Origin of the sequence: Methylomagnum ishizawai (assembly GCF_019670005.1) — a bacterium.
GTDB classification, from domain to species: domain Bacteria; phylum Pseudomonadota; class Gammaproteobacteria; order Methylococcales; family Methylococcaceae; genus Methylomagnum; species Methylomagnum ishizawai.
The window spans coordinates 902916-959915 of record NZ_AP019783.1 but is presented as its reverse complement, the minus strand read 5'-3'; the positions used below and the strand labels follow the sequence as shown (position 1 = coordinate 959915).

The 57000-nt window shown below is 63.8% G+C and carries 50 protein-coding genes (2 of these 50 running past the window's edge); 19 read left to right on the top strand and 31 right to left on the bottom strand.

What is annotated here, in order from left to right; translation table 11 throughout:
- A protein-coding gene (locus K5658_RS04380; RefSeq protein ID WP_221065764.1) for a hypothetical protein crosses the window boundary here: on the top strand, positions 1-192 show its final stretch. Its footprint begins 291 nt before the window's first position; 192 of the gene's 483 nt are visible here — the last part of the coding sequence; its start codon lies beyond the left edge, outside the window; the stop codon is at positions 190-192.
- A gap of 3 nt (positions 193-195) precedes the next feature.
- On the opposite strand, the gene K5658_RS04375 is transcribed toward K5658_RS04380, so the two are convergent.
- Positions 196-1029 (bottom strand): hypothetical protein, encoded by an 834-nt coding sequence (locus K5658_RS04375; protein ID WP_221065763.1) that lies wholly within the window; start codon positions 1027-1029, stop codon positions 196-198.
- A gap of 616 nt (positions 1030-1645) precedes the next feature.
- Between K5658_RS04375 and K5658_RS04370 the strand changes: the two genes are divergently transcribed.
- Entirely contained in the window at positions 1646-2017 is a 372-nt protein-coding gene (locus K5658_RS04370; protein WP_085215836.1) for an HPF/RaiA family ribosome-associated protein, read from the top strand.
- A gap of 40 nt (positions 2018-2057) precedes the next feature.
- Here K5658_RS04370 and K5658_RS04365 read toward each other — a convergent pair whose 3' ends face one another.
- The 3 genes from K5658_RS04365 to K5658_RS04355 form a co-directional block, all read right to left on the bottom strand.
- Positions 2058-2507 carry an RDD family protein gene (locus K5658_RS04365; RefSeq protein ID WP_221065762.1) on the bottom strand — a complete coding sequence of 150 codons (450 nt, stop codon included), beginning with the start codon at positions 2505-2507 and terminating at the stop codon, positions 2058-2060.
- A 112-nt stretch (positions 2508-2619) separates the two neighbouring features.
- Positions 2620-2823 carry a hypothetical protein gene (locus K5658_RS04360; RefSeq protein WP_221065761.1) on the bottom strand — a complete coding sequence of 68 codons (204 nt, stop codon included), beginning with the start codon at positions 2821-2823 and terminating at the stop codon, positions 2620-2622.
- Between the two features lie 170 nt (positions 2824-2993).
- Positions 2994-3632, bottom strand: a complete 639-nt coding sequence (locus K5658_RS04355) for an alpha/beta hydrolase (protein ID WP_221065760.1) — start codon at positions 3630-3632, stop codon at positions 2994-2996.
- Positions 3633-3872: 240 nt separating this feature from the next.
- Here K5658_RS04355 and K5658_RS04350 point away from each other — a divergent pair, with 240 nt between their 5' ends.
- The 5 genes from K5658_RS04350 to K5658_RS04330 all read left to right on the top strand — a co-directional run bounded on the left by K5658_RS04350 (position 3873) and on the right by K5658_RS04330 (position 8145).
- Complete coding sequence (locus tag K5658_RS04350; RefSeq protein WP_221065759.1) at positions 3873-4061, top strand: hypothetical protein; 189 nt, start codon at positions 3873-3875, stop codon at positions 4059-4061.
- A gap of 294 nt (positions 4062-4355) precedes the next feature.
- Complete coding sequence (locus tag K5658_RS04345; protein ID WP_221065758.1) at positions 4356-4958, top strand: pseudouridine synthase; 603 nt, start codon at positions 4356-4358, stop codon at positions 4956-4958.
- Between the two features lie 106 nt (positions 4959-5064).
- Entirely contained in the window at positions 5065-6018 is a 954-nt protein-coding gene (locus K5658_RS04340) for an acetylxylan esterase (protein WP_221065757.1), read from the top strand.
- Positions 6015-6743, top strand: coding sequence for an esterase family protein (locus tag K5658_RS04335; RefSeq protein ID WP_221065756.1), 729 nt, complete (start codon positions 6015-6017; stop codon positions 6741-6743). Before K5658_RS04340 ends, K5658_RS04335 begins: the two co-directional genes overlap by 4 nt.
- Positions 6744-6882: 139 nt before the next feature.
- Positions 6883-8145, top strand: a complete 1263-nt coding sequence (locus tag K5658_RS04330; protein ID WP_221065755.1) for a glycerophosphodiester phosphodiesterase family protein — start codon at positions 6883-6885, stop codon at positions 8143-8145.
- Between the two features lie 60 nt (positions 8146-8205).
- Here the strand turns inward: K5658_RS04330 and greB are convergent, their stop codons facing one another.
- Complete coding sequence (greB, locus tag K5658_RS04325; RefSeq protein ID WP_221065754.1) at positions 8206-8709, bottom strand: transcription elongation factor GreB; 504 nt, start codon at positions 8707-8709, stop codon at positions 8206-8208.
- Between the two features lie 122 nt (positions 8710-8831).
- Between greB and K5658_RS04320 the strand changes: the two genes are divergently transcribed.
- Entirely contained in the window at positions 8832-9881 is a 1050-nt protein-coding gene (locus K5658_RS04320) for a hypothetical protein (RefSeq protein WP_221065753.1), read from the top strand.
- A 28-nt stretch (positions 9882-9909) separates the two neighbouring features.
- On the opposite strand, the gene K5658_RS04315 is transcribed toward K5658_RS04320, so the two are convergent.
- Complete coding sequence (locus K5658_RS04315; protein WP_221065752.1) at positions 9910-10188, bottom strand: outer membrane protein assembly factor BamE domain-containing protein; 279 nt, start codon at positions 10186-10188, stop codon at positions 9910-9912.
- A gap of 188 nt (positions 10189-10376) precedes the next feature.
- On the opposite strand from K5658_RS04315, the gene K5658_RS04310 reads away from it, so the two are divergent.
- Together K5658_RS04310 and K5658_RS04305 are read left to right on the top strand one after the other, a co-directional pair.
- Positions 10377-12494 (top strand): radical SAM protein, encoded by a 2118-nt coding sequence (locus K5658_RS04310; protein WP_221065751.1) that lies wholly within the window; start codon positions 10377-10379, stop codon positions 12492-12494.
- Positions 12495-12771: 277 nt separating this feature from the next.
- Entirely contained in the window at positions 12772-13569 is a 798-nt protein-coding gene (locus tag K5658_RS04305; RefSeq protein WP_221065750.1) for a hypothetical protein, read from the top strand.
- A gap of 222 nt (positions 13570-13791) precedes the next feature.
- Here the strand turns inward: K5658_RS04305 and K5658_RS04300 are convergent, their stop codons facing one another.
- The 5 genes from K5658_RS04300 to K5658_RS04280 all read right to left on the bottom strand — a co-directional run bounded on the left by K5658_RS04300 (position 13792) and on the right by K5658_RS04280 (position 19601).
- A complete protein-coding gene (locus tag K5658_RS04300; protein ID WP_221065749.1) occupies positions 13792-14220 on the bottom strand; it encodes a hypothetical protein in 429 nt (142 codons plus the stop codon).
- A 459-nt stretch (positions 14221-14679) separates the two neighbouring features.
- A complete protein-coding gene (locus K5658_RS04295) occupies positions 14680-17781 on the bottom strand; it encodes an efflux RND transporter permease subunit (protein WP_221065748.1) in 3102 nt (1033 codons plus the stop codon).
- A 6-nt stretch (positions 17782-17787) separates the two neighbouring features.
- The gene (locus K5658_RS04290) at positions 17788-18912 is read right to left on the bottom strand and encodes an efflux RND transporter periplasmic adaptor subunit (protein WP_221065747.1); all 1125 of its coding nucleotides are present in this window, start codon (positions 18910-18912) and stop codon (positions 17788-17790) included.
- Between the two features lie 75 nt (positions 18913-18987).
- Entirely contained in the window at positions 18988-19290 is a 303-nt protein-coding gene (locus K5658_RS04285; protein WP_221065746.1) for a DUF3240 family protein, read from the bottom strand.
- Positions 19269-19601 carry a hypothetical protein gene (locus K5658_RS04280; protein WP_221065745.1) on the bottom strand — a complete coding sequence of 111 codons (333 nt, stop codon included), beginning with the start codon at positions 19599-19601 and terminating at the stop codon, positions 19269-19271. The genes K5658_RS04285 and K5658_RS04280 overlap by 22 nt, the downstream gene beginning before the upstream one ends.
- A 340-nt stretch (positions 19602-19941) precedes the next feature.
- Between K5658_RS04280 and K5658_RS04275 the strand changes: the two genes are divergently transcribed.
- A complete protein-coding gene (locus K5658_RS04275; RefSeq protein ID WP_221065744.1) occupies positions 19942-20496 on the top strand; it encodes a beta/gamma crystallin family protein in 555 nt (184 codons plus the stop codon).
- Positions 20497-20985: 489 nt separating this feature from the next.
- Here the strand turns inward: K5658_RS04275 and K5658_RS04270 are convergent, their stop codons facing one another.
- The 6 genes from K5658_RS04270 to K5658_RS04245 all read right to left on the bottom strand — a co-directional run bounded on the left by K5658_RS04270 (position 20986) and on the right by K5658_RS04245 (position 28623).
- Positions 20986-21864: a hypothetical protein gene (locus tag K5658_RS04270; protein ID WP_221065743.1), complete on the bottom strand. Its 879-nt coding sequence runs from the start codon at positions 21862-21864 to the stop codon at positions 20986-20988.
- Positions 21861-22517, bottom strand: a complete 657-nt coding sequence (locus K5658_RS04265) for a hypothetical protein (RefSeq protein WP_221065742.1) — start codon at positions 22515-22517, stop codon at positions 21861-21863. Before K5658_RS04265 ends, K5658_RS04270 begins: the two co-directional genes overlap by 4 nt.
- A 177-nt stretch (positions 22518-22694) precedes the next feature.
- Positions 22695-25742 (bottom strand): efflux RND transporter permease subunit, encoded by a 3048-nt coding sequence (locus K5658_RS04260; protein ID WP_221065741.1) that lies wholly within the window; start codon positions 25740-25742, stop codon positions 22695-22697.
- Positions 25742-26854, bottom strand: coding sequence for an efflux RND transporter periplasmic adaptor subunit (locus K5658_RS04255; RefSeq protein WP_221065740.1), 1113 nt, complete (start codon positions 26852-26854; stop codon positions 25742-25744). Before K5658_RS04255 ends, K5658_RS04260 begins: the two co-directional genes overlap by 1 nt.
- Entirely contained in the window at positions 26851-28101 is a 1251-nt protein-coding gene (locus tag K5658_RS04250) for a TolC family protein (protein WP_221065739.1), read from the bottom strand. The genes K5658_RS04255 and K5658_RS04250 overlap by 4 nt, the downstream gene beginning before the upstream one ends.
- 108 nt (positions 28102-28209) lie before the next feature.
- On the bottom strand, positions 28210-28623 hold the full coding sequence (locus K5658_RS04245) for a hypothetical protein (RefSeq protein ID WP_221065738.1): 414 nt from the start codon (positions 28621-28623) through the stop codon (positions 28210-28212).
- A gap of 175 nt (positions 28624-28798) precedes the next feature.
- Between K5658_RS04245 and K5658_RS04240 the strand changes: the two genes are divergently transcribed.
- Positions 28799-29935, top strand: a complete 1137-nt coding sequence (locus K5658_RS04240) for a SpoIIE family protein phosphatase (RefSeq protein ID WP_221065737.1) — start codon at positions 28799-28801, stop codon at positions 29933-29935.
- Positions 29936-30097: 162 nt separating this feature from the next.
- On the opposite strand, the gene K5658_RS04235 is transcribed toward K5658_RS04240, so the two are convergent.
- The 10 genes from K5658_RS04235 to K5658_RS04190 all read right to left on the bottom strand — a co-directional run bounded on the left by K5658_RS04235 (position 30098) and on the right by K5658_RS04190 (position 43556).
- On the bottom strand, positions 30098-30325 hold the full coding sequence (locus K5658_RS04235) for a hypothetical protein (protein WP_221065736.1): 228 nt from the start codon (positions 30323-30325) through the stop codon (positions 30098-30100).
- Between the two features lie 115 nt (positions 30326-30440).
- Entirely contained in the window at positions 30441-31991 is a 1551-nt protein-coding gene (locus K5658_RS04230; protein ID WP_221065735.1) for an alginate export family protein, read from the bottom strand.
- Positions 31992-32245: 254 nt separating this feature from the next.
- Complete coding sequence (locus K5658_RS04225; RefSeq protein ID WP_221065734.1) at positions 32246-32827, bottom strand: ANTAR domain-containing response regulator; 582 nt, start codon at positions 32825-32827, stop codon at positions 32246-32248.
- A complete protein-coding gene (locus K5658_RS04220; RefSeq protein WP_221065733.1) occupies positions 32824-34101 on the bottom strand; it encodes a CmpA/NrtA family ABC transporter substrate-binding protein in 1278 nt (425 codons plus the stop codon). The genes K5658_RS04225 and K5658_RS04220 overlap by 4 nt, the downstream gene beginning before the upstream one ends.
- Before the next feature lie 134 nt (positions 34102-34235).
- Entirely contained in the window at positions 34236-36899 is a 2664-nt protein-coding gene (locus tag K5658_RS04215) for a nitrate reductase (protein ID WP_221065732.1), read from the bottom strand.
- A 56-nt stretch (positions 36900-36955) separates the two neighbouring features.
- Entirely contained in the window at positions 36956-37273 is a 318-nt protein-coding gene (gene nirD / locus K5658_RS04210; protein ID WP_221065731.1) for a nitrite reductase small subunit NirD, read from the bottom strand.
- A gap of 3 nt (positions 37274-37276) precedes the next feature.
- On the bottom strand, positions 37277-39718 hold the full coding sequence (nirB, locus tag K5658_RS04205) for a nitrite reductase large subunit NirB (protein ID WP_221065730.1): 2442 nt from the start codon (positions 39716-39718) through the stop codon (positions 37277-37279).
- Positions 39719-40013: 295 nt separating this feature from the next.
- Positions 40014-41735, bottom strand: a complete 1722-nt coding sequence (locus K5658_RS04200; RefSeq protein ID WP_221065729.1) for a bifunctional protein-serine/threonine kinase/phosphatase — start codon at positions 41733-41735, stop codon at positions 40014-40016.
- A 60-nt stretch (positions 41736-41795) separates the two neighbouring features.
- The gene (locus K5658_RS04195; RefSeq protein WP_221065728.1) at positions 41796-43073 is read right to left on the bottom strand and encodes a nitrate/nitrite transporter; all 1278 of its coding nucleotides are present in this window, start codon (positions 43071-43073) and stop codon (positions 41796-41798) included.
- Positions 43074-43397: 324 nt separating this feature from the next.
- The gene (locus K5658_RS04190) at positions 43398-43556 is read right to left on the bottom strand and encodes a hypothetical protein (RefSeq protein ID WP_221065727.1); all 159 of its coding nucleotides are present in this window, start codon (positions 43554-43556) and stop codon (positions 43398-43400) included.
- Positions 43557-43779: 223 nt separating this feature from the next.
- Here K5658_RS04190 and K5658_RS04185 point away from each other — a divergent pair, with 223 nt between their 5' ends.
- The 3 genes from K5658_RS04185 (at position 43780) to K5658_RS04175 (ending at position 45475) form a co-directional block, all read left to right on the top strand.
- Positions 43780-44259 carry a GNAT family N-acetyltransferase gene (locus K5658_RS04185; RefSeq protein WP_221065726.1) on the top strand — a complete coding sequence of 160 codons (480 nt, stop codon included), beginning with the start codon at positions 43780-43782 and terminating at the stop codon, positions 44257-44259.
- A 5-nt stretch (positions 44260-44264) separates the two neighbouring features.
- Positions 44265-44909 carry a nuclease-related domain-containing protein gene (locus tag K5658_RS04180; protein WP_246628622.1) on the top strand — a complete coding sequence of 215 codons (645 nt, stop codon included), beginning with the start codon at positions 44265-44267 and terminating at the stop codon, positions 44907-44909.
- Positions 44910-44974: 65 nt separating this feature from the next.
- Positions 44975-45475, top strand: coding sequence for a hypothetical protein (locus K5658_RS04175; RefSeq protein WP_221065724.1), 501 nt, complete (start codon positions 44975-44977; stop codon positions 45473-45475).
- A gap of 91 nt (positions 45476-45566) precedes the next feature.
- On the opposite strand, the gene K5658_RS04170 is transcribed toward K5658_RS04175, so the two are convergent.
- From K5658_RS04170 to K5658_RS04155, 4 genes are read right to left on the bottom strand one after another with little or no spacing between them, the layout of a single operon-like run.
- Positions 45567-46955 (bottom strand): ABC transporter permease, encoded by a 1389-nt coding sequence (locus K5658_RS04170; protein ID WP_221065723.1) that lies wholly within the window; start codon positions 46953-46955, stop codon positions 45567-45569.
- A 2-nt stretch (positions 46956-46957) separates the two neighbouring features.
- Positions 46958-47935: an ABC transporter permease gene (locus K5658_RS04165; RefSeq protein WP_221065722.1), complete on the bottom strand. Its 978-nt coding sequence runs from the start codon at positions 47933-47935 to the stop codon at positions 46958-46960.
- Between the two features lie 25 nt (positions 47936-47960).
- Positions 47961-51320: a tetratricopeptide repeat protein gene (locus K5658_RS04160; RefSeq protein ID WP_221065721.1), complete on the bottom strand. Its 3360-nt coding sequence runs from the start codon at positions 51318-51320 to the stop codon at positions 47961-47963.
- A gap of 19 nt (positions 51321-51339) precedes the next feature.
- Entirely contained in the window at positions 51340-53523 is a 2184-nt protein-coding gene (locus tag K5658_RS04155) for an ABC transporter substrate-binding protein (protein ID WP_221065720.1), read from the bottom strand.
- 319 nt (positions 53524-53842) lie between these two features.
- On the opposite strand from K5658_RS04155, the gene K5658_RS04150 reads away from it, so the two are divergent.
- From K5658_RS04150 to K5658_RS04135, 4 genes are all read left to right on the top strand, one after another.
- A complete protein-coding gene (locus K5658_RS04150; RefSeq protein ID WP_221065719.1) occupies positions 53843-54457 on the top strand; it encodes a PEP-CTERM sorting domain-containing protein in 615 nt (204 codons plus the stop codon).
- Positions 54458-54773: 316 nt separating this feature from the next.
- The gene (locus K5658_RS04145; protein WP_221065718.1) at positions 54774-55208 is read left to right on the top strand and encodes a cupin domain-containing protein; all 435 of its coding nucleotides are present in this window, start codon (positions 54774-54776) and stop codon (positions 55206-55208) included.
- A 172-nt stretch (positions 55209-55380) separates the two neighbouring features.
- Positions 55381-56739 (top strand): methyl-accepting chemotaxis protein, encoded by a 1359-nt coding sequence (locus K5658_RS04140; protein WP_221065717.1) that lies wholly within the window; start codon positions 55381-55383, stop codon positions 56737-56739.
- 101 nt (positions 56740-56840) lie between these two features.
- A protein-coding gene (locus tag K5658_RS04135) for an enoyl-ACP reductase FabI (RefSeq protein ID WP_221065716.1) crosses the window boundary here: on the top strand, positions 56841-57000 show its 5' end (the start). It continues 623 nt past the right edge of the window; only the first 160 of its 783 coding nucleotides appear in the window; its start codon is at positions 56841-56843; its stop codon lies beyond the right edge, outside the window.

The window sequence follows — 57000 nt, the reverse complement described above, 5'->3', positions numbered from 1 at the left end:
CGGGTGTTCGCCCTGACCAAGCCGCAATTGCTCACCTTCAAGCTATTCGCACAGGTCTACACGGCGATCACCGGCTGGCTGCGCTGGGCCCACGACCGCATCGTCCAAACCCTGGTCTACCGGCTGGCACGCCAACTCAAGGCGCAGGCCAAGGCCAAATGGGCGGCCTGGACCCAAAGCCGGGCCGGTTGAAGCCTATCCCGCCGCCCGCAGCACCGGCGTCCGCCCCACCGCCAGTTCGTACCAATCGCCCTGCACGCAATCGGCGCGGAGGGATTCCGCCAGCGCGGCATCGGCCTCGTCGCGCACCGCCTCCAGCAACAACCGGGTATCGAGCCGCCGGATCGCCCGCAACAAGGCGGAGCGGCGGCGCTCCTCGCCCAGGACGTGGGCCGGACTCGCGAAGCGCACGAAATCGGGCCGGTGGCGGTTCAGGAACTCGACGCAATAGCGTTCGAGGAACACCTCCTCGGCCTGGATATCGAACTTGATGGCGGTGGCATAGCCCCTGGCGCGGTAATTCTCCAAGCGCTCCAGCAACAGCCCGACCTGGGCCGTATACCCAGGATTCACCGTCAGCGAGATGACCACCCGCCGCGGCGACAAACCGCAAGCCACGATGATCTCCTCGAAATAAGCGCCGTGGTCGCGCTTGACCGCCAGGATATGGCGCGGATGGACATGCACGAACAAATAGCCGCCCTCGTGCGAGATCGGCAGGAAATTGAGCATGTGGACCGTGCGGGTCAGCCGGTCCAGGTTGACGATATCGGCGGCCTCGTCGGCGAACAGGCCCAGCGCGGCCCCCTCCGCGTCGGTGGCGGGTTCCACCACCCGCAGGGTCGCGTCGTAACCCCGGATCACCGACGGCTTGCTGCCTAGCCGCACCGGGCGCAGGCGGCTGGTGAAGACGGCGCCGCCGGAACGGCCCAGCACCCGCCCCTCCCGGTAGACCAGGGGCGGCTCGTGGAGACCGCCGTCCTCGACAAAGCGCTGGTTGAAACAATCGATCAAGTGTTGCAAGGGCATGGCTGATTCTCCTGGGCTGCTGCCCGGCCCGGTCCATGGGATGGGATGCGGGCAGGCCCGCCGACCGGACCCACCCCAAGTCTTCACCGGGTTCGGAACTGTACGCCGCTCCGGGCCGGGGCGGGACGATCATGGGGTCGGGGCCGGGAAACCCCGGCCCTCGACCCGGCCGGGATCATAGCAAGGGCCGTTCCAAACAAAAAAGAATCGATCAAAAATATTTTATAATTCAAAGTTATAAAAACGCCCTTCCCAGGCGGCAATCCACCCCTGCCGATACGCTTCCCACCTGGGAAAACCCAAGCTCCCAAGACAGGCCCCGCCGGGAGCGGCCTGGGTCGATACCCACGTTCGGAGATTCGCCAAGACCGCAAGAGGGGCCAAGTCGACAGGGAGTTTCCCGGTTGTATATCATTGTCATGTGGGCTTCATAAAACGATCCGGCCAACCGCCAACGCGGAGCGTGGCGCAGGCCCATGGACCCATGACAACAACATCCTATCCAAGCCGGTCTTGCCGAGTGCGCATCCAAGGATGGCGCGGACCGCCCGAAGGCGGGCCGTCGTTCGGAGGGCCGGCCCTATCCCTTCCAGCTTTGACAACATTGGGAAAGACCATGCAAGTACCACTAGAGATTACGTTCCGGGGCATTCCGCATTCCGACGCCGTGGAAACCCGAATCCGGGAAAAAGCGGCCAAACTGGAGCAGTTCTGCGACAATATCATCAGTTGCCGGGTCGCCGTCGAAGCCGAACACCGTCATCAACATCAGGGTAATCTCTACAAAGTCCGCATCGACCTGAGCGTTCCGAACAAGCACATCGTGGTGAGCCGGGACCACCACGACAAGCAATCCCACGAGGATTTCTACGTCGCCCTGCGCGACGCCTTCGCCGCCGCCACGCGCCAGCTCGAAGAGCATGTCCGCATCCAGCGCGGCCAGGTGAAAGTCCACCGCGCCCCGGTCGCCAGCACCACCGCCGCCTAAGCGCGGCGGCAGGGGCGTTCCCCCGGAACGCCCCACCCCCTCACCGTTCCTGCCAGATCATCCGCGTCCCGGCGAGGCGGTCATGCCAAGCCCGCCGCTGGGGATCGATGCATATCCACAGATACCCCAGGCCGAACAGGCCCAGCGACACCCAGGCGCACACATAGCGCAGCGCCGCCTGGTTCCAGCCCAGCGCCGCGCCGTCGGCGGACACCAGGCGGATTTTCCAGGCCCGCATCCCCAGGGTCTGCCCGCCATGGGTCCAGAACCAGCCGAAGAAAGCCCAGACCACCAGCAGCAGATAGGCGAAGAACAGCGGATCGTGCGGGCGGAAAGCCTCCCCGCCGCGCAAGGGCAACACCGCCAGGGTCGCGACGAACAAGACACCGGCCAGCAGCACGGCATCGTAGAACAAAGCCCCCAGGCGGCGGAACAAACCGGGCGGCGGCGGGCTGGACACGAAATGGATCGGGGAACGGCGGCGGCTCATGGGCGGGCGGGAAAGGGCCGGGACGGGCGGACCAGAGCGGAACGCGCAAGGCGCGGAACCAGGCCGGGGCGATGCGCGATCCGGGCGACCGCCCAGAGGTGGGAACGCTGGCTTACGCGCCGGAGGAACGGGCGTCGGGCGTGGCGCAGGCCGCGCCGAAATACATGGACAGGTAGACCAAGCCACCCACCAACAACAAGGACAGGAACACCGGCGGGCGTATCAAGGGCATGAACATCAGCAATCCGAAATCGACCACCAGCAGACTGGCTTGGAGCGGGTGATCGAGGAATTTCTGGGTATCGATCTTGAACATGTCTCTCCTCCTCGCTAAGGCTTATTGTTGAAATTATGCGTCGTGACGCCGGTTCCCCGGACTCCCGGAAACCCCGCGACGGAGCTGCGTTCCGAGGCGGCCGGAGGCATGGGAACCGCGGGCATGGTAGCACAAAACCCAGGGCCATCCGCGCGGGCCGGACCGCCCGGCTAATCCCGCCACGCCTCCCGCACGATGCGGCGGATCAAGTGCAATTTGCGATGGAAAAAATGGTCGGCGCCGGGGACGACCTGCACCACCAGTTCCAAAGGTTCGGCCCAGCGCAGCACCTCGGCCAAAGGCACGGTGGTGTCCTCCGCGCCGTGGATCACCAGGGTGTCGGCGGCTATCGCCCCGCTGGCGTAGTCCCGGCTACCGTCGGAAAAACCCGCCGCCGTGCCCACCAACACCAAGCGCCGGGCGGGACTGCCCGCCGCGGCCAGCCGCTCGGCCAGTTTGCCCGTCACGAACGCGCCGAAGGAAAACCCGGCCAGATAGACCGGCAAACCCCCGCCGAAACGGTCCAGGGCGTAATCATGCGCCGCGAGCAAATCACAGGTTTCGCCCCGGCCCGCGTCGTAGCGCCCTTCGCTGGCCCCGACGCCCCGGAAATTGGGGCGCAGGCTATGGCAGCCGAGTTCCTGGAAGGCGCGGGCCAAGGTGGTCACCACCTTGTTGTCGGCGGTGCCGCCGAACAAGGGATGCGGATGGGCGATCAAGGCGATGCCGGTGGCGGCGGGATGGGGTTCGACGAAAACCTCGAGTTTACCGTCGGGACCGTCGATCAAATGGCGTTCGATTGCAGGCATGGGAAACGGCGCGATGGGTTGGAAAACAAACGTCCTGGCGGTCAGCGGAAGCCCGCCCCGGACCCTCGATAGCTTGGCGCAAGCGGCGGATTGCGTCCATCGGGGAGGATGCGGGACGCGGGATAGGCGGTTTCTCTCATTAACGGATGGGTGCCATGCCAGGATAATGATCGCGTCCGCCGTTTGCCGATGTCAAAACCGAGGGCCGACAAGGATGTTTTTCATTCCAAGGAGGAAACCATGCGCCGCCAACGTGACAAACCGGCTTTTCCATGGAAGGACGCGCTAGACCTGCTCAATATCATAAAACGCGGCTGCCGCCTGACCGGCCACGCCTTGCGCTTCCTGATTCTGGACCTAATATTTTCCGCCATCTCCGAATTGCTGATAGCGACCTTTGGCAACCCGATCTTTTGGGTATTTTCCTGATATCGCTCTGCGGCGGGAACCCTGTCCAGACCCCGCGACGAGGTTTTCCGCGCCGTCGCCTCCGGCCCCGCGGCGGACTCGGACCCCTAGGCATCCCTTGATCCTGGGGCCGACCGCTCCGCTGTGATGCGGCGGCTATTCCAGCCGCTGGGAAGCCGGGCAAGAACCACCCCATGACCTTACGCGAAGTTCCTGCCTAATTATGGGCGGATCGCCAATATCCGGTGAACCGGATATCCCATAGAATCAGGGGGATAAACAATCCCAGACCCAAGCGGACCGCGTCGCGAACCCATGCTGATCCTGTTCAACAAACCCTACAACACCCTGAGCCAGTTCACCGACCGCGCCCAACAGCGCCCCACCCTGGCCGACCACCTCGCCATCCCTCGCATCCGTCCAGCGGGCCGCTTGGACTACGACAGCGAAGGGCTGTTATTGCTGACCGACGATGGCCGGCTCCAGGCCCGCATCGCCGACCCCCGCCACAAACTGCCCAAGGTGTATTGGGCGCAGGTGGAAGGACTCCCGGACGCGGCGGCGCTGGCGCGACTCCGCTCGGGGGTGGTGCTGAACGACGGTCCCACCCTGCCGGCGGAGGCCCGCCTCATCGAAGAACCCGCGAACCTCTGGCCCCGCGATCCGCCCATCCGCTACCGCGCCGCCATCCCCACCGCCTGGATCGAACTGGTCTTGCGCGAAGGCCGCAACCGCCAAGTCCGCCGCATGACCGCCGCTGTGGGCTATCCCACCCTGCGCCTGATCCGCGGCGCCATCGGTCCCTACCGGCTGGACGGACTGTTGCCCGGCCAATGGCGCGAAGCCGAACCCATAGCGCCGACACCGAATCCCCGGCACTGGCGGAAACCCCCGCCGCGCCATCCCCACCGCGCCTGACCCGGCCCGGACCCCGGAAGCACTGTGCTTCCGGGGTCCGGGTGGCGCGCCCGCGCCGGTTTGACGGACAATCGCCGCTTTCCAGTCCTCCCGTCACAGGTCTCGCGTGGCTTTCCCTCACGGCTATCATTTCGACCCCACCTACGGCTACGGCCTCGAACGGCTGCTGCAAATCGGCTGTCCCGACGAACCCCCGGATTTCGCCGCGTTCTGGCAGGGCCGCTACGCCCGCGCCCTGGAACTCCGGCCCGAACCCCGGCTGTCCCAGCGCCAGGATTGGCACCCGGCCTACGAGTGCCACGATATCGCCTACCGCTCCACCGACGATTTCACCATCCACGGCTGGCTGCTGATCCCCAAGCACGGCCCGGTGCGGCGCGGCGTGGTGGTGGGGCATGGCTACGGCGGGCGGGATGGGCCGGACTACCACCTGCCGGCCGAAGGCGCGGCCTTCCTGTTCCCCTGTTTCCGGGGCTTGTCGCGCAGCCAGCGCCCCCCTATTTCCAACAACCCGGCCTACCACGTCCTGCACGATATCGACAAGCGCGACCGCTATATCCTGGGCGGCTGCGTGGAGGATGTGTGGCTGGGGGTGTCGGCCTTGTTGGCTTTGTTCCCGGACGCGGCGGGGCATGTGGGTTATATGGGCGCGAGCTTCGGCGGCGGGATCGGGGCGCTGGCCCTGCCTTGGGATGGGCGTATCCGTTTGGCCCATCTCGCGGTGCCGACCTTCGGCCACGTGCCTTTGCGCCTGGGCCTGCCCACGCTCGGCAGCGGCGAGGCCGTGCGCGGCTACGAACAGCGCCACGGTAACGTGTTGGCAACACTCCGCTATTACGATGCCGCCTGCGCCGCCCGCAGGACCGTCATCCCCGTCCATGTGGCGGCGGCGCTGTTCGATCCGGTGGTGGCCCCGCCGGGGCAGTTCGCCATCTACAACGCCCTGCCCGGTCCCAAGGAGTTATTCGTGCTGGAGGCCGGCCATTTCGACTACCCCCGCCAGTCCGAACAGGACCACGCATTGCTGCAAACCCTCGCCCATTTCTTCTCCCCCCTATGAACCGCGAATATCACCGCTGGTATAGCCCCCGCCTGCACCGCGATATGGAACTCCTGGTCTTCGGCCACGCCGGGGCCAAGGTGCTGGTCTTCCCCACCCGCGATGGCCGTTTCTACGAATACGAGAACCTCAGGATCGTGCAATCCATCGCCGATAAGATCAAGGACGGCCATTTGCAGCTGTATTGCGTGGAGGGCTTGGCGGACGAGACCTTCTATTGCTGGTGGCGGCAACCCGCCGACCGGATCAAGCGCTATCTGCAATACGAGGACTATCTATTGCACGAGGTGCTGCCGTTCATGGCCGACAGGAATCCGCATCCTTGCACCATTTCCCATGGGTGCAGCCTGGGCGCGTTCTACGCCGCCAACTTCGCCTTCCGCCATCCACATCTGTTCCAAAAGCTCAGCGCCTTCTCGGGCCGCTACGACCTGACCTTGAACATCGAGCATTTCGGCAACCTGTTCGACGGCTACTACGACGAGAACATCTACTTCAACACCCCCAACCATTACCTGCCCAACCTGGAATGCCAGTGGCGGCTGGACGCCCTGCGCAAGATGGACATCATCCTGGTGATCGGCAAGGACGATCCCTTCCTCGACAATAACCGCCAACTCAGCCACATCCTGTGGGGCAAGGGCGTGTGGAACGCCCTGCACGAATGGGATGGCCGCGCCCACCAGGGCCGGTATTGGAGACAGATGGCCCCGCTCTATCTGTAAGGCCGCGGCCGGAAGCGGGCCGCCCGCCGACACCAACCCGTCACACTAAGCCCCGCAAACCCGCAACACAGCCTGGGTATCGTCCGCCGCGCCGCCATTCCGGGCGGCAGGCACCACCTTTCCATTCGACGAGGTACCCATGTTGAAGCCCATCGCGACCCTGGCCCTAGGCTCCCTGTGCGCCGCCCTGCCGGTCTTGTCCCAGGCGGAAGTCATCAATGTGCAAGTGGGCGTGCGCCCTTATTTCCTGGTGGACGATATGAGTCCCGGTCCGCTGAAGAAGCGCCTGTCCTCGCTGTCCTGCCAGGAAGGTCCGTTCCACAAGACCGATTTCTCCATCGGCCACCGCGGCGCGGCCCTGCAATTCCCCGAACACACCCGCGAATCCTACGAAGCCGCCGCCCGCATGGGGGCCGGCATCGTGGAATGCGACGTGACCTTCACCAAGGATAAGGAACTGGTCTGCCGCCACGCCCAGAACGACCTGCACACCACCACCAACATCCTCACCCTCCCCGAACTCGCGGCCAAATGCACCACGCCGTTCCAACCGGCCACCTTCGACGCCAGCGGCAACCTGCTGGCCCCGGCCAAGGCCGAATGCCGCACCAGCGATATCACCCTGGCCGAATTCAAACAGCTCCGGGGCAAGATGGACGCCTTCAACCCCCGCGCCAAAACCCCCGAGGAATACCAGGGCGGCACCGCCTCCTTCCGCACCGATTTGTTCGCCGGTCCTTCCAGCGGCACCTTGATGACCCATAAGGAAAGCATCGCGCTGTTCAAGCGGCTGGGCGTGAAGATGACCCCGGAACTGAAATCGCCCTCGGTCGCCATGCCGTTCGATGGCTTCAGCCAGGAGCAATACGCCCAGAAGATGATCGACGAGTACAAGGAAGCCGGGGTGCCGGCCTCCCAGGTGTTCGCCCAGTCCTTCAACCTTGGCGACGTGCTGTACTGGGTCCAGAACGAACCCGCGTTCGGTGCCCAGGCGGTCTACCTCGACGACGCCGACCTGACCGCCAACCCGCCGATCCCGGTCCCGACCCAGGCCGAAATGCAAAGCTGGGTGGACCAGGGCGTGAAGATTTGGGCACCGCCGACCTGGGTCTTGCTGGCCCCGAACAAGGCGGGCACCGGCTTCGTGCCCTCCAAGGCAGCCAAAGCCGCCAAGGCGGTCGGACTCGACCTCATCACCTGGACCCTGGAACGTTCCGGCATCCTGGCCGACGGCAGCGGCGGGTTCTATTACCAGAGCGTCGAGAACGTACTCGCCAACAAGAAAAACGAAGGCGTGGCCCTGGAGGCGCTGGACGTGCTGGGCCGCCAAGTGGGCATCCGGGGCATCTTCTCCGACTGGCCGGGCACCGTGACCTATTACGCCAACTGCATGGGACTCTAAGGCGTTTGGCCGTGGGCCATCGGGGGCGGGTTTCCGCCCCTCAATCCGGTGGCCGACGGCCTATTCCCCTTCCCCATAGCGCACAGCGACGACGAACCACCGCGCCAACCCGCCCGGTGTCGCCACGCTCACCTCGTCGTCGATGGCCTTCTTGAGCAGCGCCCGCGCCAAGGGCGCGTCCACGCTGATCCAGCCCCGCTGGGTGTCGATCTCGTCCGCGCCGACGATGCGGTAGGTGGTTTCGTTCCCGGCCTCGTCCTCCAAAGTCACCCAAGCCCCGAAGAACACCCGGTCGCCCGGCTTCGGCGCTTGGTCCACCACCGTCAGCAATGGCAGGCGCTTTTGCAGATAGCGGATGCGGCGGTCGATGCCGCGCAGTTCCTTCTTGCGGTAGAGGTACTCGGCGTTCTCCGAGCGGTCGCCCTCGGCGGCGGCGGCGGCGAGGTGCTGGGTCACGTCGGCGCGGCGTTCCCACAGCGCCTTGAGTTCGATTTCGAGGCGGCGGTAGCCGGGGGCGGTGATATAGGGGGAGGATTTGGGGGTGGCGGGTCGCCAGCGGGACATGGGTGACTCGGGTCGGCTTGGATCGGAGCGCCATTATAGGCGTTACAAGCCGATACGCACGGGACTCAAGCCCTGGCCGCGCCGGTCGATAACCCATTACCCGCCCGCCCGGAGGTCCAGCCATGCGCGTCGTCTCATCGTCCATCCAGATGCAAACCCGGCATCAGGCCAGCCAGACCGAAAGCCGCCAAACTTCCCTGCAAATCCGCGCCACGCCGTCCGAAAGCGGCGCCCGCGCCACCGTCACCGATATGCTGACCCTCAGCGACCAAGCCCTGAGCGCCGCCGCCTCGGCTCCGACGGGTGGTTCCACCGACCCGGACGATGGCTTGAGTTCCAAGGACCGGCTCAACATCGCCCTGATCCGCCGCCTGTTCAAGCTCGTCACCGGCCACGATCTGGTGGTCGCGACACCGGGGCAGTTGCGGCAGGCACTGCAAGGCGGTTCCACCACCACCCCCAGCGCCAGCCCATCCACCCCGGCCCGCGCCAATTCCAACAACACCGGCTTGACGCTCAGCACCACCGTGACCCGCCGGGAAACGGAAGCCACTTCGTTCAGCGCCAGCGGGACGATCAAGACCGCCGATGGCCAGACCCTGCAATTCTCGGCTAAGCTCAACATGAGCCGGGAATTCACCTCGCGCCTGCAAATCGGGGCGGCGGCGGCGAACGCCCCGGCCAAGGTCGACCCGCTGGTCATCAACTACGGTGGCAAGGCGGCGGAACTCGGCGACGCCCGCTTCGAGTTCGATCTCGACAGCGACGGCCACAGCGAACAAATCGCCAACCTGAAACCCGGCAGCGCCCTCCTGGCCCTGGACAAGAACGGCAACGGCAGCATCGACAACGGCAAGGAGTTGTTCGGGCCGACCTCCGGCAGCGGCTTCGCGGAGCTGGCCCAGTACGACCAAGACCACAACGGCTTCATCGACGAGGGGGATGCGGTCTACGACCAGCTCAGGCTCTGGGTGCGCGACGACGCGGGCGGATCGAAACTGGTGGGGCTGGGGCAGATGGGGGTCGGGGCGATCTATCTCGGCAGCGCCGCCACGCCGTTCCAATTGAACGATGGACAAAACCGCAACCTCGGCCAGGTGGCCGCCACCGGCCTGTTTTTGCACGAGGACGGTGGCACGGGCACGGTGCAGCAGGTGGACTACACGGTGTGAGCGGCGGGCACCGCCGCCACCGGGACGCCTACAAGCCCTGCGCCTTGAACAAGACCACCTGGTCGGCGATGAAGCGCACGCTGATGGTGGCGGCGGGCGGCTTACCCCAGCGGCAGTTCTTGATCGCCATCACCGCGTCGCACTCGCTGGGCTTGCCCAGGAGCTTGACGACCTGGTCGAACTCCATGCCCATCTTCAATTGATCGTAATTGCGCTGGTTGACCGGGCTGCCGCAACCCGCCAAGCCCAAGGCCAATCCCGCCAGCAGCATGATCCGCCGACCCGCGCCCCACATGGAATGCTTCATCTCAGGCTCCCCGAATGAATGGAAGCGGCGATTCTAACCCGGCATCCACCGCTCCGTAACCGCCGCCGCAGGTCGATGGCGCATCCGCTCGCCTTGCCCCGGCCTCTAAGGTTATAACTTCCAGTCAACGCCGCCCTCGGACCCGATGGCGCGGCACCGAACACTCCCTTGCCACAGGACTCCCCGCGATGACAGCGAAACCCGGTTTCTCCACGCATAAACAGCGGACGATCAAATCTTTCCAAGGCCATTTGGAAGGCCGGGAATCCCCCGGCCACCCGTTGGAAATATTCCTGGAAATCAGCAATGTCTGTAATCTGAAATGCGCCATGTGCAGCGTGTTTTCCGAGCTGAATCCCTATCGTTTGTTCGCCCTCAAATCGGAGGAGCGCGGTTTCCTCGATCCCAAGCATATCGAATCCCTGGAACCCCTGTTATCCCATGCCCTGCTGGTGCATTGCTATGGCTATGGCGAACCCACCGTGCATCCCGAATTCGTGGGCTTATTGGATTCCATCCTGCAATACGAGGTGCTGGTGGATTTCTTCACCAACGGCATGAACCTCGGCGAGGAACTCTGCCAATTCCTGGTGGACCGCAAAATCTTCCGGGTCACGGTGAGTTTTTCCGGCGCCACCCCGGAGGATTACGAGAACGTCTACCTGGGCGGCGGGTTCGAGACCGTGCTGGACGGCATCGCCCGCTTGCACCGGGTCAAGACCGAACGCGGCAGCCGCTATCCCGAGATCGAGATCAATTCCATCGCCTTCCAGCACCATATGGACCGCATCGTGGACTTCGTGGCTTTGATGGCCGACCGCGGCGTCAACACCATCTACCTGAAACCCATGCACGCCTACGAAACCCTGCCCATGCTGCACGCCCACGGCGCGGTGATGCGGCCCCAGGTGGAAGGCAAACTGCTGGAAGAAGCCCACCGCCTGGCCCGCCGCCGGGGCCTGGCCCTGGTCGATGAATTCAGCAATGTCGCCACCGCCGCCACGCCCGAGGAGGAAGCCGCCGTGCGTGGCCGCTTGCTCTGGGGCAAGGGCGACGGCGGCGTCGCCACCGTGCCCATCGCCGAACTCAAACAGACCGCCAAGACCGTCAAGGCCCTGGTCCCGCCCAAGGCGGAACGCGCCCGGCCCGCCACCGCCATGGACCAGGCGGGAGCAACCCTCGGCAAATTCCTGGATATCCGCGCCCCGGACCCGGCCACCGGGTTCCAATGCTCCCAGCCCTTCAAAACCTTCTATGTCAACCAGCAAGGCGCGGTGCGGCCTTGTTGCTTCGGATTTTCCAACGCTTATCTGGGCCATCTCGACGCCCACGACGGCGAAACGATTTGGAACGGTATCGGATTCTCAAAAACCCGGGCGGCGATACGCCAAGGCCAATATCCGATGAAAATCTGCGCGGCCTGTTTGAAACAGAAAAGCTACCCCAAGATCGATAGTTTTTGGAGCACGGTTTCGGCCTATGCCGGTTGGTTCAAAGCCAGGTTCGGGGAAGCCTTCCCCGCCATGGCCGATTACGCCCAGCTCTATATCGATAGCGGCGAAGGTTTCAGCGAAGCCGAATCCATTATCCACGGCGTGGCCGATACCCAGGGCGTACAAACCCTGGAATTCAAGCTGGGCACCCGGCCCGCGCCGCGCAACCTGCGGCTGGACCCCATGAACGGACCCACCGCCCTCGCCATCCACAAAATCACCGCCCTCGGGCCGGACGGGCGGGAACATCCGGTCCGCTTCCTGCCGCTGAACATGACGGAAGCGCGGGCGGGCCAGATGGTGTTCGCCTGCCAAGACCCGCAAATCGCCCTGGCGGGCTTCCCGGCGGAAGGCTGCCACAGCCTGGTGGTGGCGCTGAGCTATGCCCCGGAAACCCTGGAACAAGTACTGGCCCAGCGCCAGGGCAGCGCCTATTGCGCCCAATTGTTCATCGACACCGGAACGGGCTATAGCGAGGCGGACTCGATGATCCAGCCCTTGATCCCGAGCCTGGGGCGGCAGGATATCGAGTTCGAGCTGGGAGAAAGGGCCGGGATACAGGCGTTCCGCTTCGACCCGATCAACACGGCGGCGCGGATGCTGATCCACGAGGCCGAGGCCATCGACCACACCGGGAAGCCGCATCCTTTGGCGGTCACTCTATCCAACTTCAGCGGGCAGCGGGATGGCGTCCTGTTGTTCGAAACCGACGATCCGCAAATCCATCTGGAGGCCGCGCCCGACCGGCATTACCGCAAGCTGCGTTTTTCCATCAGCTACCAGTTGTTGGCATCCGTGTCAAGCGGGGTATAGCGGAACCCAGGATTATTGCCGAGAAACCTATCTAGGCATCCAAAACAGGCAAGGTTCGTAGGGTTATGATTCCCATAAGGGCATGGGAGTTAGCGCAAGGTTTATAGCCCTGTCTGTACTGGAAGAAGAACCGGCCAAGGCCGAAAGTATCAGCGGCATTGGCCGTATAAATATCTGCTATCATTGGATCGCTTAATATGATATCGCTTTGCGTAACACCTAAAGCGTATCAAATTACAAGCACATCAAATAGATCAATATAAATAAGAGTACAGCCATGCAAACAAGCCCCAAAATAATCGGCACCATCTTGTCTTGCCTCGTATCAGATGCCTTATTAGCCGCCTGTCCCACGGGCGTCCCGCAAGTCCAAAATACCACTGCGTCCACCAGGACAACCGCAACGTTCACCTTCGGGACTTTGAACGCGAACAAGGTTTTGACCATAGGCGGCTTGGGCTTCGAAAAAATCGCCTCCGGTCCCAGTTTTTCCGCCTCCACCACCGCTTCCGCTTACGCTAGCCTAAGCGACGGAGCCACGTCGGGAACCGTTACCGGACAACCCTCCAATTCATATCAATACTCGGGCACGCTATCGGGCTGGACCACCAGCGCGGTAGGCGGCACCACCAGCAATCCAACCGTGACATTCACCGCCACACCGGGCAATACCAGCACAACTATTACATGGAGTGAAAACGACCCCACCTCTGTCAATGGAACGCCGGTGATAACCCCAGGCACGACCGCCTCGGGCGCCCTTTCCACCTTACTGCTCGGTAATACAGTTTGCGTGGGATCCTCCGGTAACTGGCAGGCGCAGGAATTTCATCAATCCGGGGGGGATTTAATCGATTGGAAGCAAGGGCTCAATAACCCGGTTGACTCCACCACTTCGGTAGGCTCTTGGAGTATTACTGGCACCGGCACCGCGACAAGGGTGGTATATATCTATGGTGGCACCACTTATACCGATGCCGTTTATGATCTTGGCGGAGGCCAGTATCTATTCTGCGATCAAAATGGGAATACTACGACCGCGATTTACATAAAATCCGGACAGGTTGCTTGCTGACCCATCGCAGATTGATGGTCAAGCGATATGGTCATGACCCGGATGGTCGGCAAAATACTCCATGTGTATTATGGTAAATATGGCTCCCATGATGGAAGGGGAAGACCGGGGTTTGCCCTGCCAAACAAGATAAGGCGATAGGACAGGCAGCGCTTACGGAATGGCATAAAAAAGCCGACCCGGATCACCGGGCCGGCCCACATACTGCCTGACAAAGGGGAGTCAGGGGGTTTTCGGGCACACGACGGCGGCGTATTCCACGTCGGTGATCTCGATGGACAGCCAGTTGTCGGGAATCTTCGGGTCGGCCCCCAGGAAGGTCAGCACCTTGCCTTTCAAATCGGCCACGGTGCGGGGGTTGTCGAGAATCTTGATATCCAGCGGTTTCTTGAAATTATTCGCCACCAGGTTTTCCAACGCCTGCTGGTCCGCCGTATTGGCCGCCTGCAACTTGCCGACGATGGTGAAAATGATCTTGTCGAAATGGTAGATGGAGGTCGGCGTCACCCCGGTGGTGGACACGGGGCAGGTGGTATAGGCCGGTTTGCCCGCGCCATCGACCGGGGGCACCGCCGACACCGCGTCGGTGGCGTAGATGGAAGCCGCGGCGAACAGCGGCGCCAGGAAAACGATGCGTTTGTTCATGCTCATGATGGTTTCCTCGAAAGAAGCGGAATCGTTGTGGCCGCCCGCGCCCCGGCGGGAGTTCCCCCGCCCGCCGGGACGGAAGCGTCCCCGATCGGACTTGGGATGGCCCCAAGCCCGGAGAGCAGTGTAAAACTCCGGGAAACCCGTATCAGTGATCTATTACCCGAAATAAGCGGCCATATTAACCGCGATGCTGGACCGGATTATAGATATCCGCTTTGACAACGCTTATGGCTGGGAAATATGACGCTTCCATGAAATGTAGGTGCCTATGTATAAATACCTAATAAGCGGCCTTTGCTCACAGTATGGATAAAATTCGTCGGCACCGATTTGAAAACCCGCCGGATATCCAGTAACCGGCGGAATCCTCCCGGCCAGGGCCGGGAATCCGCAAAGGCCGCGATGAAGGCGCAGGGGGAGAGAAAACCGGGATCGCCCCCCGCGTGCCGGGTAGGCTCCCTACAACTTGAAGCCCGCCTCCTCCCGTTCGAACCAACGGTACAAAGCGGGCAACACCACCAAGGTCAGCAAGGTGGACGAGATCAAACCGCCGATCACCACGATGGCGAGCGGCCTTTGCACCTCCGAACCCGGCCCGGTCGAGAACAGGAACGGAATCAGGCCCAGCATGGCGACGGTCGCGGTCATCATCACCGGGCGGAAACGCTGGCGGCAACCCTCGGCGATGGCTTCCCACTGTGGCAGCCCCTGCCCGCGCAAGCTCCGGATGTAGGACACCAGCACCACGCCATTCAATACCGCGATGCCCCACAAGGTGATGAAACCCACCGAGGCCGGGACCGACAGATATTCCCCGGTCAGGTATAGCGAAACGATCCCGCCCATGGACGCGAACGGCAGCACCAGGATGATGAGGGCCGCGAACCGCAGTGAATTGAACAGCAGGAACAACAGGAAGAAGATCGCCCCGATGGTGATGGGGATGATGAGCTTGAGCCGGTTCATGGCCCGTTCCAGGTTCTCGAACTGCCCGCCCCATTTGAGGAAATAACCGGGCGGCAGCTTCACCTCCGCGCCCACCTTTCGCTGCAATTCCGCCACGAAGCCGCCGAGGTCGCGTCCCCGGACATTGGCCCCGATCACGATGCGGCGCTTGGCCATTTCCCGGCTGATCTGGGCCGGGCCGTCCACCACCCGGACCTGGGCCAGATCGTCCAACCGCACCAAAGCCCCGTTCGGCGATTTCAACAGGATTTCGCCGATGGCCTCGGGGCTGCCGCGGAAGCTTTCCGGGAACCTGACCACCGCCGAGAAGCGCCGCTCGCCCTCGAACACATCGGTGCTGACCCGCCCGCCGATGGCGGTCTCGATGATATCGTTGATATCGGCCACGTTGATGCCGTGGCGGGCGATGGCGCGGCGGTCGATATCGATGGTCAGGTATTGCTGGCCGCTGAGGCGCTCCACCCTGATATCGGCGCTGCCCTCGACCGTGTTCAGCACCTTCACGATTGCGTCGGCCAGCCGCTTGAGTTCCCCGAGGTCGTCGCCGAAGACCTTGATGGCGACATCCGAGCGCACCCCCGTGACCATCTCGTCCACCCGGTCGGAAATCGGCTGGGCCATCACCACCTGCACACCCGGCAAGACCTTGAGCTTCTCGCGGATGGCCTCCGTCACCGTATCCTGGTCCCAGCCTTCGGGCAGGGCCCCACGCGGCTTCAAGGTGGCGATGGGGGTGGATTCGTTTTCCGGCTGGGGATCGGTGGGGCTTTCGCTGCGGCCCAGTTGCGACACCACCCCGGCCACGCCCGGCACTTCCATCACCAGCCGCATGGCTTCCGCTTCCAGCTTGATCGATTCGGCCAGCGACATGCTGGGCACGCGGTTGATGCCCGGCACGATGGTCCCCTCCTTCATCTCCGGGATGAACGAGGAGCCCAGGAAGGGCAAGAGCGACAGGCTCAAACCCAGCACCGCCACCGCCGCCGCCACCACCCTCACCGGATTCCCCAGCGCGAAATCCAACAGCTTGAGATAGGGCCGCTTCATGAAGGCGATGACGGGCGTATCGTGTTCGGCCCCGCCCTTGAGCAGATAGGCGCACAGGACCGGCGACAGGGTCAGCGACAGCACCAGCGAAACCAGCAAGGCGATGGCGATGGTATAGGCCAGGGGGGCGAACAGCTTGCCCTCGATGCCTTCCAGGGTCATCAAGGGCAGGAACACCAGGCAGATGATGCCCACCCCGAACAGCACCGGCGTCGCCACCTCGGTCGCCGCCAGCAGCACGGTCAAGAGACGGTCGCCCCTGTCCTTGGCCTCGCCCAGATGGCGGAAGGCGTTCTCCACCACCACCACCGAACCGTCCACCATGATGCCGATGGCGATGGCCAGGCCCCCCAGCGACATCAGGTTGGCGGAAATGCCGAAATGGTTCATCGCCATGAAGGTGCAGAGCGGCGTAACGACCAGGGTCGCCACCACGATCAGACTGGACCTGAGATCGCCCAGATACAGCAGCAACACCACCACCACCAGCCCCACGCCTTCCAGCAGCACCTTGGCGACGGTGTGGATGGCGGCGTCCACCAGTTCGGAACGGTCGTAGAACGGCACGATCCTCAGCCCGTCCGGCAGCATGCCCTGGCCGTTGATCTCTTCCACCCGCTGCTTGACCTGGGACACGATGCGCTTGGCGTTGCCGCCCCGGATCGACAGGACGATGCCGCCCACGGATTCGGTCACGCCGTTCTTGATGACCGCGCCGGAACGGCCCGCCGCGCCGATCCTCACCTCGGCCACGTCGCGGATGAAGACCGGCGTGCCGTCGATCTCCTTGAGGACGATTTCCTCGATATCCTCCACGCCCTCGATCAAACCCACGCCCCGGATCAGGTATTGCTCGGCGTAGCGCGGCAGCTTGCCGCCGCCGCTGTTGGCGTTGTTGAGCGCCAGGGCGGTATAGACCTCCTTCAGCGTCAGCCCGTAATGGCGCAGGCGGTCGGGATTGGGCAACACCTGGTATTGGCGTTCCAGACCACCGATGGAATTGATCTCGGCCACGCCCGGCACCCCGCGCAACAAGGGCCGCACCACCCAATCCTGAAGGGTGCGGCGGTCGGTCAGTTCCTGGAGGGTCAGTTCGCGGCCACCGTCGTCCGGGCGTTCGAGGGTGTATTGATAGACCTCGCCCAAGCCCGACGACACCGGCCCCAACACCGGCGTGACGCCTTCCGGCAGGTTGGCCGCCGCCTCGATCAGGCGCTCCAGCACCAATTGGCGGGCGAAATAAACATCGGTGTCGTCGCTGAACACCAGGACGATCTGGGACAGGGCGTTGCGGTTGACCGAGCGCAACTCGGTCAGGCCGGGCAGGCCGGTCATGGCGATTTCCAGCGGCACGGTGACGAAGCGCTCGACCTCCTCCGGCGAGCGGCCCGGCGCTTCCGCCGCCACCTGCACCTGGACATTGGTCACATCGGGGAAGGCATCGACCGAGAGTTGCCGGAAGGCCGCCACCCCGGCGGCGACCAAGGCCAGGGCGATCACCAGCACGATCAGCCGCTGCCCGAGCGCGGCGCGGATCAAACCCTCCATGGCGGGCTACTCCAATTCCTTGCGGATGCGCTCGTTGTTGAGATGGAACGCGCCGTCCACCACGATGCGCTGGCCGTAGCTCAAGCCTTCCACCACCCGCCGCCGCCCGTCCTGCTCCACGCCCAGCGCCACCGGGCGCAGTTCGAAATGGTCGCCGCCGGTCTGCACGAACACATGGTCGCGGTCGTCCACCCGCACCACGGCCTGGGCCGGAATCACCAGCCCCGGTTCCGAGGAACGGCGGATCACCATGTTCGCCAGCATCTCCGGCTTGATCCGGTGTTGGGCGTTTTCAACCGCCATCCGCACCGTTACGGTGCGCGTGACCGGGTTCACGGTGTCGGCCACGTAGATCAAGCGCCCTGTGATGCGCTGCTGGAGCAGGGCCGGGATTTCCACCTCGGCATAGCGGCCCGGCTCGACCCGGTGGGCGTCCTGCTCCGGGGCTTCCGCCACCACCCAGACCTGGGACAGGTCGGCGACGGTGAACAAATCGTCGGCGGGCTGGGCGATTTGCCCCACCGATATCTGGCGCTCCAGCACCGTTCCGGTGAGGGTGGCCGTCACCGGGGTCATGGAGTCGATATGGCCGGTGTCGGCGAGGCGGCGGATGGCGGCGGGGCTCATGCCCATAACCTCCAGTTGGTCGTCGCCGGCCCGGAGTTCGACCTCGGCCTCGGCCAAAGCCCCTTCCCGCTCGTGCAGGGTGGCTTGGCTGATGATGCCCTCCTCGAACAAGCGCCGCGCCCGCTGCACCGCCAAGCGCTGCAAACCGACCTGGGTCTTGGCCTTGAGATAGGCGGCCTGGGCGGCCCCCAGTTCGGTGCTGTTGATGAGGGCCAGGGTATCGCCCTGCCGGACGCTTTGGCCGATGAAGGCTTTGATCTCGGTGACGCGGCCACTGATGCTGGGACCGATGCGGGCCACGCGGTGTTCGTCCAGGGCCACCCGGCCCGGCAGCCGCAGGGTTTCGGTGAAATGGGCCTCGGACACCGGCTCGATCACCAGCTTTTGCAAAAGCGCGGGCGGGGCGTGGACGGATAGCTCGGTGGCCTGGGAAGGGGCGGGGGCGATCCCGGCCCAGGCATTGGGCAGGACCAGCGCGAATATCCAGGCGAGCGGTAGTTTCATCGAATCCTCGGGGGTCGGCGAATATAGCGAATCTCCGCACAGGAACAGCAAAGCCGATGCCAGCGGCGGACGCGACTAGATCCGGCCTTGCGCCAAGACCGGCGTCATCCAGTAATGCAGCCCGGTCCCGGCGAACTCAGTGGTAAGACGCTCGACCAGCCGGAACAGTTCGGCCTCCGGCGCGTGTAGCTCGAACCGGACTTGGCGCTTGCGGCCCGCGACCTGCTCGGCCAGGCTCAGCCCTTGGTGGCGGCTGGAATGGCCGCTCACCGGGAAGGTGCTGAAACCATGATCGGGCAGGGATTCGAGCAACCAATCGACCAGGGGTTCTTCCAGGCCGGGCGGGCAAATCAGGGTCAACAGGGAAAATTCGGACATGGGGGATTCCTGGGTGTGGAAGGATGATGCGTCACCGGGGGGGATTGTAACGCGGGCCGCAGCAGCCCCGGCAGCGGTCTCTGGACCGGAATCGCGGCCTCTTCCAGCAAGGCCAGGACGGCCGGGCGGTGGCTGGGTTGGCGGGTCAGGTAATGGGCCTGCCCCAACGCACCCGCCCAGCGCGCCGCTTGTCCGGGATCGATCAGCTTGTCCCGCAAGGCTTTCAAGGTCTCGACGGCGAGATAAATTTGGCCGCGCTCGCGATAGACCTCGCCCTGGCTCAATGCCTCTTCGAGAGACGCCGCTGCCAAGGTACCAGACCCCACTCACAATAACACTGCTAGCCAGCTTCGCAGTCCCGTAGCTTCAATCAAAGGGCAAGCCCCGGAAGACTGCTTCTGCCTAAGAACACAGGGAGCTTTTTATCCGTCTGATCCAGTTCGCAATTCCAGCGACTCAAAATACACTATGTCACGAAGGTCAGCGTGCCTCATTTTTTTAGGATGTCACTCATTAGGCGCGCGGCATCCTGTCCATCCGGCCCGGAAAATCCGTTTCCAACCCATCACAAGGAGGCTTAACCCACCAGACCGAATAACCAAGTTTTCCGTATCGATAACAAGCATCGTAATAATCAACAAGGTGATCCATATGCCTCATATCGTCTTATTCGAACATGAAAACTTCAGCGGCCGCCGGGTCGATATCAACCAATGTGGCTCCAGCCTGGGCCGCGACCATAATTTCAACGACAAAACCTCGTCCATCATCGTGGTGCGGGGAACCTGGCTGGTCTACGCCGACGGCGATTACAACGGCAAGTGCTGGGTTTTGAAACCCGGCGAATATCCCACCCCCGGTACCTGGGGCGGCTCGCACGACAATATCTCCTCCCTGCGCCCGGTCCCTGCGGACAAAGGACTCCCCCTGGCCGTCCTGTTCGGCGATGGCGATTTCAATGGCCGCATGGTGTCCTTCACCGAAGCCAATGCCGATTTCCCTTACATCGGTTTCAACGATCAGGTGTCTTCGGCGATCATCGTGCGGGGCAACTGGTCGGCCTACCGGGATACCAATTTCAGCGGCCAGCGCTGGGCGCTCTCCGATAAGGGCGGTCCCACCCAGAATGGGTTCTATTCCGGCCCGGACGGGTTTTTCGACAACGACGCCATTTCCTCGATAAGGCCGGATTCCGAAACGGCATAAACCAGCGGGTTCTTGGACAGACCCCACCGTCCGCCAAACCATCGGCGGGCGGTACAGGCCCGACCGATCCCCTTTCAAATTCCACCCCGTATACCCGGAAATGGCCACCCGGCACGCCCATGCGTCCTCCCCTGCCGGGTCGGCGGAAACGCCTGTCCGAACGCGCCACACCCTTCGACGAGAAGAACCGTATCGGGCCTCAAGCGCCGGGGTTTGCCTGTTGTTCCAGCCGGGATAGGACCGGGCATGGCGACGATCCCACCGGATCAGACGGCGCGGCGGTGGGGGATTTGTGGCGGGGCGGGCGGGGGTTGATGGAATTCGCGAAGGATTCGGGCTTGCCGCGTATGGAGCGGCGGGGTGGTTTCTTGGCGGGGAATCGCCTGGCAAGCAGTGGATTTAATAAGCCTGGGAAATCTTTTACGCCTTCTCGACTCGTAGGCTGCGGCATCGGCATCGATCCCCCATACCCATACCAACAATCACGCCCTACTCCACTTTGGAATCAGGATACGAAAACATGGGTATCCCCTGCGCGATAGCGAACTGGCTGCCTTTATACTTGGCCTGGATCGAAGATATCCGCTTTCCAGTAATTTCAAAAAGCCTTCTCTCGGCAGACTCAAACCCCTGGATGCCGCTCTCAGATTGATAGATATAAAAATAGCCGCCAGCCTGCCAACACCGCTCGCAAGATGATGGCTCATAGGTATAAACCCGTACTGGAATGGCGGGATCGATCCCCTCGACACTCTGGCTATGATAACCTGCCAGTATCACGCCCTCTATGACCACGCGATGTCCTTGCCTGACCTTCCAAACCACTGGATTATAAGCCGTCAAAACCAAAATTATAGGGCGCTCACTATAACTAACATCTACCTCGACAAAACCTTGCCTGTGTTGGTTGGCATAGCGGGCATGGCATTCTCGCATATTCGCGGAATCGCGGTGGTCGCCGCCGCATTTACTCCACCAGGGCCGACCGTCATCCAAAGGATCACGACCTTCGTATACACCGACCAAGTGTAACTGTGCTTCCTTGGTATAGTACGGTTGCAATATTCCCTGGGGTAAAACCGGTGCCGCAGGCTGGGATTCCGGTCTGGTTCGCTCCACGGTATACGGGCCAACGGGCACGAAGATAGGTTGTATCACAACCACGGTTTCGGACTTAGGCGGGACGGCCACCGGGGCAGGCGTGGCCACCGGAATAGGCGCCACTGGCGGAGGAGGGAAATGAGGCCATACCGCATAGACCCATTCCGCCACGAAAACCAGCGATGCCAGCACGCCTAGCCACTTACGGCGCACCGACGGCTCCCGCTTCAAAACCAAGCGTAACCCGGTGTTCTTAGGCCCACTCATGGGTCGTCACCGAGTTTGAAAACATTATCCGCTTTGAATTTATCGGCTAGAAACCTACCATTCTCTAATAATCCCATTGCATCCTTGTCCAGCGCATTTTTTAAGAGCTTCTGGATATGCTTGTCTAACAGACCAAGCTGCTCAATCAAAAGTGCGCTTGCGGTTTTTCCAGCCGCCAGGCTATGGGATTGGGCATAATGCTTGGGTAGTTTTAGATAGCTGGCCAGCGTGGAAGGTATATAGCGTCGGATGGCGGCTTCGATGATATAAGTATCTTCTGGGTACGAAGCGCACTCGGCCATGCGGGGCAACAGTTCGGCCAGGTTCGATCGGATATTGCTTAGCAAGGACACCGCCTCCGTGGGCAACCGGGACTCCACCACCCCTATGAGCTGGTCCAAACTACCCAACAGCGAAGTCCCATCGGACTTTTTACGGAAATCAACGACGATTTCTTCGGCAAAAGCGCGCCGCCCGATCAGCCAACCCAACCCATAAAAGGCCAATACCAACCAAGGCCATTGATCGACGACGATTCCGCCGAAGTGCAGCCATAGCGCGACCGATCCCAAGATGCAACCGAAGATATTGCAATGGCTCCAAATATAAGCAGGAAACCCAATGGTTGATTGCGCGGATCGACGAATCGGCATGGGCATCGTTCTAAAGCACTTCCGGTTGGGTTATACACTCGGCGTAGATGGGTAGAGCGCAACGAAACCCATCTCGCCGCGCTGTCGGAAACGCATCGATGGGTTTCGGCTCCTGCCTCCGCCCATCCACAGTTAACGCGAAGATGCTCCAGCCGAATAGGGAGCGGATACCCTATATTAACCCTCCCCCCAGCGCCGATACAAAACCGGCAACATCACCAAAGTCAGCAGCGTGGAGGTACACAATCCCCCCACGCCCACCACCGCCAAGGGCCGCTGGATCTCCGACCCCGGCCCGGTCGCGAACAGCAACGGAATCAAGCCGAAAGCCGCGATCCCCGCCGTCATCAACACCGGACGCAAGCGCCGCAACGCCCCCGTCACCACCACTTCATCCATCGGCAGGCCCAGGGCGCGGAGTTGGTTGAAATAGCTGACCATCACCACGCCATTCAAGACCGCGATCCCCAGCAGGGAAATAAACCCGACCGAAGCCGACACCGACAGGTATTCCCCGGAAATCCACACCCCATACACCCCGCCGATCAAGGCCAGCGGCACATTCGCCAGCACCAGCCCCGCCTGCCGCACCGAGCCGAAGGTCGAGAACAGCAGCAGGAAAATCAGCCCGATGGACAGCGGAATCACCACCGCCAAGCGGTCGGCGGCGCGTTGCTGGTTCTCGAACTGCCCGCCCCATTGGATGTAATAGCCGGTCGGTAGCTGTACCTGTTCCGCCACGGCCCGCTTGGCGTCCTCGACGAAGCCGACCAAATCCCGCCCCTCGACATTGCTGCGCACCGAGGCATAGCGCTGGCCGCGTTCGCGGTTGACCGCCACCACGCCTTCCACCGGCTCGATCTTGGCGACGGCGGACAAGGGCACCCGCCGCCCGTCGGGCAGGGCGATCTGCAAGGTGGCCATATGGGCCGGTTCCCCGGAACCCCGCAGCAGCAAGGGCGTCCGCCGGATATCCTCCTGCACGATGCCCAGCTTCAAACCTTCGATCTGCGCCCGGAGCGTGTCGGCCAGCGCGTCGGCGTCCAGCCCCAGCCGTCCCGCCGCCAGCCGGTCCAGCTTCACCACCAGATATTGCATCCCCTCGTTGCGGACGGTGAACACATCGGACGCGCCGGGAATCTTCTTCATCGCGGCGGCGATTTCCTCGGCCTTGGCGTTCAGCACCGACAATTCCGGGCCATAGAGCTTCACCGCCACATCGCCGCGCACGCCGGTCAGCATCTCTGTCACCCGCATCTGGATCGGCTGGGTGAAGCCGTAGGCGATGCCGGGAATGGTATCCAGTACCTTGCGGATGGCCTCGGTCAATTCCTCCTTGGTCTTCATGCGCCATTCCGCCTGCGGCTTCAGCACGAAGAAGTTGTCGGTCTCGTTCAAGCCCATGGGGTCCAGGCCGATTTCATCGACCCCGACCCGCGACACGGCCCGGACCACTTCCGGCACATGCTCCATGATGGCTTTCTGGATTTGCTGGTCCAGCCGCACCGATTCCTCCAAGGTGATGGACGGCAGTTTTTCCACCTGCACGATGATATCGCCCTCGTCCATGGTGGGCATGAAGGTCTTGCCGATTTGGTTGTAGACGAACAAGGTGGATAGCAGCAACAGCCCCGCGCCCGCCATCACCGTGCGCCCGTGCGCCAGCGACCACAGCAACACCGGGCGGTATAGCGCCAGGAATTGCCGCGCCAGCCAGGGCTCTTCGTGCTTGACCTGGGTCATCAGGAACGAGGCCAGCACCGGGATGACGATCAGCGAAAAAATCAGCGAGCCGCTCATGGCGAACACATTGGTGAAGGCCACCGGTTTGAACAGCTTGCCTTCCAAGCCTTCCAGCGAGAACAACGGCACGAACACGATGCCGATAATCATGGCTCCCGACACCACCGGCGCGGTGATTTCGCGCATGGCCCGGTAGATGATATGCAGCCGCGGCAGGCGCTGGGCCTTGCCGTGTTCGGCGAGGTGGGCGGTGATGTTCTCGACCACGACCACCGCCGGGTCCACCAGCTTGCCGATGGCGATGGCGAGGCCGCCCAGGCTCATCAGGTTGGCGGTCAGGCCGAACTGGTGCATCAGCAGGAAGGTGAACAGCGCCACCATCGGCAGGATGCAAGCCACGGTCAGCGCGGCGCGGACATCGCCCAGGAAGGCCAGCAGCAGCACCAGCACCAGCACCGTCGCCTCCACCAAGGCGTGGATGATGGTGTAGGTGGCTTTTTCCACCAGATGGGCGCGGTTGTAGAACACGTCGATCTTCACGCCCTTGGGCAGGGCCGGCTGGATTTCTTCCAGTTTCTGTTCGAGGCCCGCCACCACCTGCCGGGCGTTGGCCCCCCGGAGGCTCAGGACCAGGCCCTCGACCGCCTCGCCCTTCCCGTTCTGGCTGACCGCGCCGTATCGGGTCAGCGCCCCGATGCGGACTTCGGCCACATCGCCCACGGTGATGGGGATGCCGTTGCGCTGGACGATGACGATGGTCCGCACATCGTCCAAATCGACGATACGGCCCTCGGCCCGCACCAGCAGCGATTCCTCGCCCTGGACCAAGCGGCCCGCGCCGTCGTTGCGGTTGTTGGCCTTGAGCGCCGTGGTCAATTCGCCGATGGACACGCCCCGCGCCGCCATCCGCATATTGTCGGGGATGACCTCGAAGCTCCGCACCCGCCCGCCCAGGGTGTTGACATCGGCCACGCCCGGCACGGTACGCAGGGCCGGACGGATCACCCAATCCAACAGGCTGCGCCGGTCGGCGAGGCTCAAATCCCCGCCCTCCACGGTGAACATGAACATCTCGCCCAAGGGCGTGGTCATCGGGGCCATGCCGCCCTCGGCGTTGGCCGGGAGGTTGGCCCAGACGCCGTTCAGGCGCTCGGCCACCTGTTGCCGCGCCCAATAGATATCGGTGCCTTCCTCGAAATCCAGGGTGATATCGGTGAGGGCGTATTTGGCGATGGAGCGCAGCATGGTTTGCTTGGGGATGCCCAAAAGTTCCACTTCGACCGGCGCGGTGACGCGGGCCTCGACCTCCTCCGGGGTCATGCCGGGGACTTTGACGATGATTTTGACCTGGGTGGGCGAAACATCCGGGAAGGCGTCGATGGGCAGGTTCATCGCCGCCAGCCAGCCCGCCCCCGCCAGCAGCAAGGCCAGGAGCAGGGCGAAAACGCGCTGGGTCAGGGCGAATTGGATGAGGCGCGCCATCATTCGCCTTCCCCCATGCCGAGCCACGCCGCCTTGAGCCCCGCCACGCCCTGGGCCGCGACCTCGTCGCCCGGCTCCAAGCCCTCATGCACGGTGACGCTGTAGGCTTCCTGCCCCGCCACCGCCACTTCCCGCGCCGCGTAGCCCTCGGCGGTCTTCACGAACACGTAGTTCTTGCCCTCGTGGCTGATGACCGCCGCGACCGGGACACGGAAAATCCGGTCGGTGCTGCGATGCATCAATTGCACATTGAGGTTCATGCCGGGCCGGAGGTTCTCCGCGCCCTGGTCCACCACGGCGCGGACCAGGGCGCTTTGGCTCTGGGCATCGACGTTCTGGCCCACCTCGATGATACGGGCTGCGGCCTTGGGATTCTCGACCGCGATCCTGTCGCCCAGCTTGACCTCGCGCAGGCGCTCCTGCGGCATGTCCACTTCCAACCACAGTTCGTCCAGCTTGCCGATGCGGAATAACGGGGCCATGGCGTCCACCCTTTGCCCGACCACGGCCATGCGTTCCAGCACCACGCCGTCGATGGGCGAGCGCACCTCCATCGCGCTGTCGAGTTGATGCTTGGCCTTGATCCGCGCCACATCGGCGGGACCGACCCCGGAGGCGATCAGGATTTGCTCGGCCTCGCCCAGCGCGGCCTGGGCCTTGTCGAACGCGCCCCTGGTTTCCTGCCAGCGCAGCTTGGAAATCACGCCTTCTTGCAGCAAGGTCTGGTCGCGGTCCAACTTGGCGCGGGCCAGTTCGTACTCGGAAGCGGCGTCGATCAGGCTGCGCTGGGCATCCAGCAAGGTGGCGCTGCGCAGTTGGGCCAAGGCTTGGCCCTTGCCCACCTTGACCCCCAAGGGCACGTTGACATGGCTGATGACCCCGGCCTGCAAGGCCGACACCACGAATTCCTTGGCGGGCGGCAGCACCACCCGGCCCGGTGCCTGGGACAAGGGCAAGGCCGTGACCGCTTCCGGCGGAACGGCGCGGATACCGAGATGGCTGATTTGCTCGGGGGTGAGGCGGACGGTGTTCTCCAAGGCGTGGACCGGAACCGCCCAGCCCAACAAGAGCGGCAGGACGTAACGAAAACCGACGCGTTTGACGCTGCTCATGGGGTCACTCCCACCACTTGGTTATAGATTGCCGTGTCCTTCTGGACCAGGATGGCCCGCTGGGCGGCTTCCTGGATGGCGGCCTGGGCGCCGGCCTGGATTTTCAGATAGTCGATCAAGGCGATTTCCCCGGTCTCGAAGGCCAAGCGGCTCATCTTGAGTTGCGTCCCGGCGATTTCCTTGCGGCGCTCGGCGATGGCCAGGGCGGTCCGGTCCACTTCCAGGGTGTGTTCGGCCTCGTGCAAGGCTTTTTCCAATTGCCGCCAGAGGATTTCGCGCTGGGTCAGGCGCTCGGAGAGGAACACATTGGCCTGGGCCACCACCGGGGCGTGCCAGGCGTCGCCGCCGAGCGGGATTTGCAGCACGATGTTGTTGCCGGTGCTGAAATTGTCCTTGGGGCTGCCGCGCGAGGTATCGGTGCCCAGCAACAAGGTCGGCTGATTGCCCTGCTTGGACAAGCGGGTGAATTCGACTTCGGCCTGCGCCCGCTCCACCAGGGCATTGGCGGCGGCCAGGGCGGGATGGCTTTCGTCGAAGCCGCGCAAAGGACTTTGCGCCTCGTCGAAGGTTTTCGGTGCCCGCGACAGCCGGGTGAGGTTCTGGTAAGCCTTGCGGGCGTGCATCACTTCGGCCTCGGCCTGGACCAGGGCGGTTTTCTTCTCCAACTGGTCGCTCTCGGCCAGCAGCAAATCGGCCCGCGCCAAATCCCCGAGTTCCACCCGCCGCCGCACCACGTCGGTCAATTGCTCGGCCACCTCGTAGATTTGCCGGGCCACCCCATAGCGGTTCTCCACCAACCGGAGGTTCCACAGGGATTCGCGCACCAAACCGGCCACCTCGTGCCGGAGCGCCCGCGCATAGGTCTCGGCGCTTTTCTTGGCCTCGTCCGCCACCCGCTGGCCGGCCTTGCGCTGGTCCCACATCCACAGGGGCACCTGATAGCCGGTCTGCAAATCCTGGGAACCCTTGTTGTCGATCAAGGCGTCGTCGATCCATTGCAGATAGATCATGGGGTAGCCCGCGATCCAACTCGCGCCGCGCTGCTCCAAGGCCCGCGCCTCCTCCTCGAAGGCGGTCAACAGGGTCTGCTGGGGATATTTCTCGAACGTGGCCTCGACCGCCTGTTTGAGGGTCATGCGCTCGTCGAAACGCAGGTCGTCGTAATGTTCGACCACGAGGTCTTGACCCTGCGCGGACGCGGCGGCGCATAGGCACAGCAAGGCCGCCAAGCCGTATCGCAATCTCATGTGTATTCTCCACGGCGCGGCTTCGCGGGGCCGCGCCTCAGATGGGCAGCGCCGCCGGAACGGCGCGGGAGGAAAGGACGTGCGGCGTTATCCAGGCCGCACCGGGCATCAAAGCTCGGCGGGAACGGCGGGCGGGGCGCGGGGATGGACGGTGGCGCGGCGGGGCCGGTGGAACAGCGGCGGCGGCGCGTTGAGATAGGGCGGATCGGCCCAGGCCGTGGGCGGCGGGGATGGCAAGGCCACCGGGAGCGCGGCGGGATCGGGATCGCCGACCCAGGCGGGTGCGGTGGCGCTATCGTGGCGGACGCCCGCCTGCATCCCCACGATCCAGTCGCCGGGATCGAGTTGCGCCGGCAGGACCACGGGTTCCGGTCCGCCCCGCCCCAGGAATTCCAGGCCCGGCAGATGCAGGAAACCCTCGCCGCCCCCGACGTGGTCGAACGCATGGGCATGGACCCAGGGCGCGATGAATTGCATCAGCACCAGCAACGGGAACAACACGGCGCGCGGGACTCGGGTCATGATATGGGTGGGGATAGGGAATCGTGCGGATGGCCGGGCCACAGTATAGGGCCGGAGCGCCGCCGCTGTAAAAACATCGGTTCCCCCCCGTGGCCCGGCCCCGCCCGCCACCACGATTGACAGGCCCGGTTTTCCCGGCTTTATTGGACTCCCTGGGCCCGACCGCACCCTACCCATGAACGATACGGAACACACCACCCCGATGGACGAAGACAAGACCGGCTTCTTTGCCCCAGGCCCCTCCATACGCAAGGACGGCGACGACGGCAACGCCCATTACCTCCTGGTCATCGCCGGCAGCGAACGCGGCCAAACCGTCGAACTGGGCGAACAGCCACTCACCATCGGCAGGCATTCCGACAACGCGCTGCGCCTGCCCGACCATTGCGTTTCCAAGCAGCATTGCCGCGTCAGCCTGCAACATCCCCTGGTCTGGGTGGAAGACCTAGGCTCCACCAACGGCACTTTCATCGACGAGCGCAAGATCGCCGGCCAGACCCTATGGCCGGTGGACGGATTGCTCCGCATCGGCAACCACGTCCTCAAGCACGAATACCGCCACAAGCCTTCCATGCGGGAATCGGAAACCCTGGCCGCCGACCTCCAGAAAGCCAGCGAATATGTCCAATCCCTGTTGCCACCCCCCTTGGGCCAAGGGCCGGTGCGGGTGGATTGGTGCTTCGTGCCTTCCGCCGTGCTGGGCGGCGACGGCCTGGGCTATGGCTGGCTGGACGCGGACCGCTTCGCGTTCTATCTGGTGGATGTGTGCGGACACGGGGTCGGACCCGCCATGCACGCGGTCTCGGTGCTGAACGTGCTGCGGCATAAGTCGCTGGCGAACGTGGATTTCGGCCAGCCCGCCCAGGTGTTGAACGGGCTGAACGCGGCCCTGGGGATGGAACAGCACGGCGAGATGTTCTTTTCGATCTGGTATGGGGTGTACCGGGTTTCCACCCGGCACCTGGTGTTCGCCTCGGGCGGGCATCCGCCCGCCCTCCTCCTGAGTCCGGGCCGGGACGCGGCGCGGGATTTGACCACGGGCGGACTGTTCGTGGGGGTGTTGCCGACGGGGGATTTCCAGCAACAGGAACTCGCCCTACCGCCCGCCAGCACGCTGTGGGTGTATAGCGACGGGGTGTTCGAGATCAGCCTGCCGGACGGCGGCGAATGGAGCCTCGGCGAATTCCGGGCCTTGGCGACGGGACAACCCGACCCGGTCCCGGCCCAGGCGGTCTACCGCGAGATCGCGGCCCTGGCCCGGCAGGGCCGGATCAGCGACGACTTCTCGCTGATGATCCTCCGCTTCCCGTAGCCCCGGCGGACGCATAGGTATTCGTCCGCATGGACCGGAAGTCCGGCCCGGACCATCATAACCACCGTCCGCCGCCGCCTCCCCCAGGCGGGCGGTGGAACATAGGGAGTTTGCCGACCTGGACAGCCGCCGGGTCGGCTTTTTTTATGCCCGGCCACCCGCTCAACCGCGCCGCCGCGACCTGCGCCGGTCGCCGACCCGCCGCTCCAAAATACCCACCCCATGGGGCGTGAGTTCCATCGCGCCGCGCCGGTCGCGGGCCCGGCGCTCGTATTCGCGCCGCGCCTCCCGCCATTGCAGGGTTTTGATGACCGCGATGGAAAGCAGCAACAGCGCGAGGACCAGGATGCCGAACCAATCGTCGGCCGAGGGAACTTGGGACAATAGCATCGCCTAACCTCCGTTGCGGGGGAATCCGGCGCGGCGCGTTCTGGCCGCGCCCGGCCCGCCGATGGAATGAACCTCCTGCTTGGGTCGGCGTGGATGTCCCTGGGTTCCCGGCGGGTCAAAACGAGGCGTTGATTTCCAGGAAACCATAATTGGCGTCGTTCTGGAGCGCGTAGTCGCTGCGGGCGACATCGGACCCGAAGACATGGGCGTAATAGGCGCTCCAGGAAAAATACTTGGAGATGGTATGGGTGAAGGTCACGTCCACCAACTGGCCGATGCTGCTATGCCCACCGGAGGCACGGCCAAAATAGCCGAAACTCCCGCTCCGCGAGGTGGCCCCCGAGCCGCCATAGAACAAGTCGTGGCTATCGCCCAGCGAAAGATGGTGGACATCCACGCCGAGTTTGGTGGTGTCGGTGGGCAGCACCGAGAACTGGGCGAACACATCCTGTATATTCATCAAGTTGAAGAACGGGAACTTGGCGTACAGCCGGACCGTGGGCAACACCTGGAAGAACGTGCCATGGGTACCGTCCTTGGCGTTGCTATCGCCGGAACTGCGGAAATAACCGGCCCGGAGCCAAGGTTTGAACATCACATCGGTGAATTGGTAGCCGATTTCCGGGGTGACGGCCCAGGCGTCCTGGTTGAGATTGCCCCAATCGCCGAACTGGTAAGCCCCCCAAAACACCCCGTCGAGACTGCCGGGACCGATCTTCTGTACGGTCAAGGCATGGGTGCCGACCGTGCTGATGGCCAAGGCGTCCTGGCTCAGTTTGGGCCTATCGGCCAAGGGCCGGTTATCGGTGGGCTGGACACCGCGGTTGTCGCCGTAATAGAGATAGAACAGCCGGGCCTCGGTATCGGGCAGCAATGCCCCCTTCTTGCTGGTGATCGCGCCATAGGCCAGATCGATATGGCTGATTTGGTCTTCGGCCCGGATATTGAAACCGCCCTGGGTCGGATGGGTGGCGGTGAGGGTGACATTGAAGTCCGGGGCGTCGTAGTTCAGCGCGAAGCCGTCGAGATTGCGGGTGGCATGGGCGAAGTCGAACGGGCCGATCAGGCGCTGGGAAATCCGGGTGGTCTTCAACCCATCGAACTTGGCATCGCCGGTCTTATATTCCAAGCCATCCGAAAACTCGAAGCGGCCACCTTTGAAATAGGTGTTGGCCAAGCCCACCATGGGCTGGAGTTTGAAGTTCAGATAAGCCTGCTTGATATGCACATCGCCGGACGAGACATTCTTGCCACTGTCGGCGTAATAGGCTCCGCCCAGGCCCAAAGGCCCGACCCCCGGCCCGCCGAAGGCATGGGTGGGCAAATCATACAGCCCGGTATATTCCCCCTGGGCCAAGCCATCCACCCAGGGCGTGGTCATGGCGACGCCCAACCGCGCCCGCAGCGCCCCGAAGGCATAATCGTTCTGGTTGGCGACCACGCCCTGGGCCGGATTGATCGCGGGCTGGAAAAAATCGAAGGCTTCGAAACGCCCGCGCAATTCGCCCAATACCCTGAAATTGGGGCCGATCTGGCCCAAGGGCGCTTCATCGGCGGCCTGGGCGGCGGCGCCCCACAGGCAGGCAACCAACCCAGACCAAGCCCAGGGCTTGGGGACGATGGCCAAGGTCGGCGGATGGGATGGGAGATGCAATGCTCGAATCATGGGTCAATCCTCGTCGGGTCGATGGGCGGCCGGGCCCGGACACAAAAAAAGCGTCCACACGGACCACGCCTAAGGCGCGACCCGCATGGACGCCGTTGTCCGCTCCCCGCCGCCGCTGGCTAGGGAGAAAAATCAGGGATCGGAACCACCCCATGCCGCCATTGGCATGGAACGGAAATCATTTCGGCGCCCAAGCCCGGTTTGGCGACCTGGGAACCCAAGGTATAGAACACTCCGCCGTGTCCGGCGGGCCGCTACAAGCCTTCCAGCGCCAACAAGGTCCGCGCCACCTCGGCCACCTTGAGATTGCGGTCCATCGCGGCCTTGCGCAGCAACTGATAGGCCGCGTCCTCGCTCAAGCCCCGGCGCTGCATCAACACGCCCTTGGCCTTGTCGATCACCTTGCGGTCGGCCAGTTGGCTCTTGGTCTCGTGCAATTCCTGCCGCAGCGCCTCGAACTCGCGGAACCGCGCTATCGCCACCTCGACGATGGGCATGATCCGCTCCCGGCTCAGGCCGTCCACCACGTAGGCGCTGACCCCGGCCTGCACCGCCTGGCGGATGTATTCGCCATCGCGCTTGTTGGAAAACAGGATGATGGGCTTGGGCTGGTCGCGGCCGATTTCGCGCATTTGCTCCAGGGTGTCGCGGCCCGGCGCTTCCATATCGACGATGACGATGTCGGGCTGGCACGATTGCACCTCGCCCAGGAGGCTCCGGCCCGGCTCGATGCGGGCCACCACCGTATGCCCGGCGTCGCTCAGGGCTTGGCGCAGGATGGCGCTGCGCCCGGCGTCCTGATCGACCAGCATGATTTTCAATCGCTCTGCGTTCATGGATTCAGCCCGGCCAGTTGGTCCAAGGACACCCGCAACCGATGGATATCGAATTGCCGCAGATAGCCCACCGGATCGGCGGGATCGAAACAACGGCCATCGGCGTACCGGTCCGCGCCCAAGGCGATGGGTGCCGGGCCGTCCAGCGTCCATGGCCCGGCGTGCCCGCCCTCGGTTTTGTAGTCCACGGCGGGACTGGCGAGCCCCAAGGCATGGGCCGCTTCCCGGTACAGGTCGGGACGGTAGACCTGTTCCGCGACCTCGCGGATATTCCTGGGCTCCTCCAACTGGCCCCAGCGGTACATCTGGGTCACGAACCACATGGCATGGGAACGCCAGGGGAAATTGGCGGCATAGCGGTGGAACACGTTGAAATCCGGGCAGGCGCGGGGCGCGGCCCCGGCTTGGTATTGGAACGAGCCGGTCATGGACATCTTCACCACCTCGGCCGGCGCGTTCACATAGTCTTCGCGGGCCAGGATTTCGGCCACTTCCAGCCGGTGTTCCGGTTGATCGATCCAGCGCGCGGCTTCCAGCAAGGCCATCAGCACGGCGCGGTGGGTGTGGGGGTGGCGCTCGGCCCAATCGCGGGTGACGCCGAACACCTTCTCGGGATGGTTGTTCCAGATGTCGTAGTCGGTAATCAAGGTCCGCCCCACGCCCACGGCCACGGCTTGTTCGTTCCAGGGCTCGCCCACGCAATAGCCGTCGATCTCGCCCATATTCAGGCACTCCACCATGTAGGACGGCGGCACCACCAGCAACCGGGTATCGCGGTCGGGATCGATGCCGCCCGCGGCCAGCCAATAGCGCAGCAGATAGTGATGGGTCGAGAACGGGAACACCATGGCGAAATTCATCGGTGGACGCCCGGCCCCGCGCTCCTGCGCGACGACCCGCGCCAGCGCCCGCGCCGTCATCGGCTGTGCCTGCGCGGCCTCGGGGTCGGCCTCCGCCATCCGCTGGTATAAATCGGGCGATACGGTGATGGCATTGCCGTTGAGGTCCAGCGACAGCGCGGCGACCATGGGCTGTTTGATCTCGCCCAGGCCCAGGGTGGTGGCGATGGGCATCGCCGCCAGCATATGGGCACCGTCCAGCACCCCGACCGCCACCTTGTCGCGGATATTGGCCCAGGACACTTGGCGGGACAGGCGGACTTCCAAGCCATACTTGGCGAACCAGCCTTTTTCCAGGGCGATGACCAAGGGGGCGCAATCGGTCAGGGGGATGAAGCCCAGGGTCAGCTCGCGTTTTTCGAGGGCGGCGCTCATGGGCGGGCCTCTGGGTTCAGTGGGGAATCTCGGTACGTCGGGTTCATGGTGATCCTTGGATTACCGCGATCAGTGCGGCATGGGTAAAAACGGCAAGGTATCCGCTCCTTCCCGGCTTTGCCAAGCGCGGCGCATTAAGACCGCGTCCCGCGCAGCAGGCGGTTCAACTCCGGTAGGCAGGAACCGCAGCCGGTCCCGGCCTTGAGCGCCGCGCCGATCTGCTCCACCGTGGTGAAGCCCTGGCTTTGGATCGCGCTCCGCAAAACATTCACGCCCACCCCGAAGCAAGCGCAGACGGTACGGCCCGGATCGCTCCCGGCGACGGCGGGCCGTCCCGCCAGCAAGGCCGCCCGGTCCCGCTCCGGCAAGGCCTCTTGGGCGAACAAGCCCGCCAGCCAATCGCGGGACGGCAATATCGACTCCGCCCCGACGAACAAACAAGCCCGCAACCGCCCGCCGCCCAGCACGGCGCAACGGTAGCGCCCGGCGCGGGCATCGGCGAATTCCAACCAGTCGGCAGCGCCCTCTTGCATCAGGATAGACCCCGCCCAGGACCGCCAATCATCCGGCGCGGTTTCGCCCGCCAGTTCATAGCGCCAATAGCCCGCGCCGCGCACGGCGACCCGGTAGTCCGGGCCGGGAATTTCCACAGCCTCCCGCGACAGGAGGAACCCGTGCCAAGCGGGCCGGTAAGCCTCGACCCGGACCGGCGTATGCTTGGATTCGGGTTCGCCCGACACCGGATCGACCACCGGATTCACCAAGGCATTCACCCCACCGCGCCGGGACTGGGTGTCGCTCCAATGCATGGGCATGAACACCGAACCTGTTTGCTGGTCCGGCGTGACGCGGGCGCGGGCCAGGGCCGTACCGTGGCGGCTGGCCAGCCGGACCAAAGCCCCGTCCGCGACCTCCAAGCGGGCGGCGTCGTCCGGGTGCAATTCGGCGTAGGGTTCGGGCAAATGATGGCCGAGCCGCGCCGCTTTGCCGGTGCGGGTCATGGTGTGCCATTGGTCGCGGATGCGGCCCGTGTTGAGGACCAGCGGATAATCCGGATCGGGCGGATGGGCCGGCGGCTTGGGCGGCAAGGGCAACAGCCGCGCCTTGCCTTCCGGGCCGGGGAATCCGCCCGCGGCGAACAAGCGGGCGGTGCCTTGCGGATGCGCCGCGTTCACCGGCCATTGCGTGGGTGGCAGCGCGTCGTAGGCGGCGGCGTCGAGTCCGGCCAGCCCGGAAATATCGAATAAGCGCCGTCCTTCGTTGTGGAACCCGGACAGCCGGGCATGTTCCACGAAAATATCGCGGGGCGAGGCATAAGCGAAACCTTCGGCATAGCCCATGCGGCGGGCGACCTCGGCGATGATCCACCCATCCGGCTTGGCCTCGCCCGGCAGCGGCAGGAAGGCGCGTTGCCGGGAAATCCGCCGCTCGGAATTGGTCACGGTGCCGTCCTTCTCGCCCCAGGCCGCGGCGGGCAGGCTGACATGGGCATAGGCCGCCAAATCGGTAGCGGCCTCGCAATCCGAGACCGCCACGAACTCGCAAGCCGCGAGCGCCCGCCGCACCGCCACCGCATCCGGGAGGCTGACCACGGGATTGGTCGCCATGATCCACACCGCCTTCACCCGGCCCTGTTCGATGGCCTGGAATAGCTCCACGGCTTTCAGGCCCGGTTGTTCCGCCATGCGCGGCGCGTTCCAGAATTCGCGCACCCAGGCCCGGTGCCGCGGATTTTCGATATCCAGGTGCGCCGCCAGTTGGTTGGCCAAGCCGCCCACTTCGCGCCCCCCCATGGCGTTGGGCTGGCCGGTCAGGGACAGCGGCCCCATGCCCGGCTTGCCGATACGGCCCGTCGCCAGATGCACATTGAGGATGGCATTCACCTTGTCGGTGCCGCTGCTGGATTGGTTCACGCCCTGCGACCAGGCGGTGACTGTCCTTTCGGTGCGGGCGAACCATTGGTAGAAGCGGGCGAGATCGGTTTCCGGCACCCCACAGGCCAGGGCCACGGCGGGCACCGACGGGGCGCTGTCCCGCGCCATGTCCAGGGCTTGGGATAGGCCGACCAAATGCCGCTCCATGAAACCGAAATCCAGCCGGTCGTGCTGGCGCAGATAATTCAGCAAGCCGTTGAACAGCATCACATCGCTGCCAGGCCGGATGGCAAGATGCAGGTCGGCGGATTCCGAAGTGGCGGTGCGGCGCGGGTCGATAGTGACCAGCTTGAGGCCGGGCCGGTCCTGTTTGGCCTTCACGATGCGCTGGAACAGCACCGGATGGCACCACGCGGCATTGGAACCCACCAACACGATCAAATCGGCCTGTTCCAAATCCTCGTAGCAACCCGGCACCACGTCCTCGCCGAAGGCGCGTTTCTGCCCCGCCACGGTGGAGGACATGCACAGCCGGGAATTGGTGTCGATATTGGCCGAGCCGATATAGCCCTTCATCAGCTTGTTGGCGAGGTAATAATCCTCGGTCAGCAATTGGCCGGAGACATAGAAGGCCACGGCCCCGGGTCCGTGGGTATCGATGACGCGGCGGAATTCGCCCGCCACCTTGTCGAGCGCTTCGTCCCAGCCGACCCGGCGCGGGCCGATCCGGGGATGGAGCAACCGGGTTGCGAGCGACAGGGTTTCGCCCAGGGCCGAACCCTTGGAACAGAGCCGCCCGGCATTGGCGGGATGTTCCGGGTCGCCCTGGATGAGCGCGGATTCCGGCCCGGTCGGCGTCGCCAGGACGCCACAGCCGACGCCGCAGTAAGGGCAGGTGGTGCGGATGGGGGATGTGGCGTTCATGGCTAGGCTCTCACATGGCTAGGATGATTGACTGGAGACAAGCGGAGGGTCGGGCGCTATCGCACCGCCGATCCCAGGAACAAGCGCCCCGCCTCCACCTTCACCGCATAGCGATGGGCGCAGCCCTTATCCGGGGCCACCGCCTCGCCCGTGGCGAGATCGATCACCCAGTTATGCAAGGGACAGGCGACCCGCCCGCCATGCACGATCCCCTGCGACAGCGGCCCGCCCTTGTGCGGGCAGCGGTCGCGCACCGCGAAAAAGCGGTCGTCCACCGTGCGGAATACCGCGATATCGCCGAAGGCCGTCGCCACCGTGCGGGCGGCTTGCGGCGGGATATCGTCGATGTGGCCGATTTCGATCCATTCGCCCATGGCTCACCCCAGCTTGTGCAAAGGCGCGAATTGCTCGCGCTGTTTCGAGAGTTCGGCCCAGGGATCGACCTGGGCCGGTGCTTGCGATTGCAGGAACCGCGCATACAGCGCCTTGCGCCCCGCCGCGTCCTCGACGATATGGCGCTTGACGAAATCCAGCCCGACCCGCTCGATCCAGGGCGCGGTGCGTTCCAGATAGCGGGCCTCTTCGCGGTACAACTGCATGAAGGCACCGCAATATTCCTTCACCTCCTCGGGGGTCTCGACCTTGCACAGCAGGTCGGTGGCCCGCACCTTGATCCCGCCATTGCCGCCGACATGCAATTCCCAGCCGGACTCCACCGCCACCACGCCGAAATCCTTGATGGTGGCCTCGGCGCAATTGCGCGGACAGCCCGACACCGCCATCTTGAATTTATGCGGGGTCCAGGAGCCCCAGGTCATTTGCTCCAGTTCGATGCCCATTTGGGTCGAATCCTGGGTGCCGAACCGGCACCATTCCTGGCCGACGCAGGTTTTCACCGTGCGTAGCGCCTTGCCGTAGGCATGGCCCGACACCAGTCCGTGCCGGCCCAGTTCCGCCCAGATATCCGGCAATTGCTCGCCCGGCACGCCCAACAGGTCGATACGCTGGCCGCCGGTGATCTTGACGCAGGGCACCTGGAATTTTTCCGCCACATCGGCGATGGCCCTGAGTTCCTGGGCGCTGGTGACGCCGCCCCAGATGCGCGGGACCACCGAGTAGGTGCCGTCCTTCTGGATATTGGCGTGCTTGCGCTCGTTGACGAAGCGGGATTGCGGGTCGTCGCGGTACTCCTCCGGCCAGGCGCACAACAGGTAATAATTCAGGGCCGGGCGGCAGGTGTGGCAACCATCCGAGGTTTTCCAGGCCAGCGCCCGCATGAGTTCGGGAATGCTCTTGAGGTTGCGTTCGCGGATGGCGGCGCGGATGTCCTCGTGGCTGTGGCCGGTGCATTTGCACAGGGATTTCTTGGCCTCGCCCGCCGCGTAAGCCCCGCCCAAGGTATGTTGCAGGATTTGCTCGACCAAACCGGTGCAGGAACCGCAGGAGGCCGAAGCCTTGGTCTGCGCCCGCACCTCGTCCAGGCTGGACAGCTTGTGGCCGACGATGGCATCGACGATGGTTTTCTTGCACACGCCATTGCAGCCGCAAACCTCGGCCCCGTCCGGCAGGGCGGCGGCGCGGTTGACGGGAGCCGGACCCGCGCCCGCCGCGTCCACCTGGGCCTGGCCGAACAGCACCTGCTCGCGGATCGCCGCGATATCGGTGCCTTCCCGCATCAGCTGGAAATACCAAGCCCCGTCGGCGGTATCGCCGTATAGCACCGCGCCCTGGATGCGGTTATCGCGCAGCACCAGCTTTTTGTAGACGCCCCGGCCCCGGTCCTGGAACACCAGTTCCTCGGTGTCCGCGCCGCCCTGGAAATCCCCGGCGGAGAACACATCGATGCCGGTCACTTTGAGCTTGGTGGAGGTCGCCGAACTTTCGTAGGCCGCGGCGCTCGGACCGGCCAGATGCTCGGCGCAAACCTTGGCCTGCTCGAACAAGGGCGCGACCAGCCCGAACAACTGGCCACGATGCTGCACGCATTCGCCCACGGCGTAGATATGGGGATCGAAGGTCTTGAGGCCGTCGTCCACCAGGATGCCGCGTTCGCAGTGCAGTCCGGCGGCTTTGGCCAGTTCCACATTGGGGCGGATGCCCACGGCCATCACCACCAGATCGGCGGGGATTTCCGCGCCGTCCTTGAACCTGACCGCCCTGACCCGGCCCTCCTCGCCCAACAAGGCTTCGGTCTGGGCTTCCAGCTTGAATTCCAGGCCGCTCTTTTCCAGCGCGGCTTTCAGCAGGTCGGAGGCGGGCTTATCCAATTGCCGCTCCATCAGCGTGTCGAGCAAATGCACCACGGTGACTTTCATGCCGCGCTGCCGGAGACCGTTGGCGGCTTCGAGGCCGAGCAAGCCGCCGCCGATCACCACGGCATGGGAGTATTGTTCCGAAGCTTCCAGCATCCGGTTCACATCGCCGATATCGCGGAAGCCGATGACGCCGTCCAAATCCTTGCCCGGCACCGGCAGGATGAACGGCAGCGAGCCGGTGGCGAGCAATAGCCGGTCGTAGCCGAGTTCCAGGCCATCCGCCGTGCGGACCCGGCGTTTGTGGCGGTCGATGGCGGCGATGGGACGGCCCTTGTGGAGGGTGATATCGCGCTCGGCGTACCAAGCCTCGTCGTGGATGACGATGTCTTGCAGGCGCTTTTCCCCGGTCAGCACCGGGGACAGCAGGATGCGGTTGTAATTGGTGTGGGGTTCGGCCCCGAACACGGTGATGTCGTACAGGTCCGGTGCCCGTTTCAGGAGTTCTTCCACGGTGCGCATACCGGCCATGCCATTGCCGACCAGGATCAGTTTCTGCTTGCTCATAAGGTTTCCTGCCTTCGCTGGCCCGGCGCTTGTGTTCCGGGCGGATATTTCGGGCAACAAAAAAAGGCGTCCGCAGCCGATGCGGAAAACTCCGCTGGATGCATGACGCCTTTGTCATTGGCCCTGGGTCGCCGCCGTTGGCGCGTGGGGGCCGTTGCCTGGATTATTAGCAGGGATCGTGCCGGACGGCGCGACGGGCGTGGAGACTGGGATTCGGGCATAAAAAACCCGCATGACGCCGAGAAGTTTGCACCATGCGGGGGAGAAGTTGAACGGTCGTGGTGCGGCTCGCCGCCTATCCGCATCCACCCGCCAGCCGATACAGGCACACCATCAGCCCGCCGAACAAGGCCAGCGCCACGCCCTTCCAGAACGCCAGCGGATCGCGCTCGTATAGGGATAGCCGCCGCGCCGGGGTCCGCTTGCCGCCGCCCTTGGCAAGGCCCGCTTCCAAGTCGTAGGCCAGTTCGACGCTATCGGCATAGCGCCGGTCCGGGTCCACGGCCACGGCCCGTTCCAGCACCGCATCCAGCCAAACCGGGAGGTCCGGGCGCTGGGCCGTCAAGGGCTGGGGCGGGCCGACAAAACGCGGCGCGGCGAAAGGCTCGACCTCGCCGTAAGGATAGGCACCACCGAACAGCCGGTAGAGGGTCACGCCCAGCGCATAGACATCGCTGGCGACGCCGCCCCGCCCGCCGTGGAACAACTCGGGGGCCATATAGCTGGGCGTGCCCGGCACGGGATCGGTCTCGTCCTCGTCCCAGGCCGGGAGCCGGGCGATGCCGAGGTCCAAGAGTTTCAAGCCCCCCGCATCCGGCAATAGGATGTTGTCCGGCTTGATATCGCGGTGGACGATGCGCTGGCGGTGCAGGGCGTGGACCGCCTTGCACAGCTTCAAGGCGATATCGATGCCTTGCTCCAAACCGGGCGGACCCCGCCGGGCCAGCCACTGCTCCAGGGTCGGGCCGGGATAGAACGGCATCACCGAATACAGCCGGGTTTGGCGGCCCGGCGCTTGTTCCAAAATTTCCGCCACCCACGGGCTTTTCACCCGCGCCCCGATCCAGGCTTCCCGCAAGAAGGCATCGTGGTATTCCCGCTCGTCCGCCACCCTGGGATGGGGGAATTTCAGCACCACCTGGGTATCGTTGCCCGGATCGCTGGCGACGAACAAGGCGCTATAACGGCCCAAGGCCAAACGCCGCTCCAACCGGAAGCCATCCACCATCCCGCCCAGTTCGGGCAGTTCCAGCAAGGGCAAGGTTTCGATCCAATCGCGGAGCGCCCGCCGGTCGGCCCTGGGCAGGGCGAGCACGTCCACCACCAGGGCGGTGATATTGTCCTGCCCGCCCCGTTGCAGGGCCGATTCGGCGAGATTCGCCGCCGTGGCTTCCGGCGTGGCGCGTTCCAGCAATACGCGGGCGAGATCGGCGGTTTTCAAAGCGCCATGGACGCCATCGCTGCACAGCAGGAAGCGGTCGTGGGGTTCGAGGGGATATTCGGCGTAATCGATGCGGAGCCGCGCTTCCAGGCCGATGGCGCGGTAGAGGATATGGTCCTGGCCGGGACCGGCCAGGGTATGGTCTTCGGACAAGAGTTCCAGGTTTTCGCCGCGCAGGCGGTAGACGCGGCTATCGCCCACATGCACCAGATGGGCGCGGCGGCCCCGGAGGATCACCGCGCTGAAGGTGGTGCCCATCCCGGCCAGTTGGGGATCGTGCCGGCCCAGGGCGTGGACCCAACGGTTGACCGGGGCCAAGGCCCGTTCCACCCGCCGTTCCGGTTCCAGGGTTTCCGGCAGGCCATACCAGGCTTCGAGGAAGCCCCGGACGCAAAGCTCGGCGGCGACCCGCCCGCCCTGGGTACCGCCCATGCCGTCCGCCACCGCCAGCACCGCCCCGCACAGGCCCAATTCCCGCAACGGCGGTTCGGCGATGGCGGCGAAATCCTGGTTGTCCTCGCGCCGCCCTTGCAAGGAGGCGAAGGCGGCGCGGAAACTCAAGCAAGGTTCGGTCATGGCGACAAACGGCGTATTCGCAGGATGGGTTAGCGATAGCGTAACCCACCGTTGCGGAAGCTATACCCGCGCCTCCGCCACCGCGCCCCACGTGGTGCGCCAGCGCCGCTTGACCAGCAACAACCCGCCCAGCCCGAACAAAGGCAGCAGCGCGAACACGCTGAACCCCAAGGCGAACCCATGTTGCATCTCCCAGGACCAGCCCAGCGCCTTCGCCAGGAAAAACCCGCCCACGCCCCCGGCGCAGCCCACCAAGCCCGTGACCACGCCGATTTCCTTGCGGAAGCGCAAGGGCACCAATTGGAATACCGAGCCATTGCCCATCCCCAGCGACAGCGTGCCCACGAAGAAGATGGCGACCGCCCCCCAGGCCACGGCGGGCAATTCCAGGAAGCCCCAGCCCGCCACCTTGGCCTCGGCGCTGGTGCTGGGCGCGGCCGGGCCTTCCGGCATGAACGAGATCGCGAGATAGCACAGCGAGACCAGCACGAACAACACCTGCAAGACCTTGATGCCGCCCAGCCGGTCGGCCAGATAGCCGCCCAAAGGCCGGAACATCGACCCGGCGAACACCACGATGGCCGCCATCAACCCCGCCGCGACCCCGGAAACGTGGTACCAACTGGTGAAATACAAGGGCAGCGCGTTCCCGAGGCCCACGAAACCGCCGAAGGTGATGGAATAGAAGAACATGAACCACCAGCAATCCACGTCCTTCAACACCGCCGCGTAATTGGCGAACGTGACCGGGGCGCGCTTGTCCGGGGCGTCCTTGACCAGGACCGCATAAATCACCAGCACGATGAGCAGCGGGATCATCAGGAAGCCGAACACCGCCTGCCAGCCGAATTTTTCCGCCAGCACCGGCACGATCATCGAATCCAGCACCACGCCCATATTGCCCGCCCCGGCGATGCCCATCACGATGCCCTGGAACTTGGGTGGATACCAACGGCTGGCCTGCGGCAAGGCCACGGCGAAACTGGCCCCGGCCACACCCAACAGCCCGCCCAGCAACTCCACCTCCAACTTGGAGCCCAGCCCGAACAAGAACACATAGGCCATCCCCGCGATGACCAACATCTGGGCCAGGATGCCGGTCAGCTTGGCCCCGAGATGGTCGGCCAGCGAGCCCAGGACGATGCGGAACACCGCCCCCGACAGGATGGGAATGGCGACCAGGGTGAATTTCTCCCCGACCGGAATCCCCAGGTCCTTGGTGATGTAGAGCGACAACGGTCCCAGCATCACCCAGACCATGAAGGACACGTCGAAATACAAAAAGGCCGATAACAGCGTCGGCCAATGGCCCGCTTGTTTGAATTCCTTGAGGTTCATCGCTAAGCACCCGTGGGTTTGGAGTAAGCGTGCCTTTTCCTGGGCACAAAAAAAGGCGTCCGGCGAACCCCGCTCGAAGAGTAGGGTTCGCAAGACGCCTTTGTCAGAATCGCGCCGCCCCGCCATTAGGACGACCACGCGGGGCCGTATGCAGGGACGATGCCAAACGCCGCCCGGACCGGCTTAGGCTTGGCGGTTCAAGGCCTTAGCCCGCCCCGGCACAGCGCCGGGCGGAACCTTCCGCCCCGCCCCGCACCAAGAACTCCGAACAACCGCCCCGTTCCAGTGCAATCGGCCTGGTTATCAACAACCCAAGCGGTCATATCAACCCAGTTCCTCGGACGCGACGGCCTCCACCGCCCGTATCCCCGAATCCTCTTCCCGGAGGATTTCGAGTTTTTCGACCACCTCGGCGGCTTGGGCGTCGTCCAAGCCCGACATACCCACCAATTCGTTCAGAAGAAAATCCGTATAGCTGTCCATAACGCTTGCCTCGCAGGGTTCCGGCGAATCCGCCCAAGGGTTTAGTAGGCCGAATCCAGGCTTTGGTTCAAGCCACCTTCCCGCACGGTTTTCCCGATACTTTATCGCCACCGGGATGTGCTATAACACCACTCAAGCATGATCCTTGCCCGCTGTCCTGTGTTTGGGTTTACGGCGGCGGACGGATTCATCGGCAACCGAGCGATACGATAAGGATTCGACAATGACGGCGAACTGTTCCATCCACGGCGCGACCCCGCACGACGCCCCGCTAATCGCCCCCCTGGTGGGCGAATTACTCCAGGAAATCATGGCGGCGATAGGTATTCCGGCCTTCAATTTCGAACTCGCCGACACCACGGCGCGGCTCGAAGAGTTCCTGGCCCAGGGCAAATACTTCGTCTTCTTCGCCCAAACGGCGGATGGAAACCCGATGGGATTCATCGCGCTCTACGAAAGCCACGCCCTTTATGCCGAAGGCAGCTTCGGCACGATTGCAGAATTATTCGTACGCCCCGGTTTCCGCTCGCAAACCCTGGGGCGGCGTTTACTCGGACAAGCGCGGGAACTGGGCCGGGCCCGCGGCTGGAAACGCCTGGAAGTCACTACGCCGCCCCTGCCCCAGTTCGATAAAACCCTGGCCTTCTACGAAAACCAAGGTTTCGCGATCACCGGCGGACGCAAGCTCAAGGGGGTTTTGTGACCCAGATGGCGATCTTCACGGCCCTCTTCGGGCTATTACCCATCCTGGCATTAACCCGCGTACTCGTCCGCAGCAAAGGATTCAAAGGCTTCGCCGGGGAATTCCGGGTCCGGTTATCGGCTTGGGTGTTCCTGGACCGGAACCAATATAAAGCCCTGCATAACGTGACCTTGCCGACCCACGACGGGACCACGCAGATCGACCATATCTTCGTGTCCCGCTACGGGATATTCGTGGTGGAAACCAAGAACTTCGGCGGTTGGATATTCGGCGACCCGGACCAAGCCACCTGGACGCAGCAACTCTATAGCAAGACCTTTACCTTCCAAAATCCGCTACGCCAAAACTATAAGCATACCAAGGCGCTCGCGGCCTTGCTGGATATACCCCATACCAAAATCCATTCGGTGGTCGTATTCGTGGGCGATAGCCGCTTCAAAACCGCGATGCCGGATAACGTCACCCAGGCCGATGGATATATCCGCTATATCCAATCGAAACAGGCACGGCTATTCACCCAGGCCGAAGTCGATACGATGGTCCGCGCCATCAAAACCCGCCGGCTGGCCCCTTCGTTAGCGACCACCCGGGCGCATGTACGGCAACTCGAACAACGTCATAAAAACCGCAAAACACGTAGAATACGCTAACGCCCGCCGGTTTTCCGCAGGCCACACCTTCCTCCCAAAGCATCCCAGCCTTTTGGAATCGATCCATGCATTATCTCAAAGCCATCCTCAATCCGGCCCAGTGCGGTTTCTTGAATAACACCCTGGTTGCCTTGCTCCGCTCGGGCCGCTTGGACTGGACCCAGGACGATTATGTGCGGGATTGCTGCGGCCTGGGCGATATACCCCAGGTCGATGAGTTCTACGACACGGTCGAGCGCCAAGTGCGCCCTTTTATCGGACCCACCGCCATCCGGGCCAACTCCTATAGCCGAATCTATTTCAAAGGGGCCTATCTCAAACCCCATGTGGACCGTCCCGGCCTGGATTGGACCTTATCGCTATGTAGTTTCGCCGAGGTCGAATGGCCGATTTCGGCGCAAGGGCTGGATTACCGGATCGCCTCGGTCCCTATCGCCCCCGGCGATGGCGTGCTGATGCGCGGCACCCGCCAAGTCCATTGGCGCGAGGAATTGCGGTGCAGGCCGGACCAATTGGTGATCCAGCATTTCTATCATTGGTCGGAACCCAGCGCTAAAGCGGAATAGAAACTCCGGTATCCAGGGGCTGGAATACCCGCGATGCAAAGCAAGATTCCGATTGCCGCATGGACCGGAAACCCTTCTCCAAGCGCGACCGCTAATCCCCCCGTCGCGGATCGAACGCATCCCGCACCGCGTCCGCGAACAAATTGGCCGGCAATACCAAGGCGAACATGAACCAAAACGCCGCCGCCAAGGACCACCACACCACCGGATCGCGGGCCATTTCCAGCCGCGCCCCGTTAATCATATTGCCCCAGGAATCCATGCTCGGATCGACCCCGATATTGATATAGGACAACACCGCTTCGGCCAGCACCAGCGAACTGAAATCCAAGGCCACCGAAATCAATACCAAATGGAACAGATTGGGCAGGATATGCCGCAGCAAAATCATCCCCCGCCCCACGCCCAAGGCCCGCGCCGCCTGCACATATTCCAATTCCCGCAGTTTCAAGGTCTCAGCCCGTAGCAAGCGGCATAATCCGGTCCAGGAGGTCATCCCCAGGATCAGGCACAGCGCCAGCAACCTGAAATCGGCCCGCAGCGCGAGGCTGGCGAATTCCGCCTCGTGCCGGGCCATATAGCCTTGCATCACCAACATGGCGGCGGCGATCAGCAATACTCCAGGAATGGAATTCAAAGTGGTATAGAGATACTGGATCACATCGTCCACCCAACCCCGGAAATACCCGGCCAGGATACCGAACCCCAAAGCCAGCGGCAGGGTGGCGAACGTGGTCAGCGTGCCGATCAACAGGCCGGTGCGGATACTTTTGAGGCTTTGATACAGCACATCCCCGCCGACCTTGCCGGTGCCCAACACATGGTATTTCAGGCCAAGTTCGCCCATGGCCCCGCCCAGGAGGCAGAGCAGCAGCACGGTCAGGCCGATGGCCCGCCACGGCATTCCGCCTTGGCCGCGCAGCAGGGCGGACAGGCGTCCGGCAAAATCCGCCCGCCCGCGCCGGTATAGCCCGGCCAAGCCCAGCCCCAGCGGCAGCAGCCACAGCGCGAAACCCTCGGCCAAACCCTTGGCCCCGGTCGCGACGATATCGGCCATCCGCTCGCGCTCCGGGTCGGCCAGATGGGCACCGCCGTACCGCAGGCGCGGATAATCCCAGCGTTCGCCGCCGCCGGGTTCGCGGATCATTTCCTTGGCGTAGGCATAGGCCGCGAGCGGCGCGGAATAGGTTTTCTCGGTGTGCGTTTTGAGGGGGGCGAGCCAGAGGTCCAAGAGGCTCAGCGGCTCGTTGCGGTATTGGGCCGCGCCGTCCGCCGCCTTGGGCGGGAAGCGGATCGAATCCAGCACCGCCAGCGCCAGGAACGCCAGCAGGATGACCAGGGACACCATGGCGACGGGATTGCGGGCGACCTTGCGCCAAGGCCGCCGCAAAGGCTCGCGCCGGGCGGCATGGAACGCCGTCGCGCCCAGGGCCGCCAGCAGGAGGAAGAACAGGAGGTCGGTGGCGAGGAAAACCGGCATACTCATCCCAACCTCACGCGGGGATCGACCAGGGTATAGGACAAATCGGTCAGCAATAATCCCAGGATATACAACGCCGAACCCAGGAACACCATCGACCGCACGATGGCGAAATCCTGCTGGGCGATGGCGTCGATGGTATAACTACCCAAACCGGGGATGGCGAAAAACGATTCGGTCATCAAACTGCCGGTGAATAACAAAGGCAATACCACCACCACGCCGGTCAAAATCGGGATCATGGCGTTTTTCAGTACATGGCGGAATAAGACTTGCGGCTCGGACAAACCCTTGGCGCGGGCGGTGCGGACATAATCCTTTTCCACTTCTTCCAGAAACAGGGTCCGATACCACCGCGCCCCGGAACCTATCCCCGCCACCACGCCGATCACCACCGGCAGGATAATGAAACGCACGGCTTCCAAGCCGGTGTCGTAGCCGGAAATCGGCGTGAGTTGCAAGAGTTTCCCCAGCAGGTATTGCCCGCCGATGATATAGAACAAGGTCGAAACCGACATCGCCGCCACGCATAAAGCCACGCCCCAGAACTCCAGATAGGTGAGCCGGAAGAATACCAAGAGCAAGGCCACGCTGATATCGGCCAGCAATCCCGCCAACAAGGACGGCACGGCGATGGCGAGCGAGGGCCACATGCGCTGCCGGATATCCGCGCCAATATCGCGGCCCTCGTCCGAACGCCCGAAGCGGAACAGGAACAGGCCCAGCGATTTTTGGTAGAAGATGGTTTGGGTGGCTTGTCCGCCGCCCTGGGCTTGATCGTTCCAGAACAAGGGCAGGTCGTAGCCGCGTTCGTGCTTCCATTTCTGCACGGCCTCGGGGGTGACATGCTTTTGCCCGAGATGCATCCGCGCCATGTCCTCGGGCGTGTTGACCACGAAGAACAGCAGGAAGGTCAGGATATTGATGCCGAGCAAGAGCGGGAGGGCGTAGAGCAGGCGGCGGAGGATGTAATGGAGCATGGCGGGTTTTCCAGGAAGGATTCAGCTACGCGCCGGGGTCGGCCAGGCGGTCCACCAAGGCGCGGACCAACTCGAAATCGGCGGCGGACAAACGGGCCAAGCGGGCCGCGAGCGGTTCCGCCTCCCGCCGCGGACGGGATGCCGAACCCGGCTGGAAATCCCGCAATGCCGCCGCGACCTCCGCGACGACCGGACCCCAATCGCCCGGCACCGCCTGCCGGAACAAGCGCAAGGCTCCCGGATACCAGGGCGAATCGGAACGCTCCGCCAGCCAACGCCAGTCGGTGCCGGTGGCGGGCAGGAGCACCCAACAAGGCCGGTCCAGGGCGCCGGCCAAATGGGCCGCCGCGGTATCGACGCTGATCAACAGGTCGATCTGGGCGAGGATGGCGGCGGTATCGGCGAAATCGCGGATGTCCGGGCCAAGGTCGCACAAGGGCTGCCCAGGCGGCGGGGCGGCGGCTTCCTCCGCGCCCTGGCCCAGTTGCAAGCCCACGAACACCACGCCCGGCACCCGCCATAACGGGGCCAAGGTGGCGAGGCCCGGCAAGGAACGCTGGGCATCGTTGGACAGGGCGGTACCGCCTTTCCAAACCAAACCGACCCGGATTCCGGCCCCTCCGCCCAAGCGCGGCGCCCACTCGGCCAGCCGGTCCGGCGGAACCCGCAGGTAAGGCAGGCGGGCGGGAATGCTGTCGAGGGTGGTGCCACAATACAGCGGGGCGCTGTGCGCCAACACCCAATAATCATGCGGTGGCAGCCCGGTCTTCGCCCCGGCCTCCGGCAACACCCGCACCGCATCCACTTCCGGCATGGCCTGGAACAGGACATACAAGGGCGGCTTGCACACCAAAGTGATGCGGGCCGCGCCGCGCCGCTTGAACTCCCCGACATAACGGCAGAACTGGATTTCATCGCCCAAGCCTTGTTCCGGCCAGATCGCCAGGGACTTGCCGGCCAAGGGCTGCCCCCGCCACGGCGGGAACGGTAGCCGGGGCGGAACGACCTTGGCCCCCGAGAGGGCCGGGTGCTGGCGGGCCTCGTGGCGCAGCCACCCCCAAGGATATTCGCCCCGCCGCAACAATAGCAGGCTGAGGTTCCAGTCCGCGTCGGGATAATCGGGCCGGAGCGCCAAGGCCCGTTCCAGGCTGGCCTCGGCTTCCGCATGGCGCTTTTGCTCCTTGAGCAGCAAGCCCAGGTTGTAATAAGCCTCGGGAAAATCGGGCCGGGTGGCGATGGCTTGGCGGTAGCTGGCCTCCGCCTCCGCATAACGGCCCTGCTCTTTCAGCAAAATCCCCAGGTTGTTGCCGACCTCGACATAATCCGGGCTGAGGGCCAGCGCCCTGCGCCAATGGCGCTCGGCGGCTTCCGCCCGGCCCAAGGCACGGCAACAAGCCCCCGCGACATTCAACCAAGCCGCGTTGTCCGGCTCGGCGGCCAAGGCCCGCTCGGCCATGCCCAGCGCGTCCCGGTGGCGGCCCGAACCATAGACCGCGACCACTTGTTCGATATCGGGACCATGCGCCGCCACCGGGAGGACCGGGAGCCGACCTTCGGCGCAGTCCGGGCCGTGGGTTTGGAGCCAACGCCGCAATTCCAGGGTGATGGCCGCGACGACGGGTTCCCAGGTCTGTCCAGGCTGCTGCCGGAACAAGCGCATCGCCGGATACCAGGGCGAGTCGCTCCGTTCCAACAACCAGCGCCAATCCAAGCCTTCGGCGGGCAGCATCACCCAGCACGGCACGCCCAAAGCCCCGGCCAGATGCGCGGTCGCGGTATCGACGCTGATGAGCAAATCGAGCTGGACCAACACGGCGGCGCTGTCGGCGAAATCGCGCACCTCCCGGCCCAGGGCGAGCAAAGGCTGGCCTTGGGGCGGTGCCGCGGCTTCGTCCTCGGCCTGGCCTTTTTGCAGGCTGACGAACGACAAGCCCGGCACCCGCCACAACGGGGCCAGGATTTCCAGGCCGGGCAAGGAACGGTGGGCATCGTTGCCATTGGTGGCGCTACCCTTCCAGACCAGCCCCACCCGCTTGCCGGTCAAGGGCTGGAGTTTGGGAGCCCACTGGTCGCGCCGCCCGGGCGGGGCGTTGAGATAGGGCGGTTCGGCGGCGGGGATGCGTTCGACGGCGGTGGTGCCGCAATGCCAAGGGGCGCTGAGGGCCAACATCCAATAATCATGGGGCGGCAGTGGGGCCGCTTCGGCCAGGGACACCACGGCGTCCGCGTCCGCCAGGGTGCGCAGCAGGGACAGGAGCGGCGGCTTGCACACCAGGGTGATCCGCGCCGCGCCCAAGCGTTTGAGCGGTCGCAAATAGCGGCAGAATTGGATAGCGTCGCCGAACCCCTGTTCCGGCCAGACCACCAGGGATTTCCCGGCCAAGGCTTCGCCGCGCCATTGCGGGAACGGCAGGTCCGGCACCGCCGCCTTGCCGCCGTGGCGATCGGCATGGTAGCGGATTTCATAGCGCCGCCAGCCTTCCTCGAACCGGCCCAATAACAACAGCAAGGCGCTCAGGTTCCACTCGGCCCCGACATAGCCGGGCCGTAGTTCCAACGCCCGCCGGTAGCAGGCTTCGGCCTCGTCGTAGCGGCGCGTACCGTAGAACAACACCCCCAGGTTGTAATGGACCTCGGGGATATTGGGATTCAGCGCCACGGCCCGCCGCAAATAGGGTTCCGCCTCGTCCCGCCGCTTGAGTTCGTTCAACATCCCGCCGAGATTGCCCAGCGCGGCGACGTAATCGGGGCGCAGGGCCAGGGCTTGCCGATAGCTGGCCTCGGCTTCTCCGTGGCGTTTAAGCTCCTTCAGCGCCAAACCCATGCCGTTATAAGCCTCGGCGCAACCGGGTTGCCGCTCCAACACGCGCTGGCAACAGGCCACCACCTCGTCCCAATCCCTGCGCTCCTGCAACAAGGCGACGAGATTGAGCCCGATCTCGATGGAATCGGGCCGGAGTTCCAAGGCGCGGCGGTAACAGGTTTCGGCTTCTCCGCGCCGCCCGGCTTCGGTCAAGAGCAAGGCCAGATTATTGTGGGCCTCGACATAATCGGGCCGGAAGGCGATGGCGGCGCGATAGCAGGACTCGGCCTCGGCGGGGCGCTTCAGTTCCTTGAGCAAGATTCCCAGGTTGTTGTGGGCCTCGGCATAACCGGGCCGCAGCCGGATCGCCTCGCGCCAATAGGTTTCGGCGGGGCCGTGGAGTCCGAGGGCGCGGGCGCAGGCGGCGGCGATGTTCAGCCAACCCACATCCTCGGGCGCTTGGGCCAGGGCCTGGCGCGAGAGGTCGAGGGCGTCCTGGAAGCGGGCGGCTTGGTAGAGGGCGACGGCTTGTTCCGCCAGCGGAGCTTGGACTAGGGCGGGCAACGGTCGGGATTCAGGCATGGCGATGGATTTCAGGAACTCAAGTTTTATCGAAAGGCTGGGGCACGGGATCGATGGCGATGGTCGCCCGCAGCCGCCGCCGATAAACCCTATAAGCCGGCCACACCGCCACCGCCAAGCCCACCGGCATCAAGACCACGGGCCAATATAAAGGCCGGTTCCATTCCGCCCGCTGGGTTTCGCGTTGCGCGGCGTCGATGCGGAGATATTTCATGCCGTTGTTCGCGATCATATTGGGTTTCCTAGCAGCCACCCAGCCATGGGATAAAGCATAGGTTTTAGGGTGGAAGCCAAAGACCCAAGGTGAATCCCGTCGTAAAACCTCCTGCATCTCCTGGATCAAAGCATAGCGCTCCGGCCCATCATCGAGGTTCCTCATACGCTCGAACAATCGATCAAACCCAGGATTTTGGTAATTGGCCGCGTTTTCACCGCCATTGCCCACCTTGGCATTGCCGCCATAAAACAAAAACAAGAAATTCTCCGGGTCTGGATAATCCGCATTCCATCCCCAGATAAACATCTGGGCATTGCCATTGCTCATTTTTTGCTGGAACTGGTTGTAATCCGTATTGCGGATAATGAGCTGGATACCCAATTTCTCGAATTGCTTGCGATACCAGTCCAACATCGATTTGTCATCCGGCCCAACCGCCCTCACGTCGAGATATAAAACCAAAGGCTTGCCGTCGCTTCCGACCCCGCCTGGATAGCCGGCCTCGGCCAATAATTTTTTCGCCGCTTCGATGGGCTTGCGGCGGACACCGCCATTTTCCCAATCATAGACATAAGGGTTGATACCCGCCTCGCCTTCCACGAAGCCAAACAAGCCCGGCGGCAACGCGCCTTGGGCTGGAATACCGCGGCCATTCCTGAAGATGGCGATATATTCCTCCTGGTCGATGGCGATGCTGATAGCGCGGCGCAATTTGGCCTTGGCTTCGTCCAAACCACCGACCACCGGATCGAGCATATTGAACCCAAAAAACATCGTGGAAACCTCCACCGCTGTCCGCAAGCGAATCCCTTTATCACGCATCTCGGGCGTGAGTTCGGCGCTGCCCTGGCCGGAAAACTGGATGGCTTGGTCGAAATTATCGGAGGCCAGCCCCGAGGCATCGTAATAACCTTGGAGGAATTTATTCCAGTAGGGGATGGTTTCCTTTTCCAAAACGAAAACCACCCGGTCGATGAAGGGCAAGGGTTTTCCCGCATCCTGGAGATACCCCGCCGCCACGTCGTCCGGTTCGCCTGCGGTGGGATAGAATTCGGGATGGTGGTGGGGATTTTTGCTCAACACCATGCGCCGGTTGGGATTGTTTTCGGCCAGCATGAAGGCACCACTGCCGACCGGATACCAATCCAGGCTGATGTTCTTTTCGGCCAAGCCGGGTTGGGAATAGAAGGCGTCGGCTTCCCACGGCAGGGGCGCGAAGAACGGCATCGCCAGCCAGAAGCGGAATTGCGGGTATTTGCCCTGTAGGCGGATTTTCAAACGGTGTGCGTCCACCACTTCCACGCCTTCCAGCGGGAATTTCCGCAAGTCCAGCCAAGCGGATTTGTCGGGCTGCGCCGCCCGCGCGGCGGCCAAGCGGTCGCCCAAATCCTTGAGGCCGACGATATAGCCCTGCATCAGTTCGGCGATGGGCGAATGCACCTCCGGGTGGACCAGGCGCTTGATTTGGTAGGCGAAATCCTCGGCGGTGACGGGGCGGCTGGCGGTGTCCGGGAAATCGGCCAGGGTATGGATATCGGCCAGCTGGGCCGGGGTCAGGGCGTGGTAACGGGGGGCGCCGGCGGCGTCGCGGGCGAAGGCGGGATGCGGCTGGAAAGCGAGGTCGGGGCGGAGGCGCAAATCATAGACGCTATAGGCGATCTGCCCGTCGGGGGCGGTGGCGGGCAGGGGATCCCCGGCCTGATCGAGATAGCCGACGGCGGGGAGTTCCGCCGCCGCCAGGGGTTCGAGTTGATAGGGGCGCTTGAGATAGGCGTATTGCAACGGGGGTTCGTAGACCTGGGCGATGATCTCGTATTCGTTGCTGCTATAGGCGCGGGCCGGGTCCAGGTGCTTGGGGCGTTCCTCGAACGAGGTATACAGGATGTTGCGGCCATGGTCTTCCGCCGGATAGGGGTTGTTGGGCGGGTGGCCGCAGGCGGTTAGGAGGAGGGACAGGGCTAGCCAGGAGGTGCGGGCGTTGGGCATGGGTCCGGGGTCTTGGGTGGGCGGAGTGGACGGGGGCATTATACGCGCAAGGCGGCGGGGGCTATTTGTGTACGCCTTGGCCGGCGGGATTCGGGATTCGGGCGGCAATAGGCCGCGCCGCTGGAGGATGGCACATCGGCGCGCCAAGGAAATCAAGCCGATGGCCGGTTACACCATACAGCACCGTGGTTTCACCCAAGCCGAACCAGCCCGCTTAATTGAGATAGCCCGGCGACGCGGGTATCCTAACCCCGCATGGGCGATGACACCCATCCGCAACACCTCCTCCCTAACGGGTTCACATTCGGAGAAAACCACTATGACCCAAATCATTCCACGCGCCGCGGCTCTCGCCGCGATATTATCCGCCGGGCTCGCCGCGGCCCCCTCCGTCCAGGCCGGCATCATCGGCGCGTCCTGGTCGAACGCTTCCGGCGGCACCCTCAATGGCGTCGCGTTCAGTTTCACCGGCGGCTCCGGGTTGACCACGCTGGACCTCTCGGGACCGAACTACACGGGCTATGCCCTGGCGTCCAACCAGCAGACGCTCTATTACGCGGACGGCTCCAACTGGAACATCACCTTCGCTTCGCCGGTGACGGATTTGCTGCTTTACGAGGTGGGCTGGCGCGGCGGTCCGACCTTCACGTTCAACCAAGCCTTCACGATCCTGACCGGCAATAGCGGCGTCAGCTCGACCTCCACCACCCTGACCACCCCCGGCAATTTCGCCACCTATACGAATGGGATACTGCAATTCACCGGGCCGATCACTTCGCTATCGATCACGGGGGTTTCCAGCGCGACCGGGGGTTTAGATGCCCTGACCTTCGGCGTACAGCAAGCGTCGGTGCCGGAACCCTCGACGCTGTTGCTCATGGGGGTCGGCCTCGCCTATGGGTTCCGGCGGCGTCCGGCGGCGGTCGGAACCTAAGAAGCGCCCCCCGGAACCCATCGCAATCCGCCCGGCCCGATGGGTTCCACCCCACCCCGCCCTCCGATATTCAGAATCCCCCAATTCAATCCAGCTTACGGGAAACCCGCATGAATCCCGTCCCAGCCACCCGCCAAGCTTAAAACACCGCACCATCCAGCTTGACCCCTGGACAGCAAGCGACCCAAGCCCGGCTATCGCAACCACAAATCGATTGGGCAGGCAACCCGGTCGCCCATACCCGATGAATCCGCGCAAATAAAACCAATCAACGCCCGCAATTCAAACCACCAGATACATCAAAGGAACCCACACCATGACCGCCCATATCTTCGACGACCACAACATCCGCTGGCAAAAACTGGGGGATTTCGAGCATTTCACATACTATCTGTTCGATGTGGATATTGCCCGCAAAACGGTCGATTTCATCGTCAAATTCGACCCCAACCAATCCATTTTCCTGCACCGCCACCGGGCCTTGACCCATACCTTTGTGCTGCAAGGCGAACACCGGCTCTATGAACCCGATGGCGGCCTGAAAGAAGCGCGCCCCGCGGGAAGTTACACCGCTAGTCCAGCGGGCGAGCCACACCGTGAAGGCGGGGGCGCGGAAGGGGCCGTGGTCGTCTACAGCATCCGCGGCGAAGCGGGCGTTTTGTTCGAGGTGCTGGACGACGACTTCAATATCGTCGGGACGCTGGGACTGGAAGATTTCGGCCAACTGCTCGCCCAGCAAAACAGCCTATAGGCGGCCCGAACCCATCGGCAGCCACCCGCCCCCCCGGCATTCCGCATTTCCCCGGTTCCTGGCTATATTTTGGATTGCAGCGGCTGATCCGAACCCGCCCCGGCGGGCGCGGCCAGCCCCCAATCCGGGCCGGATCGCGGCCTCCGTCAGGCACTTACCCGCACAGGCAGCCATGAGTTTCCCCTTGTTTTTCAAAAACGCCCAAGAAGCGGCCAAGCATCTCATCGACGCCGCGCTGGCGATGGACCGGGGCCGGCTGCGAAGCGCCATGGCCGAACACCGGCGGGAGGCGGCGTTGTTCGCGGATACCCTGAACGCCATCGCCGACTCCGGCCACCGCCTGCTGGCCCTGGCCGACCACACCAGCGACACCGTGGCGCTGATCGCCAAGGCGCAGATTTCCGGGCACGATTTCCACCAAAAGCTCCACCAGGTCAACACGATGACCCAGAGCCTGGCCTCGGCCATCGAGCAGATGTCCGCCACCGCCGACGATATCGCCCGCAACGCCGGGTTCTCCTCGGAATGCGCGGGCAAAAGCCTGGACTACTCCAACCAGGGCCGCCGGGAAATCGATGTGCTGATCGCCGAGATGAACGGCCTGACCGGCGCGGTGCGCCAGACCGGCGACGCCCTCAAGCACTTCGTCGAGGAGGTCCGCAGCATCGGCGAATTCACGGCGCGGGTACGCAACATCGCCGAGCAAACCAACCTGCTGGCGCTCAACGCGGCCATCGAGGCGGCGCGGGCCGGGGAACACGGCCGCGGCTTCGCGGTGGTGGCCGACGAAATCCGCAAGCTCGCCAACGTCTCGGCGGAGGCCGCGCAGGAAATCGACAAGGTGGCGGCTTCGGTCGGCCAGCAATCCGGCCAGGTCATCGCCCAGGTCGAAACCACCCGCGAGCGCCTGAACACGGGCGGGGCCACCCTGGGACGGCTGGAATACTTGCTATCCGAAGTCGAGCAGGCCACCCGCGACACCAACGACCGGACCCATGGCATCGCCGTCGCCGCCGAACAGCAAAGCCAGGTCAGCCAGGCGATGGCGGGCAATATCCACGAGCTATCGACCAGCGTCGCCCATGTCGAGGGCATTTACGACGGAATGCTCGGGTCGATGGAACGGTTGGTCCAATCCAGCGCCCAGCAACTCAACCTGCTGGCGCGCTGGGAAACCCCGGCCCTGCTGGTGAAGACCGCCAAGGGCTGCCATAGCCTGTGGGTGGCCAAGGTCAACAAGGCCCTGATCGACGGGGGGAGTTCGCTCGACCCCAGGGAATTGACCGACCACCATAGCTGCCGGCTGGGGCAATGGTACGACGGCCCGGGCCGGGAGCGCTTCGGGAACCTCCCGGAATTCCAAGCCCTGCTGCATATCCATGAACAGGTCCACGAGACCGGCCGGAAAATCGTCGCGGCGATCCACGCGGGACGGCGGGCCGAAGCGAAAGCCATGGCGATCCAGTTGGATTCCCTGTCCGAATCGGTCAAAAACCAGTTGGACCGCCTGGGTGCCGCGCTCGGCGGTTAGCCGGCCACACCCCCGCCAACCCCTCCCCCCGCGACTGGACAGCCCCCCGGCGCTGTCGGATACTTGCGCCCCTTTCCACCCCCACACACCGGAGAAACACCATGGGTTTCATGCAGAACAAGCGCGCCCTCGTCGTCGGCGTCGCCAGCAACCGCTCCATCGCCTACGGCATCGCCGAGGCCATGGTCCGGGAAGGCGCGGAAATCGCCCTGACCTATCAGAACGACAAGCTCAAGGAACGGGTGGAGAAACTGGCCGCGG

What these genes read in the sequence shown, in the direction of transcription:
- K5658_RS04375 (WP_221065763.1), bottom strand. Translation starts at nt 1,029, where the DNA reads ATGCCCTTGCAACACTTGATCGATTGTTTCAACCAGCGCTTTGTCGAG.
- K5658_RS04370 (WP_085215836.1), top strand. Translation starts at nt 1,646, where the DNA reads ATGCAAGTACCACTAGAGATTACGTTCCGGGGCATTCCGCATTCCGAC.
- K5658_RS04365 (WP_221065762.1), bottom strand. Translation starts at nt 2,507, where the DNA reads ATGAGCCGCCGCCGTTCCCCGATCCATTTCGTGTCCAGCCCGCCGCCG.
- K5658_RS04360 (WP_221065761.1), bottom strand. Translation starts at nt 2,823, where the DNA reads ATGTTCAAGATCGATACCCAGAAATTCCTCGATCACCCGCTCCAAGCC.
- K5658_RS04355 (WP_221065760.1), bottom strand. Translation starts at nt 3,632, where the DNA reads ATGCCTGCAATCGAACGCCATTTGATCGACGGTCCCGACGGTAAACTC.
- K5658_RS04350 (WP_221065759.1), top strand. Translation starts at nt 3,873, where the DNA reads ATGCGCCGCCAACGTGACAAACCGGCTTTTCCATGGAAGGACGCGCTA.
- K5658_RS04345 (WP_221065758.1), top strand. Translation starts at nt 4,356, where the DNA reads ATGCTGATCCTGTTCAACAAACCCTACAACACCCTGAGCCAGTTCACC.
- K5658_RS04335 (WP_221065756.1), top strand. Translation starts at nt 6,015, where the DNA reads ATGAACCGCGAATATCACCGCTGGTATAGCCCCCGCCTGCACCGCGAT.
- K5658_RS04330 (WP_221065755.1), top strand. Translation starts at nt 6,883, where the DNA reads ATGTTGAAGCCCATCGCGACCCTGGCCCTAGGCTCCCTGTGCGCCGCC.
- greB (WP_221065754.1), bottom strand. Translation starts at nt 8,709, where the DNA reads ATGTCCCGCTGGCGACCCGCCACCCCCAAATCCTCCCCCTATATCACC.
- K5658_RS04320 (WP_221065753.1), top strand. Translation starts at nt 8,832, where the DNA reads ATGCGCGTCGTCTCATCGTCCATCCAGATGCAAACCCGGCATCAGGCC.
- K5658_RS04315 (WP_221065752.1), bottom strand. Translation starts at nt 10,188, where the DNA reads ATGAAGCATTCCATGTGGGGCGCGGGTCGGCGGATCATGCTGCTGGCG.
- K5658_RS04310 (WP_221065751.1), top strand. Translation starts at nt 10,377, where the DNA reads ATGACAGCGAAACCCGGTTTCTCCACGCATAAACAGCGGACGATCAAA.
- K5658_RS04305 (WP_221065750.1), top strand. Translation starts at nt 12,772, where the DNA reads ATGCAAACAAGCCCCAAAATAATCGGCACCATCTTGTCTTGCCTCGTA.
- K5658_RS04300 (WP_221065749.1), bottom strand. Translation starts at nt 14,220, where the DNA reads ATGAGCATGAACAAACGCATCGTTTTCCTGGCGCCGCTGTTCGCCGCG.
- K5658_RS04295 (WP_221065748.1), bottom strand. Translation starts at nt 17,781, where the DNA reads ATGGAGGGTTTGATCCGCGCCGCGCTCGGGCAGCGGCTGATCGTGCTG.
- K5658_RS04290 (WP_221065747.1), bottom strand. Translation starts at nt 18,912, where the DNA reads ATGAAACTACCGCTCGCCTGGATATTCGCGCTGGTCCTGCCCAATGCC.
- K5658_RS04285 (WP_221065746.1), bottom strand. Translation starts at nt 19,290, where the DNA reads ATGTCCGAATTTTCCCTGTTGACCCTGATTTGCCCGCCCGGCCTGGAA.
- K5658_RS04275 (WP_221065744.1), top strand. Translation starts at nt 19,942, where the DNA reads ATGCCTCATATCGTCTTATTCGAACATGAAAACTTCAGCGGCCGCCGG.
- K5658_RS04270 (WP_221065743.1), bottom strand. Translation starts at nt 21,864, where the DNA reads ATGAGTGGGCCTAAGAACACCGGGTTACGCTTGGTTTTGAAGCGGGAG.
- K5658_RS04265 (WP_221065742.1), bottom strand. Translation starts at nt 22,517, where the DNA reads ATGCCGATTCGTCGATCCGCGCAATCAACCATTGGGTTTCCTGCTTAT.
- K5658_RS04260 (WP_221065741.1), bottom strand. Translation starts at nt 25,742, where the DNA reads ATGGCGCGCCTCATCCAATTCGCCCTGACCCAGCGCGTTTTCGCCCTG.
- K5658_RS04255 (WP_221065740.1), bottom strand. Translation starts at nt 26,854, where the DNA reads ATGAGCAGCGTCAAACGCGTCGGTTTTCGTTACGTCCTGCCGCTCTTG.
- K5658_RS04250 (WP_221065739.1), bottom strand. Translation starts at nt 28,101, where the DNA reads ATGAGATTGCGATACGGCTTGGCGGCCTTGCTGTGCCTATGCGCCGCC.
- K5658_RS04245 (WP_221065738.1), bottom strand. Translation starts at nt 28,623, where the DNA reads ATGACCCGAGTCCCGCGCGCCGTGTTGTTCCCGTTGCTGGTGCTGATG.
- K5658_RS04240 (WP_221065737.1), top strand. Translation starts at nt 28,799, where the DNA reads ATGAACGATACGGAACACACCACCCCGATGGACGAAGACAAGACCGGC.
- K5658_RS04235 (WP_221065736.1), bottom strand. Translation starts at nt 30,325, where the DNA reads ATGCTATTGTCCCAAGTTCCCTCGGCCGACGATTGGTTCGGCATCCTG.
- K5658_RS04230 (WP_221065735.1), bottom strand. Translation starts at nt 31,991, where the DNA reads ATGATTCGAGCATTGCATCTCCCATCCCATCCGCCGACCTTGGCCATC.
- K5658_RS04225 (WP_221065734.1), bottom strand. Translation starts at nt 32,827, where the DNA reads ATGAACGCAGAGCGATTGAAAATCATGCTGGTCGATCAGGACGCCGGG.
- K5658_RS04220 (WP_221065733.1), bottom strand. Translation starts at nt 34,101, where the DNA reads ATGAGCGCCGCCCTCGAAAAACGCGAGCTGACCCTGGGCTTCATCCCC.
- K5658_RS04215 (WP_221065732.1), bottom strand. Translation starts at nt 36,899, where the DNA reads ATGAACGCCACATCCCCCATCCGCACCACCTGCCCTTACTGCGGCGTC.
- nirD (WP_221065731.1), bottom strand. Translation starts at nt 37,273, where the DNA reads ATGGGCGAATGGATCGAAATCGGCCACATCGACGATATCCCGCCGCAA.
- nirB (WP_221065730.1), bottom strand. Translation starts at nt 39,718, where the DNA reads ATGAGCAAGCAGAAACTGATCCTGGTCGGCAATGGCATGGCCGGTATG.
- K5658_RS04200 (WP_221065729.1), bottom strand. Translation starts at nt 41,735, where the DNA reads ATGACCGAACCTTGCTTGAGTTTCCGCGCCGCCTTCGCCTCCTTGCAA.
- K5658_RS04195 (WP_221065728.1), bottom strand. Translation starts at nt 43,073, where the DNA reads ATGAACCTCAAGGAATTCAAACAAGCGGGCCATTGGCCGACGCTGTTA.
- K5658_RS04190 (WP_221065727.1), bottom strand. Translation starts at nt 43,556, where the DNA reads ATGGACAGCTATACGGATTTTCTTCTGAACGAATTGGTGGGTATGTCG.
- K5658_RS04185 (WP_221065726.1), top strand. Translation starts at nt 43,780, where the DNA reads ATGACGGCGAACTGTTCCATCCACGGCGCGACCCCGCACGACGCCCCG.
- K5658_RS04180 (WP_246628622.1), top strand. Translation starts at nt 44,265, where the DNA reads ATGGCGATCTTCACGGCCCTCTTCGGGCTATTACCCATCCTGGCATTA.
- K5658_RS04175 (WP_221065724.1), top strand. Translation starts at nt 44,975, where the DNA reads ATGCATTATCTCAAAGCCATCCTCAATCCGGCCCAGTGCGGTTTCTTG.
- K5658_RS04170 (WP_221065723.1), bottom strand. Translation starts at nt 46,955, where the DNA reads ATGCCGGTTTTCCTCGCCACCGACCTCCTGTTCTTCCTCCTGCTGGCG.
- K5658_RS04165 (WP_221065722.1), bottom strand. Translation starts at nt 47,935, where the DNA reads ATGCTCCATTACATCCTCCGCCGCCTGCTCTACGCCCTCCCGCTCTTG.
- K5658_RS04160 (WP_221065721.1), bottom strand. Translation starts at nt 51,320, where the DNA reads ATGCCTGAATCCCGACCGTTGCCCGCCCTAGTCCAAGCTCCGCTGGCG.
- K5658_RS04155 (WP_221065720.1), bottom strand. Translation starts at nt 53,523, where the DNA reads ATGCCCAACGCCCGCACCTCCTGGCTAGCCCTGTCCCTCCTCCTAACC.
- K5658_RS04150 (WP_221065719.1), top strand. Translation starts at nt 53,843, where the DNA reads ATGACCCAAATCATTCCACGCGCCGCGGCTCTCGCCGCGATATTATCC.
- K5658_RS04145 (WP_221065718.1), top strand. Translation starts at nt 54,774, where the DNA reads ATGACCGCCCATATCTTCGACGACCACAACATCCGCTGGCAAAAACTG.
- K5658_RS04140 (WP_221065717.1), top strand. Translation starts at nt 55,381, where the DNA reads ATGAGTTTCCCCTTGTTTTTCAAAAACGCCCAAGAAGCGGCCAAGCAT.